Raw genomic sequence first — 55560 nt, 5'->3', positions numbered from 1 at the left:
CGACCGTGCGCTGACCGCCGCTCAGGACGCCGACCAGCCCGCCGCCATCGCCGCGGCCGCCTGGAATATGGGCAACATCTTGCGGGAAACGGCCTACCCCGAAGAGGCCTTGCGTGTCGTGAACGAGGCAGCCGACCTGATCAGGCCTCACCTCGACAGCGCGCCCGACGACTGGCGTGGCATCTATGGCGCGCTGCAGCTGCACGCCGCAGTGACCGCCGCCCGTGATGGCCGCGAGGGTGACGCGTGGCGGTACTGGGGCAACGGCGACCAGGTCGCGAAGTCGCTGCCCGCCAGCTACGTGCACCCGTCGACTGTGTTCGGGCGGGCCAACGTGGACTTTCACGAGATCTCGGTGGCGACGGACCTGCGCCAGGCCAGGAAGGCGATCGGGCTCGCCGACGACGTCGACCCGGACACCATGCCCTCGATCGAGCGCCGCGCCCGGCTGTGGGTCGAGGTGGCCCGCGGCCATCTGCAGCGGGGTGAGAGCACGGCCGCCCTGAAGGTGATGCAGATGGCCCACGAGATCGGCGCCGAGACCGTGTCCTACACGCCGTCCGCCCGGCATGTCGCTGCCGAGCTGTGGAGGACGGCCCCGCGCGCTATGCGCAGGGAGGCAGGGCAGCTCGCCGAGAAGGTGGGCGTGGCCGTCAACTGACGAGGGGGACAGTCTGGGACAGGGGGACAATCTGTCCCCCTTCTCTCTTGTCGGGGCCCCTACGGTGACGCTTCGCGCTCAGTCACCTACCGAACGGGGCTCGACATGGAGTTACTGCCTGCCCGCCTGCATGCGTCCGTCCGTCGTCACGAGCCGATCACCACCGTCAAGGTAACCGGCGAGGTCCGCGTACCCGTCGCGCTGTACGCCGTCGACGAGCTGCGCGGCCACGCCGACCTGGTGCTGGCCCGCGCCGAGGCACAGCGGCTCTTCACGCAGCTCGCCGAGGCGCTCGGCTTCGTGGCTCAGATGCCGGCACCGCGCGGCCTGGAGGCCGTCCGGTGAGCAGCGCAACGCAGGAGAGCCCGACCAGCGTGGTCGCGCTGCTGCCGCTTCCCAGCCTCGACGGCCTCACCGAGCAGCAGGTGCGAGGCACCGCATGCGTGTGGTGCGAGACGTCCATCACCACCGCTACAGCCGTCGACCTCGGCCAGCGCAGACACCGACGCCTCGACGGCCACTACAGCACATTCCCCCGAGCCTGCGCCCTCTGCGTCCGCACCGCGGCAGACGAAGAGCGGCCCCGCCACGCGGACAGCTGCGAGCAGTGCGTCGACGACGCCGCCCTCTGCGACACCGCGCGCGCCCTGCGCCGCCTCGCCTTGGAGGGACGGCCGTGACCAACACCGCTCCCCAGACCAGCGAACACACCCCGGCAGAAATCGCGTACCTCGCGCTCGCCGAGCACTCCATCACCTCCCCCTGCTGCAAGCCCGACTGGCACGGCGACACGCCCGTACACCGGCCCTGCGACACCGCCGAGAACCTGTACTGGGCCTGGCGGCGCGTCTGCCGGGAGGAACAACGCTGATGCTGTGCGACCACTGCACTGACCCGATTGAGCCCGGCGAGCCGTACCAAGAGGTGCCAGTGCACGCGCCCTCGGCGGCCGCGCCGAACATCGTCGTCCACAAGCGGCCGTGCACGCCCACAGTGCCGCACCAGTCCACCCAGGCGTCCATAAGCCACTGAGCCCCCTCCGCCGGAGAAGCACGGACGGCGCCGACGGTGGGAGGGCGGCCGCTCCTGCGACCCCCGTCGGGGCGGCCGCTCAGCGGGTGAGTTCGTTGAGATCCACGCCGATCGCAAGGGCGATGCGGATCAGGGTGTCCAGCTTCGGCGATGCGTGGCCGTTCTCGATCCGGCTGTACGTCGCGACGTCGATGCCGCTCCTGCCGCACACGTCGAGCTGGGTGAGGTTGTGGTGCTCGCGTACGTGGCGGATCTGTTCTCCCACCTGACGGCGGCGGGCGATGACCCGTTCGTCGGGCGCGGTGGGACGTGACATCCGTCCACCGTCTCGACGCCATGATCAGTTGTGATTAGGGTCAACCCTAAGTTGTGTGATCTTGAAGGGTGGGTACCACAGCGGAACCCCCCTCCGTAGACGGCCCGCCCCATGTCCAGCTGCCACGCGGATGGGGCACGGTCGCGGCGCCCTCGGCCTCCGGGCCGGGGGCGCTGTCGTATGTGCTGGATGGCCGATGCCCCTCAGGAGTGAATTGAGGGCCTCAGTGAGGTATCTGCTCAGAGATTCCTGAACTTTCGATGAGGAGATGGTCGAAGCGCCCCTCACGGGCCAGCCGGTCGACCTCGTCCAGCAGGTCGTCGCGCAGGGTGCAGCAGATGCAGCCGTTGGTCATCTCGACCAGCCGCTCCTCCGTCCGGGACAGCGCGGCCTCGCCGCCGCGCACCAGCGCCGCGTCGATGTTGATCTCGCTCATGTCGTTGACGATCACGGCGACGCGCAGCCCCTCGCGGTTGGCGAGGACGTGGTTGAGCAGCGTGGTCTTGCCCGCCCCGAGGAATCCCGAGAGGACGGTGACGGGCAGTCGGTCGTACGGCATCCGCTGCTCAGCCCTCGGGGCGCAGCAGCCCGCGCTCGTACGCCTTGACCAGGTGCTGCGGCACGAGGTGGCGGACGCCCTCGATCGTGACCGGCACCAGCTGCGGGGTGCTCGCCTTCCACTGGGCGCGGCGGTGGCGGGTGTTGCTGCGGGACATCTTCCGCTTGGGAACAGCCATGGAACGTCCTTCCTCGGTGCGCTTGCACCGCAGACGCTACATGAAAATGGATCCCATTACTAAGTTACCGCCCGAATCGACGGCGGCGGCCCGCAACCGCTCCACCTGCCAGGCGTGATCCGGCCCCGGGCGCAGGGCCCTGCGCGGTCGGACGGACGTGTATCCGCGTGGACCGCACCCTCAGAACGCCAGCCCCACATGGGCCAGCGCCTGCTTCAGCAGCACCCCGTGCCCGCCCGGCATCTCGCTCTGCACAGCCTCCGACGCTGCCTCCTGCGGGCTGAACCACACCAGGTCCAGCGCGTCCTGCCGGGGCCGGCAGTCGCCGGTCACCGGGACGACATAGGCGAGGGACACCGCGTGCTGACGCGGGTCGTGGTACGGCGTGATGCCGTGGGTCGGGAAGTACTCGGCGACCGTGAAGGGCTGGAGGGAGGCCGGGATCCGGGGGAGTGCCACGGGGCCGAGGTCCTTCTCCAGGTGCCGCAGCAGGGCGTCCCGGACCCGCTCGTGATGCAGGACGCGGCCGGAGACCAGGGTGCGACTGACCGTCCCGTCCGGTCCGATGCGCAGCAGCAGGCCGATGCTGGTGACTTCACCACTGTCGTCGACGCGCACCGGCACCGCCTCGACGTACAGGATCGGCATGCGGGCGCGCGCCATCTCCAGCTCGTCGGGGCTCAGCCAACCGGGCGTGGTCTCGGTCATGTCAGACATTGCTTGATCATACTTTCAGATGTCGTCGGAAAAGCGGTAGACCCGGCGGCGTTGTCCCGCCCCGCCCACCGAGCGATCCGCAGCGCGTCGGGCAGGCTGAGCTCGTCGGTGTCGACCCGCTCCTGGAGCAGCCCGGCCAGCCCCCGCCGGAAGGCCAGGGCGCCCAGCAGGTGGAACTCGGCAACACCGTAGGCGTCGGAGCTGTACAGCAGTTTGCGGAACGGCGTGATCTCCGTCGCTTCGGCCAGCACCGCCCGGGCCCGGCCCGGACCGACGTGGTGCAGGGTGAGGCCGACGTCGAGGTACACCTGCTCGAACACGGCCGCGAGACAGGCGGCCTGGCGCTGGTACGGCCAGCAGTGCAGCAGCATGACCGGGACCGTGCCGGACGTCAGATGCAGCCAGTCGGTCAGGTGGGCGGGGTCCGAGCGGTGCAGCCGGATGTCGTTGTCGCCGAAGCCGGTGTGCAGCTGGAGGGGGAGCCCGAGACCGACGGCCGTCCACAGCAGGTGCCGTACGAGAACCGGGTCGGCCAGCCGGCCGCCGCCGGGCGCCGGCCAGCGCCCGGCGGCCTCGGTGACCTGGCCCTCCGTGGGGCGGGCCGGGTCCGGGTCGAAGCCCGTGCGATAGGCGGCCACCGACTTCACCGCCACCACACCCGGCTGCCGTACCGCCTCCCACGCGGCCGCCTCGAACGTCCGCGCGTACTCGCCCGGTTCGACCCCGGCCGCCGTCACCACCTCCGGTACGAACTCGCCGCCGGGCGCCGACCCCAGCCCCACCGCCCACTCGATCTCGACGGCCGCCCGGAAGGTGACCCCGTGCTGCCGGGCCGCCTGCTCGACGACCCGGCGCAGAAAGGTGCGGGCGCAGGCCGGGTGCGGCTCGCCGTCCTGCGTGATCCGGTCCACCGGCGCCCACGCCCAGCCGGGCTGTGCGCCGAGCAGGGTCAGCTGGTCCAGGTCGGGGTAGAGCCGCAGATCGCCGTCCGGCGAGCCGAGTACGTCGGTGCTGACAATGGAGTCGTTCGCCAGGAAGGTGTCGAACACCGGTGACATCCCGACGCCCCAGGCCGCGGCCGCCGAGAGCCTCGCCGTGGGGATGGTCTTCACCCGGCCGATGCCCGCCGTGTCGACGTACGACAGGACGATCCCGTGCACTCCCCGCGCGGACAGGTCGCCGCTCAGCGCGGATGCCCGTTCGACATCGCCGGGGCGGCCGCCGGGGACGGGGTCGGCAAGGGTCGTCATACGGTCTCCTCGACGGGCTCGGCGGCCGGCTCTGCGCCGGGTGTCAGGGTTTCACGGCCACCGCGCCGTACTGCGGTACCACCACGGGGGCGTGCAGCTCGGCGCGCCAGGCCGAACACGACACCAGGCCCGGTTCCAGCATGTCCAGACCGTCGAAGAATGATGCGATCTCGGCGCCGCTGCGGGCGGTGACGGGCGGGGTGGCGTTCTCGTTCCAGAACTTCATGGCCGGGATCTGGCCCTCGCCGCCCAGCTCGGCGTCGTGCGTGGGGTGCGTCATGACCAGGAAGCTGCCTGAGGGAACGGCGGCCATGACCCGGCGCACGATGTCGCGGGCCTCGTCGGTGTCCAGCACGAAGTTGAGGATGCCCAGCATCATCACCGCGACGGGCCGGGTGAAGTCCAGCGTGTGCCGCGCGCGTTCGAGGATGGCGTCCGGGTCGTGCACATCGGCGTCGATGTAGTCGGTGACGCCCTCGGCGCTGCCGGTCAGCAGGGTCCGGGCGTGGATCAGCACGATCGGGTCGTTGTCGACGTACACGATCCGCGACTCGGGCGCGATGCGCTGTGCGATCTCGTGGGTGTTGTCCGCCGTCGGCAGCCCGGTGCCGATGTCCAGGAACTGCCGCACCCCGCGCTCACCGGCCAGGAACGACACCGCCCGGCCCAGGAACTCGCGGTCCGCCCGGGCGATGTCCCGGATGAGCGGGAACATCGACGCGACGTGGTCGCCGACCCGGTGGTCGACCTCGTAGTTGTCCTTGCCGCCGATCCAGTAGTTCCAGACCCGTGCGTTGTGCGCCACACCGGTGTTCAGGCGTGCCGTTCCCTCCGCCGGGGTGGGTGCCTCGCTCACGTCTCTTCCTCTCCTCGCCCGTACCGCAGTCGCGGCCATTGTGCCGGGTTCAAGATCAGTGCGTGGCGGGATTCGGGGACTGGGGCCGGGGACCGGGGTCTCACTCGTACGGGTGAGTGTCCCCGGTAGGGTTGACGGCCGCATCCGGAACGACGAGCGGCGCGGCCGAGCGCCCCAGGAAACAGGACATGCCCTACTCCCACGCGCCCCTGCCCACCGCCTACGACTCCCCGGCGCATGGCTCCGCCTCCGCCGACATCCGGCTCGTCGTCACCGACATGGACGGCACGCTGCTGGACGACGACAAGCAGGTCCCGGCCGGGCTGTGGGAGGTGCTGGAGCAACTGCGGGAGCGCGGGGTGCTGTTCAGCCCGGCGAGCGGCCGCCAGTACGCCACGCTCGCACGGGAGTTCGCCCGGGCTGCCGACGGCATGGTGTTCATCGCGGAGAACGGCACGTACGTCGTCCGGGACGGCGTGGAACTGAGCTCCGACCCGCTGGACCCGGCCGTCGTCACGGAGGTGGTCGAGGCGGTACGGCGGCTCGCGGCCGGCGGCGTCGACGTGGGCGCCGTCGTCTGCGGCAAGCGGTCCGCGTACGTCGAGCGCACCGACGAACCCTTCCTGGCCGAGGTGCGCAAGTACTACGTCGAGCACCGGATGGTCGAAGACGTCACCGCGGCCGGCGACGACATCCTCAAGGTCGCCCTGTACGACTTCGGCCCGGCCGAACGGACCACCGCCCCGGCCCTCGCCCGCTTCGGCGTCACCCACCAGGTCGTCGTCTCCGGCGAGCACTGGGTCGACTTCATGAACCGCACCGCCAACAAGGGCGCCGCCGTCCGCCGCCTCCAGCGCGAGCTCGGCATCACGCCCGCGCAGACGATGGTGTTCGGCGACTACCTCAACGACCTGGAGATGCTCGACACCGCGGAGTGGTCCTTCGCGATGGCCAACGCCCACCCGGAGGTCATCCGCCGCGCCCGCCATGTGGCTCCGGCCAACACGGAGAACGGTGTGCTTCGCACGATCGCGCGGCTGCTGGGTCTGCCCGCTGCGGGCCGCTGACGGGCAACGGGGTGCTCCGCACGGTCGTGGGCGGCCGGGTCGGATCACGCGGAAGAGGTCGGCGGCGGCGTGGACGTCGGTGAGGTCCTCGATGGAGCGGAAGCCCAGCCGGTGCTTGGCGTCGTTCCAGCCGCGCGTCCATTCCTCGGTGACGCCGCAGTCGTCATCGGTGAGCATCAGAATGCCGCGACCCTGGTCGGCGATCCGCCCGCTGATTCGGCGGTGCCCGGCCGAAGGGTTCGGACGTCGGCATCAAAGTGCCGTAAAGATTGCCGGGACACGGCAATGAAACCCCGCGACCCCCCGTGTGAGGATTCCGTCAACGGGGGAGACCGGCGACGGGCGAGAGGGGGACGGCACGCATGGCCTGGTTTCTGGGACTCGGCATCACGGGGGTCGTGCTGCTCGCCCTGGCGCTGGTCCTCGACGGGGTGCTGGACGGAGCGCTCGGCGGCGCACTGGACGGCGTCCTCGACGGGTGGCTGTCGTTGCCGGTCGTCGCCGGGTTCCTGGCGATGACCGGCTTCGGAGGGGCCGTCGCCCTGGGCGCGGCGGGGGCCGGTCCGGCGCTCGCCACCGGATGCGGTGCCGTCTGCGGCGTGGGTACGGCCTGGCTGACGTACCGCCTCAGCCGTGCCCTGATGCGCGATCAGACCGCTGTCACACCGCGCGGCGAGGACCTCGTGGGCACCTCGGGCAGCGTCGTGACCGCCATCCCGGCCGATGGGTTCGGCGAGGTGCTGCTGCAACTCGCCGGTCAACCGGTGAAGTTCGCGGCGCGTTGTGCGGTGCCGGTGGCCAGGGGTGCCGAGGTGTGGGTCGAGGCGGCACCGTCCGCGACCTCCGTCGTCGTGCGCCAGGTGCACTGACCGCCGAGCCCATCTGATTCTTCAACTCCCAGCTCTTCCTTGATTTTTCCAGCTCTTGAATCGGGGCATTGTCATGAGTCCTGTCGTCATCGCCGTGGTGGGAGTCGTCGTACTCCTCGTGCTGCTGGCCCTGCTGGTGGTCAGCCGGTACAAGGTGGCCGGTCCGAGCGAGGCGTTCATCATCACCGGGCGGCGCGGCAAGCAGGCCACCGATCCGGCGACCGGCCGGGTGTTCACCGACAACAGTGGACAGAAGGTCGTGGTCGGCGGCGGTGTGTTCGTCGTGCCGTTCGTGCAGCAGCGGTTCACGCTCGACCTGTCCTCGCGGCACATCCCCGTGGCGGTGCGCGGCGCGGTCACCCTGCGCGGGATCAAGGCGCACCTCGAAGGGGTCGCCATCGTGAAGGTGGGCGGCACCGAGGACTCCATCCGTGCGGCGGCGCAGCGGTTCCTGATGCAGCAGGACGGGATCGTCGGCTTCACCCAGGAGGTGCTGTCCGGCGCCCTGCGGGCCATCGTCGGGCGGATGTCGGTGGAGGACATCATCCGCGACCGGGCCGCCTTCGCCGGGCAGGTCGCCGAGGAGGCCGAGGCCAGCCTGTCCGGGCAGGGCCTGGTGCTGGACGCCTTCCAGATCCAGGACATCACCACCGAGGGCTCCTACCTGGAGGACCTCGGCCGCCCCGAGGCGGCCCGCGCCAAGCAGGAGGCCGACATCGCCGAGGCCGAGGCCCGCCGGGCCGCCGAGCAGGCCCGGTTGAAGGCCGAGGAGGAGATCGCCGTCGCCCAGCGGACGTTCGCGCTGCGGCAGGCCGAGATCAAGGCCGAGACGGACGCCGCGGCCGCGCAGGCCAATGCCGCCGGACCGCTCGCCGAGGCGGCACGGCAGCAGGAGATCCTCACCCAGCAGGAGAAGGTCGCCGAACGGCAGGCCGCGCTGAAGGACCGGGAACTCGACACCGAGGTGCGCAAGCCCGCCGACGCCCAGCGGTACGCCGCCGAGCAGGAGGCCGAGGCCAGGCGGGTGGCGCGGGTCAAGCAGGCCGAGGCCGAGCGGCTGGCCGCCATCGCGGCGGCGCAGGCGGAGGCCGAGCGGTCCCGGCTCACCGGTGAGGGCGAGAAGCAGCGGCGCGGCGCGCTGGCCGAGGCGGAGGCGATCGAGGGTCTCAAGCAGGGTGAGGCCGAGCGGGCCCGGCGGGCGGCGATCGCGGAGGCGGTCCGGCTGGAGGGCGAGGCCGACGCGGCGGCGATCGGCGCGAAGGGCGCGGCCGAGGCGGAGGCCATGCGGCAGAAGGCCGACGCCTTCGGGCGGTACGGCGACGCGGCCGTGCTGCAGATGCTGGTCGAGGTGCTGCCGCAGGTCGTCGCCAAGGCGTCCGAACCGCTCGCAGCGGTGGACAAGATGACCGTGATCTCCACCGACGGGGCCGGCCGGATTCCCCGTGCCGTCGCCGACAACGTCGCGCAGGGGCTCGAACTCCTCGGCTCCACCACGGGCATCGACCTCGCCGAGCTGCTGAAGGGCATCACCCGGCGGGACGCGTCGGCTGAGGCGCCGGGCGCGGCGAACGGGAAGGTGGAGATCACCGGCTGAACGCTCGGGAAGGCCGGGACCGCCCTGGAGCCTTGCGGCACAAGGAGGGGCGGCCCGTCCGAGCGTTGTCGACCTTGCCGGAACACGGCAATGCGGGCTGCCCCTCGGCCAGGCCAGCATTCCGACGGGGAGCCGCGGGGCTCCGGTGCCGCACACCCGCGATGGGCGGGGCACCGGGCCCCGCACGGTGCCGAGCGGACTGCCACGGTGTCGTGGCGTGTTCGAATGGGCAGGGTCACAGTGCTCATCGGCCACCTGGCGGTGGCGCACGTCGATGAGTGGGGGGGAGCCATGTCGTCGTCGGTACCGTCTGCCCCTGGCCGGCCGCAGCCGGTGCTGAGCCCGCTGCCGAGCGCGGCGGTCTTTCTGGTCGTCACCATCGATCCCGGCGGGGAGGCCGTGGCCCGGGACGTGCTGGCGGGACTCGCCGGTTGGGAACGGGCCCTCGCCTTTCCGTATCCCGACGGCGGTCTGTCCTGCGTGGCCGGGGTGGGAGCCGACGCGTGGGACCGGCTGTTCGGCGCGCCCCGTCCGGCGGCGCTGTACCCGTTCCGCGAGCTGACCGGGCCCCGGCACCAGGCCGTGGCCACGCCGGGCGATCTGCTCTTCCACATCCGGGCGACCCGGCTCGACCTGTGCATCGCGCTGACGGCGGAGATCATGAAGGGGCTGCGCGACGCGGCCACCGTCCAGGACGAGGTGCACGCCTTCTCCTACTACGACTCGCGCAACCTCCTCGGTTTCGTCGACGGCACCGAGAACCCGGTCGGGTCCGACGCCGTCGACGCGGCACTCGTGGGCGACGAGGACCCCGGCTTCCGCGGCGGCTCGTACGCGGTCGTGCAGAAGTACCTGCACGACATGGACGCCTGGGAGCGGCTGCCGGCCGAGACCCAGGAGAAGATCATCGGCCGCACCAAGGCGACCAACGTCGAACTGGACGCGCCCGGTTCGCACAAGGACGTCAACAGCATCACGGCTCCCGACGGGACCGAACTGCGCATCCTGCGGGCCGCGATGCCGTTCGGCAGGCCGGGGCACGGCGAGTTCGGTACGTACTTCATCGCGTACGCCCATGATCCCCGGGTGACCGAGACGATGCTGGAGCGTATGTTCCTCGGCACCCCGGCCTCGGGGCCCGATCCACTGCTGGACTACTCGCGGGCCGTCACCGGCACCCGGTTCTTCGTGCCCTCGGCCGACTTCCTGCGGTCCATCCCGAGGGGCTGAAGCCACCCGGGAGGCTGGAGCCCCCCGAGGGGCAGCAGTCAGTCGTCCCGGTCGTTCCCGTCATCGTCTTCGTCGTCCGCGTCACGCCGCCGCTCCCGCTTCTCGTCCTTGGCCTTCTCACTGGTCTTCGCCGTCACGGGAGTCGGGGACGTCCCGGCAGCCGGGGTGGCGGACGCGTCGGACGGAGACTGCGACGGCGTGGGCGTGCTGCCGCCGACCGTGGGAGTGGTGCTGGGGGAGTCCTTGGAGCCCTCCGCCGCCGTGTTGTCGGGCGAGAACCACAGCATGCCGACGGTCATCGCCGCCAGGAACAGCGCCACCGCGGCGGCGGTCCCCACCACGCGCGGCCGCATGAGCACGTCCCGCGCCCCCGGCCGGCTGCGGCGCCGGGCCGCGGTCCTCGGGGAGGACGGCAGCATGTACGTCGTCGCCGGGCCGGTCTCCCCGAGCCGGGGCGACTGCGGGGCCGCGGGCGTCGGTGCGGCGGGCGTCGGTGCGGTGGCGGGCAGCGGCTCGGGGCGGCCCTGCCAGGCGCCGGCCGCGAACCAGTCGGCGACCTGCGCGGCACTGGGCCGGTGCTCGGGCTGCTTGGCCAGCAGACCCAGCAGGTAACTCTCGAAGGCGGGCGGGAGTTCGGCGCCGAGCTGTCGGGGCGGTACCGGGGTGGTGTCGAGATGCTGGTGGAGGATGGCGATCGGGGTGTCGGCCTGGAACGGCGGGCGACCGGTGAGGAGTTGGTACAGCACACAGCCCAGTGAGTACACGTCGCTGGCCGGGCCCGCGGGCCGGCCGAGCGCGCGTTCCGGGGCGAGATAGAGGCTGGTGCCGACGATCTGGCCGGTGGCGGTGAGCGCGGCGGCCGGGTCGTCGAGGAAGCGGGCGATGCCGAAGTCGCCGATCTTCAGGGTGCCGTCGGCGTCCAGCAGCAGGTTGGCCGGCTTGATGTCGCGGTGCACGATGCCCTGCTGGTGCGCGGCGGCCAGCCCGGCGGCCGCCTGCGAGGCGATCCGGGCCACGCGCTCGGCGGGCTGCGGACCCGCTTCGGCGAGCACACGGGCCAGGCTGTCGCCGTCGACCAGCTCCATCACCAGGAACAGCCGGTCCTCCTGCGCACCGAAGTCCAGCACGCCCACCACGTACGGGTGATGCAGCCGCCCGGCGGTCTGCGCCTCCAGCCGGAAGCGTGAGGCGGCCGTCGGGTCGGAGTCCTGGGGCAGCAGCAGCTTGACGGCGACCGGTCTGCCGAGCGTCTCGTCGTACGCCCGCCAGACCTCTCCCATCGCGCCCCGCCCGATCGGATCCTGCAGCTGGTACCGGCCCGCTATGAGCACCTGTGATTCATCCTCATGGTGTGTGACGTTTCGGCGCCGCAGGCCGCAACTCACCACGGTTGCGGGTGAGGTGGGGGGATTGCCGCAGCTGCCACAGCGTACCGGCCGAGGGCCGGTGCACATGATCACCCGTACGGATGGCTCTCACGAACGCGTCTGCGCGTACCCGTGGAGAGCGAGACGTAGAGTCCGGCGGCGACCTCGGCGTTGGTACGGCGACTGCCCCGTATCCCCCGTCACCGTGCATCCTGAGTGGGGCGGTGCGGAGCGCCGCCACATCGCTTCGGAATGCTCCGCGACGGGGGTGGCGCTCAGTCCGGGCGCTTCTGGTTCTCGATGTACTCCTCGACCACGGCCAGTGGCGCCCCACCGCAGGAGCCGGCGAAGTAGGAGGGTGACCAGAACTGCTCGCCCCACAGGTACTTGCGGACGTGGGCGGGGAATTCCTGGCGGAGGCGGCGGGCGGAGACGCCTTTGAGGCTGCCGACGAGCCGGGAGAGGGCAACGGACGGCGGGTAGTGCACGAGCAGGTGGACGTGATCGGTTTCGCCGTTGAACTCCCGTAGTTCCGCGCCGAAGTCCTCGCAGACCTTCCGCATGACCTCTTCGCACCTGGTGAGGATGACGTCGGTGAAGACGCCGCGCCGGTCCTTCGGGATGAAGACCAAGTGCGCGTGCAGGGTGTAGACGACGCTTCTTCCCCTGCGTACATCGGGGTTTGGTTCCCATCGCGGTGACATAGATCAATGATATGGTCGGGAATGTGAAGATCGAGGCCGCCCTCGGGGAGGGCTGACCGGGCCGCACGAGCGCGGGGCAGGATGACACCGCAGCCCCGCCCCCCAACACCCCCGCACGCGACGCCCGTTGGGGACGCGTGCCACGTCGGAGGAGAAGGAAGCAGCATGAGCGAGCCAGCCGCCGCAGCACGCCTCACCCTCGAACTCACCACCGGCCTCAAGCCCGACGGCCTGGAGGACCTCTACCGCGACCTGCACCGCCACCCCGAACTCGCCTTCCAGGAGCACCGCACCGCCGCCCAGCTGGCCGGCCGGCTGCGCGCGGCGGGATACGAGGTGACGGAAGGGGTCGGCCGTACCGGCGTCGTCGGCGTGCTGGCCAACGGGGACGGTCCGGTCGTCTGGCTGCGCGGCGACATGGACGCGCTGCCCGTGCGGGAGGCGACGGGCCTGCCCTACGCCTCCACCGCCGACGGCGTGATGCACGCCTGCGGACACGATCTGCACATCACCTGGCTGACCGGCGCCGCCGAGGCGCTCGCCGCCGGCCGGGCGACCTGGTCGGGCACGCTCGTGGTGGTCGGGCAGCCCGCGGAGGAGTCCGGCGGGGGAGCGGCGGCGATGGTCGCGGACGGGGTGCACGAGCGTTTCCCGCGCCCCGACGTGCTGTTCGGCCAGCATGCCGCGCCCGGCCTCGCCGGGTTCTACCCGCACACCCCCGGCCTGATCATGTCGGCCTCCGACGACATCGACGTCGTCGTGCACGGCCTGGGCGGCCATGGCTCGCGCCCCGAGTCGACCGTCGACCCGGTGGTGACCGGCGCGTACATCGTCACGCGGTTGCAGTCCGTGGTCTCACGCGAGGTCGCGGCGGCGCAGTCGGCGGTGCTGACCGTGGGGCAGTTCCACGCCGGTACGCAGGCCAACATCATCCCCGCCGAGGCCCGGCTCGCGCTGAACCTGCGTACCCAGGACCCGGAGGTGCGCGAGCGCGTCCTGGCCGCCGTGCGCCGCATCGTCACCGGCGAGTGCCAGGCCGCCGGCTGCCCGCAGTCGCCCGAGATCACCGTCCACCCCGGCTACCCGAACACCGTCAACGACGCGTCCCTCGACGAGGAGATCGCGTCCGTGCACCGCGAACTGTTCGGCGGCCACTCGGTGTTCGACTTCGGACCGGCGATGGGCAGCGAGGACTTCTCCCTGCTGGCGCCGGCGGGAGTGCCGTACGACTACTGGTACGTCACGACGACACCGGCCGATGTGTGGGAGGCGGCGCCGGGCGAGGGACTGCTGGAGCGGCTGGGCAACGTCCCCAGCAACCACAGCCCGCTCTTCGCGCCGGACCTCTCGGTGCTCGTGCCGGGGGTGCAGACGCTGGTGTCGGCGGCGTTGAGCAGGCTCAGCTAGCCCGCTTCCGGCCGACCCCGCCGTACAGCGACACCGGCCCCGGGCCGATGTCCGACTCGCCCTCCGCCAGTTCGGGGCGCCAGTCCGCCACGGACACGATCCCGGGGCCGACGAGTTCCAGCCCCTCGAAGAAGCGGCCCATCCCGGCGTGCGTGCGGGCCACCAGCGTCACCCCGCCCTCGGCGTAGGCGGCGATGCCCCGGCGGACGTTCTCCGGCTCGAAGTCGGCGGTCATCGCCGACAGGACCAGACAACTGCCCGGCGCGAGCGCGTCGACGAGGGTGGCCACCAGGTCGTGGGCGCCGTCCTCGTCGGCGATGAAGTGCAGCAGCGCGATGAGGGACAGGGCGACCGGCCGGTCGAAGTCGAGGACCTGGGCCGCCTGTTCGAGGATGGCGTGCGGCTTACGGGCGTCGGCCTGCACGTAGTCCGTGGCGCCCTCCGGGGTGCCGTGCAGCAGGGCGGCGGCGTGGGCGAGGACGATCGGGTCGTTGTCGACGTAGACGACACGCGCGTCCGGCGCGGTGGCCTGGGCGATCTGGTGCAGGTTGGGCTCGGTCGGGATGCCGGAGCCGATGTCCAGGAACTGGCGGATTCCCGACTCACGGACGAGCAGCCGCGTGGCCCGCTGCATGAACCAGCGGTTGCTGCGGGCCGCCCGCGGGGCGCCGCTGTCGATCGCCATGATGCGGCGGCCGAGCTGCTCGTCGACCGGGTAGTTGTCCTTGCCGCCCAGGAACCAGTCGTACACCCGGGCCGGGTGCGGCTTCGTCGTGTCGATCCGCCGGCCTGCCGGCTCGGTCCCGGTCACACACTGCTCCTCCGCTCGGCGGCCCGGCGTGATCCCGGGCAGGGCGAGCAGCAAGTCTGGCACGATCATGCGGCGCGGCGGAGGCTGTCTTCGGCCACCTCCTTGTCCAGCGCCGCCCGCACCAACGCGGCGGCGAGCACGGCCGGTTCGGCGTCACCGGCGAGCTTCAGCAGGCGGTCCGGATCCTTCGGCAGGCCGAGCCGCTCCGCCCCGGACAGCGCCTTGGCGTCCAAGTACGGAGCGGCTTCGGGCCAAACGCGCTGGGCCTCGCGCAGGAAGATGTCGGCGCCCGTGGGCCCCACGCCGGGGATCTCCTGGAGCAGCCGGCGCAGTGCGGGCACCTCGCCGTCGGCCTCCTCGCGCAGCCGCCGCAGATCGCCGCCCCACCGCTCGGTCAACAGCTCGGCGCCGTCGCCGAGTTGGGTGGCGGTGCGCTCGTCGTAGCGCCGGTAGCCGCCCCGGCCCAGGGCGTCCACCCGGTCCTGCCAGTCGGCCTCGGCCATCCGCCGCGGGTCGCGCAGCCCCGCCTCGTACAGGGCACGCGCGGCCGCGACGGCGACCGAGGCGCGGATCCGGGCGCTGAGCAGCAGCGACAGCACCTGGAGCCGGTACAGCGGCTGCGGCGTGTCCCGCAGCCGGATGCCCGCCTCCTCGGCATACGTCTGTCCGTGCGCGTTCAGCAGTTCGCGTACGACGCGCTGCTCATGGCCGCTCATGGCTTCAGCGGGTCGTGGCCCAGCGTCATCAGCTGGTGCCGGTGGCGGGTCTGTTCGGGCTCGGGCTCGTTCTCCAGGTCCGCCCGGGCGCTGACCGTCTCCACCACGTCGTACATCACCTGGATGTCGTCGTCGGTGAGATCGGTGCGCCGCTTCTGCAGGATCGCGAGGACATGCCGCCCGGTGGGTGTGCCGGCCTGGTCGGGCAGCGGCTCCGCGTCCTCGTCGGCGTCGCGAACCCGCAGCCAGGCGGCCAGCTCCTGCGAGGTCATGTTCACCACGCGGTGGAAGTCCTCCCACAGCGCGTCGAGTTCGAGGGCGTCGGTCATGTGCCCCCTCCCTTCGTACATCGGGGCCGTCGCTTCGTAACGAGGGTGTTGCGCGGCGGTCGTAACGAGGGTGCTGCGCGGCGGTCGCACGAGGATGCCGCGCGGCGGTCATACGAGATGCCGCGCGGCGGTCAGTCGCGCGGGAAGTTCTCCGCCTCGAACATCCACCGCTGCTTCTCCAACTCCGCGGTGACGGAGATGAGCAGGTCCTGCGTGACCGGATCGGGCCTCTCGGTCGCCTCGATCCGCGACCGCAGCCCGCCGATCGCCGCTTCCAGCGCCTCCACCATCACCTGGACGACCTCCGTGTCGCGCACCCAGCCGTCCTTGGGGCCGGGCAGCGAGAAGCGCGCGGCGATGGTCTCCGGGCGGCCGTCCGGCGGGACGCCGAGCGCCGCGGCGCGCTCCGCCACCGTGTCGGCGAAACCGCGGGCGGCCGAGACCACCTCATCCAGCTGGAGGTGGATCGAGCGGAACCGGGGTCCCACGATGTTCCAGTGCGCCTGCTTCCCGGTGAGTGAGAGTCCGAGCAGGTCCACCAGGGTCTCCTGGAGCGCGTCACAGGCAACCCGGCGGGCATCGTCGGGCAGAGTGCTCCTCACGACGGTCATGGTGCGTCTCTCCCTCTCATGTCGTTCCTGGACCTTGATGCGTCCTGGCGGTGCGGAGCAGCGCGGCGCGTTCGTGCTCGCCGGTCCCGCCCCACACGCCCGAGGTCTGCCCGCTGCTCAGCGCGTAGCGCAGACACTGGGTGATCACCGAGCACCGGGCGCAGACGCGCTTGGCGGCCGCGATGTCCCGGAGCGCCGGTCCCGTCGTGCCCACGGGGAAGAACAGCTCGGGGTCCTCACCCACGCAGGCGGCTCGCCGCAACCACTCCATGCGGGCGCGGGTGCCCCGGGCGAACCGGTGCAAACGGCGTGTCTCAGCGTGCGAGCGCCTTGTCCAGGAATCGGGTTACGTCGGTGAAGACCTCGGCCTTGTTCGTCTCGTGGAAGACCTCGTGCCGTGCGCCGGGATAGATCCGTTCGGTCAGCGTGCCCCCGCTCAGCCGTTCCACGCCGACCCGGCTACCCGCGAGCGGCACCAGCCGGTCGTCGTCCCCGTGCAGCCACAGCACCGGCAGCTCGCCCACGTTCCCGCCCTCGGCCACGACCCGAAGGGTCCGGGCGAACGCCTCCAGCGTCGGGCGCTTCATCGGCCCGTGCCACACCAGCGGGTCGGCTGCGTAGGCGGCCCCGACGGCCGGATCGCGAGCCAGCGCGGCCGGGTTGATCGGGATCTCGGGGATCTCGTCGTGGGCGAGCAGTCGGCCGGGCGTCTCCCAGGTGCCGATCACGGGCCCGGAGAGGACGAGCGCGGCCAGTTCGGCACCGTGGCGCTGGGCGTAGCGGGCCGCGATCAGGCCGCCCATGGAGTGCCCGACCAGGACGAGCGGCAGGTCCGGGTACGCCGACCTGGCCCGCTCGGCGACCGCGTGCAGATCGGTGACGACGTCCTCGAAGTCCTCGATCACCACGCGCTCGCCCGCCGACCTGCCGTGCCCCATGTGATCCGGGCCGAAGACGGCGGCCCCGTGGGCCAGGAGTACCCCGGCCACGCCCTCGTACCGGCCGATGTGCTCGCCGTAGCCGTGCGAGAGGAGGGCCAGGAAGGCCGGATCCGGGTGCGGCCACTCGCGGGCGGTGATCGTGCCCCGGGTTCCGGCGAGGTCGTGCTCGCGGGCGTCGGCCATGGTTCCTCCAGCTGCGTCGGTGAAGGCCTCCGGGGGTCTTCCCGGTGCCGGGGTCTTCCCGGTCCCGGGGTATTCCCGGTCTCGGGAGTCTTTCGGGTCCCGGGGATCTTTCCGGTCCCGGGGGTCTTTCCGGGTCTCAGGAGTCCTTCGGGTCTCGGGGGCATCCCGGTCCCTGGGGCATCCCGGTCCCTGGGACATCCCGGACCCCCGGCGACATCCCGGACCCGGGGACATCCCGGACCCGGGGACACCTCGGACCCGGGGACACCTCGGACCCGGGGACACCTCGGCCCCGGGGACATCCCGGACCCGGGGACACCTCGGACCCGGGGACACCTCGGACCCGGGGATCTTCCCAGGGCGGGGCCCGGCGGTCTATAGTCCAAAACTAGCAGCGCTAATTAACCCTCGGAGCCGCAGATCCGGCTCCCGGTCAGGAGTCTGTCGTGCGTCCCGTCCACTTCGCGGCCGCCCGCCGCACCCCCATCGGCAAGCTGCGCGGAGCCCTGTCCTCCGTACGGCCCGACGACCTCGCCGCGACCGTGATCCGCGGCCTCGTCGCCGACGTGCCCGCACTCGTCCCGGCCCGCATCGACGACGTCTACTGGGGCGCCGCCAACCAGGCCGGTGAGGACAACCGCAACGTCGCCCGCATGGCCGCCCTGCTCGCCGGTCTCCCCGAGTCCGTCCCCGGAGTCACCGTCAACCGGCTGTGCGCCTCCGGCCTCGAAGCGATCACCCTCGGGGCCCGCACCATCGCCGCGGGCGAGGCCGACATCGTGCTCGCGGGCGGGTCCGAGTCGATGAGCCGCGCCCCCTTCGTGCTGCCCCGCCCCGACGAGGCCCTGCCGCATCGCATGGAGACCGCCGACACCCGGCTCGGCTGGCGCCTGGTCAACCCGGCGATGAAGGAACTGCACGGCCTGCTGTCCATGGGCGAGACCGCGGAGGAGGTCGCCGAGCGGTACGGCGTCCCGCGCGAACGTCAGGACGAGTTCGCGCTGCGCAGTCACCGACTGGCCGCCGACGCCCGCAAGAACGGCCACTTCGACGACGAACTCCTGCCGGTGCAGCGTCCCGACGGTGTGGTGGTCGACAGCGACGAATGCGTCCGTGAGGACACGTCGTACGAGAAGCTGGCCCGGCTGAAGCCGGTCTTCCGCGAGGGCGGCACAGTGACCGCGGGCAACGCGTCCCCGATGAACGACGGGGCGGCCGGGCTCCTCCTGGTCAGCGAAGAGGCACTGAACGAGCTGGGGCTGGAGTCGCTGGGGCGGTACGTCGCCGGTGCCTCGGCCGGCGTCCACCCGGACGTGATGGGCATCGGCCCCGTCCCCGCCACGCAGAAGGCGCTGGCGCGTGCCCGGTGGAGCGTCGGCGACATCGAGGAGGCCGAGTTCAACGAGGCGTTCGCCGCCCAGGCCCTCGCCTGCGTGGACCGGCTCGGCATCGACCCCGAGCTGGTCAACCCGAGCGGCGGCGCGATCGCCCTCGGTCACCCGCTCGGCTGCTCCGGCGCCCGCATCCTCACCACCCTGCTGCACCGGATGCGCCGCACACGCGCGGGGCGCGGGCTGGCGACGATGTGCGTGGGCGTCGGGCAGGGGAGCGCGGTGCTGGTGGAGAGGCATTAGGACCTGATCCGCCGCAGGCCCTCGGTAGCCGCGAGGCCACCGCCGAGGCGCTCGTCGACGGCTGGTTCCGCACCGGCGACCTCTCCAGGGGCCACCTGGCGAGACACTCCTTACGGCGGCCAGATGCGTGGGCATAGCATCGGTGCCCGCATGGACACGATGACGCTCTGGCACCTCACCGGCTGGGAGTTCGCCGCCCTCGCCTTCGCCGCGCTCCTGGTCGGCTTCTCGAAGACCGCCGTGAGCGGGGCCAACACGGTCAGCCTCGCCATCTTCGCGGCGGTGCTGCCGGCCCGCGCCTCCACGGGGGTGCTGCTGCCGGTCCTGATCGCCGGGGACGTGCTCGCGGTCCTCACCTACCGGCGGCACGCCCACTGGCCCACGCTGTGGCGGCTGTTCCCGGCGGTCGCGGCGGGGGTCGTGATCGGCACGCTGTTCCTGATGTGGGCCGACGACGAGGTCGTACGGACGTCGATCGGGGCGACCCTGCTGCTGATGGCGGGCGTGACGGTGTGGCGTCGGCGCACGGCGGAGGCGCCTGGGGAGGAGCCGGACTCGGTGACCGGCAGGGCGGGCCGCATCAAGGCCCGTTCGTACGGCGTCCTCGGCGGCTTCACCACGATGGTCGCCAACGCGGGCGGCCCGGTGATGTCGATGTACCTGCTGTCGGCGGGGTTCCGGAAGCTGGGGTTCCTGGGCACGTCGGCGTTCTTCTTCCTGATCGTCAACGTGTCCAAGGTGCCCTTCAGTGCGGGGCTCGGACTGATCGACGGGCGGTCGCTGCTCCTTGACGCCGCGCTCGTGGTGTTCGTGGTGCCCGGTGCGTTGATCGGCAAATGGGCTGTGAACCGAATCAACCAGCGACTGTTCGAGCAGTTGGTGATCGCGGCGACGGTGGTGGGCGGCGTACAGCTCCTGCTGCGCTAGCTGTACAGCTAGCCGCGCTCAGCGCCCCTTGCTCAGCCCCAGAAGCGACGGTACGTCGGCGAAGGAGTCGACCACATGGTCGGGCGTGCCGCCGGCCGCCCGGTGCGTCTCCGGCAGATACTTGCCGGTCTTCACCAGCACCCCCGTCACCCCGGCCCGCTGGGCCGCGAGTACGTCCGACTCGATGTCGTCCCCCACCATCACGGCCTCGCCCGCGCTCACGCCCAGTCGGCCCAGCGCAGCCTCGAAGAACGCGACCGACGGCTTGCCGGTCACCTCCGCCTCGGTACGCGCGGCCTGCTCCAGCCCGGCCAGGAACGCCCCGGTGTCGAGCTGCAAGCCGTCCTTGGTACGCCAGTACAGATTGCGGTGCATGGCCACTAGCCGCGCCCCGCGCTGAAGGTGCCCGAACGCCCGGTTGAGCGCCGCGTACCCGAACTCCGGCCCGGCGCCACCGACGACCACGACATCCACCGACGCGTCGGCGCCGACGACGCTCTCCGCGTCCGCGTCGTCCACCAGGCTCACGCCCTCCAGGTCCTCCCGGATGTCCCCGCTGTTCAGCAGCGCGCACCGCGCCCCCGGACAGTGCTCGGCGAGATACGCGGCGGTGACGGCCGGTGCGGTCAGGATGTCCTCCGCCGCCACCGGAAACCCTGCCTCCGCAAGCGTCCCGGCGATGGACGCGCGTGTCCGGGACGTCGTATTGGTCACCAGGGCGACCGGCAGTCCGGCGTCCCGGATCTCCCGCAGCGCCTCGACCGCACCGGGCAGCGGCTGCCACGAGACGGTGAGAACGCCGTCGATGTCGATGAGCACGGCCCGCACTGAGTCCATGCCTGGACGATAGTCACTCGGTCTGCACGGCGGTGACGAGGGCGCGTCCCCGTATCTCTTCTTCCGCGTCGACGACATCGACGCCGCGATCGCCAAGGTGCGTGAACTCGGCGGCACCGTCCAGGACATCGGCGAGGAGGGGGAGGAGGAGGCCGACTCCGTCGCCCGGTTCGGCCGCTTCAAGCTGTGCCGCGACGACCAGGGCTCGCCCTTCGGCCTGCACCAGCCGCCGGGTGGCCGCCACGCATTGTGACTCGACGTGAAGTGAGGCGAGAAGTGAGGCGACGGGGGCGCGGGCCGCCGCACCTCGTACTCTCGACGCCATGTCCCGTCACGTCCTGATCCTCGGCGGCACCACCGAGGCCCGTGAACTCGCCGCCGAGCTGGCCGCCCGCGCGGATGTGCGGGTCACGACGTCGTTGGCGGGGCGGGTGTCGCGGCCGGGAGCGGTCGACGGCGACGTGCGGATCGGGGGGTTCGGCGGGGCGGAAGGGCTGGCCGAGTGGCTGCGCGGCCACGACGTGTCCGCCGTCGTCGACGCCACGCACCCCTTCGCCGAGGCGATCACCGCGAACGCGGCCCGCGCGGCCGCGCTGACCGGAACACCGGCCGTCGTGCTGCGCCGGCCGGGTTGGCGGCCGGGGCCGGGGGACGACTGGCACCCGGTCGCCTCGCTGGACGCGGCCGCGGAGCTGCTGCCGCGACTCGGCCGCCGGGTGCTCCTCACCACCGGCCGCCTGGGCCTCGCCGCCTTCGCCCATCTGACGGAGCAGTTCTTCGTCGTACGGTCCGTGGAACCGCCCGCGCCCCCGATGCCGTCGGACCTCGAACTCGTCCTCGCCCGGGGCCCCTTCACCGTCGTCGAGGAGTCGGCGCTGCTGCGGGAGCACCGGATCGACGTGATCGTCACCAAGGACAGCGGGGGAGAGGCGACGGCCGCCAAGCTCACCGCGGCCCGCGAACTCGGCGTGCCGGTCGTAGTCGTACGCCGCCCACCGCTACCGCCCGGCGTGACGGCCGTCGCCGACGTACCAGGGGCCCTGGCGTGGCTGGGGCCTCGCTAGCGAAGGGCTTGCAGCACCTGGCGCGGGTCGGGCCCTTGCTGCCGAGGGGCCTTGCGGTACCTGGCGTGGCTGGGGCCCGGCTGGCGGGGGGCTTGCGGCGCCTGGCGTGGGTCGGGCCCAGTTGATGCGGGGTCTTGCGGCGCCTGGCGTGGCTGGGGCCCGGCCGGCGAGGGGTCTTGCAGCGCCCGGCGTGGCTCGGACCCGGCCGGCGAGGGCTCACAGCACCTGACGCGGCTCGGGCCCGGCCGACGAGGGCTACGGCACCTGGCGGGGCTCAGGTCGGGTCGGCGAGGGCTACAGCACCTTGCGGTGCACCAGCGCCGACAGGACCAGCGCGCCCGGCAGCAACGGCAGCCATACCGTGATCAGGCGGTACGCGATGACGGTCGCCGTCGCCAGGCCCACCGGAGCGCCGAACGCGGCCATGGTGAACACCAGCGCCGCGTCCACCGGCCCGATCCCGCCCGGCGCGGGCACCGCGCCGACCGCCGTGCTGGCGATGAGCAGCGCGAAGACGACCTGCGCCCAGGACAGCTCCAGCCCGAGCGAGAAACCGACGGTGGCGATCACGCTGCCCTGGAGCAGCGGGGTGGCGGCCGCGCCGCCCCACAGGGCGAGGACGCGGCTGGGCCGGGTGTGCAGGATGCGGGCGTCGGTCAGGGCGGTGCGCAGGAAGCAGACGGCTGGGCGGCGCAGGGCGGGGACGACGGCGAGCAGGCACCCGGCCACGACGAAGGCGACGCCGACGCCACCGGCGACCAGGAGGAGGGTCCGATCGTCGGGGACGAGTTCGCCGAGACGCAGCATGCCGGGGAAGGCCACCAGGAAGACGATCAGCACCGCCGTCTTCGCCACCGGCTTGACCAGCGAGTACAGGGCGAGCGAGGCGGTGCCCCGGGCCAGCGGTATGCCCTGACCCTGCAGGAAGCGCAGGGTGACCGCGTGGGCGCCGATGCTCGCGGGGAGTACGTGGTTGGCGGCGCCGGCGGCGAACTGCGAGGCGACCAGCAGTCCCGGCGGCAGTCGTTCGGGGATGGCGCCCTGCCGCACCACCGCGGCGGCCAGCCAGCCGAGGCAGGTGAAGAACAGCGCGGCGAGCAGCCAGCCGGGGTCGGCGGCGGCCAGCCGGGCGGCGCCGTCGCGCATGGAGCGCCAGTCGACGAGAGCCCATCCGCCGATGAGCAGCAGCGGCAGCACGGTGAGACCGTGCCGGGTGAGACGGGAGAGCCGTTCGGCGGAGGGGGAGCGGACGGGGGCGGCGGCCGGGAGCGCGCTGGGGAGAGCGGCGGCGGGCGGAAGCAGGGACACGGCGTACGTCGTCCTTCCGCATCACGCCCGGAATGAGCGGGGCGGACGGATGCAAGGCGAGACAGGTGGGGACGGCCGAAACGTGCCCGCCCGGTATGACGCTCGGGTGTCCGGCAGCCGAAGCGACGCCAGCGGGCAGCACAAGAAAGCGGCCGTGATGGTGTCCGATCGGCGCATGCACGCCGTGGGGGAGCGACGGAGGCGTACGCACGGGCACCGTGCGCCCCTCAGCCCTCTCTGCTACCGCTCCTTCGGGTTCCGGCGCAGCAGATACGTGTCCATGATCCAGCCCTTGCGCTCCCGCGCCTCGGCCCGCAGCCGCTCGATGCGTGGCGCCGCCTCGGCGATCGGGCCCGAGGCGAGGATCTCGTCCGGCGTGCCTAGGTAGGCGCCCCAGTAGATGTCGATGTCCTGGTCGGCGTACTGCCGGAAGGTCTGGTGGGCGTCGAGCATCACGACCACGTCGTCCACGCCCTCGGGGAAGCCCTCGGCGAGCCGCCGGCCCGTGGTGATCTGCACCGGCCGGGCGACTCGGTTCAGTCCCGTGCGATGCCGGGCGACCAGGGCGGAGACACTGCTGATGCCCGGCACGACGTCGTACTCGAAGTCGACGCCGCCGCGTCCCTGAACTTCCTCCAGAATTCCGAGCGTGCTGTCGTACAGCGCGGGGTCGCCCCACACCAGGAACGCGCCGCTCTCGTCCTCGCCCAACTCTTCGGCGATCAGCCGCTCGTAGATGTCGGCACGGGCGCTGCGCCAGTCCCCGACGGCCGGTGAGTACGCCGCGCCGCCCGCGCCGCGGTCCCGCTCCGGGTCACGCGCCTCGACCAGGCGGTACGTTCCCTCCGGTAGGTGTGCGTCGAGCATGTCCTTGCGCAGCTGGGTGAGGTCGGACTTCACCTCGCCCTTGTCGAGCAGGAAGAACACGTCCGTGCTCCGCAACGCCCGGACCGCCTGGAGGGTCAGCTGCTCGGGGTCGCCCGCGCCGATACCGATGACATGAATCTTTCGCACACCCAGAGTCTGCCGCACCCCACTGACAGCGAGCCCACCGCCTCATACAGGGAGCCCACCACCTCATACAGCGGGGCCCACCGCCTCATACAGCGAGCCCACCGCCTGACACACGGCGGCTCCGGATCGCCTCGGGCCGTGGATCCCTCCCGCCACTCACCCCCCACGCAGCCCAGGCGCCCGCAGCCCCGCGTCCACCGTCGCCCCGCCCTCCACGTCCCCCGCCAGCTCCCGCGCCCACTCCGTCAGCCCCTGCACGTCCAGGTCGTACGGCCGCTTCCGTCCCCTCCGTGCCGCCCACTCCTCGATCGCGGCCGCCCCGCGGCGCAGCAGCCGGGCGCCACCCGTCGCGTTGCCCCGGGCCGCGTGCGTCAGCCCCACGGCCAGCTGGGCGAGGCCGCGCCACAGGGTGCGTTCCTCGTCGGGGCCCGATTTCCAGGCGTCCTCGAAGACCTCGTGGGCGTGGAACGGCTTGCCCGCGTCGAGGAGGGCCTGCGCCTCGGCGACCGTCTCCTCCGGTGTCCGTACGACCCCCTCGGGCTGCCGGGGCACGCCCTGCGCGTCGTACGGCAGGGGGCGTCCCAGGCCGTCGCGCGGTCGGGCGCTGCGGGCGCGGCCCTCGTTGTCGCGGTCCCGTGCGCCGGGCTGTCGTCCTTCCGGTGTACTGGTGCTGGCCATACTGCGATTGTCCCGCTGCCGGTCCCGCTTCGGCGCGTCCGGGGGCGTGGGGTAAAGTACTGCCCACGTGATCACGCGGTTCTCCGCGGTGAGACGCATCGGGACGTGGCGCAGCTTGGTAGCGCACTTGACTGGGGGTCAAGGGGTCGCAGGTTCAAATCCTGTCGTCCCGACGGTTCGGCGAGGGGCCATCTGTTCGATGGCCCCTCTTCCGTTGGCGCGGGCTCCTTTTCGTTGGCGATGGCCCTCTTTTTTCGTTGGTCTGCGGGGCCGGATGGTACAAGCGGGGCATGACCAACGAGTTCACTCCGATCACCGCCGGTATCGACACCCCGGACCGCCGCGGCCGCACCGGGCTCGACCAGGTGGGCCGGGATCTGACCGGCAACCCGCGCGTGAAGGTGCGGGACGTGAAGCTGCTGTCCAGCCACTGGTACGTGGAGCGGACGACCACCTTCGACTTCCAGCACGCCGACGGCACCTGGAGCACCCAGGAGCGCGAGACCCACGACCGCGGCAACGGCGCCACGATGCTGCTGTACAACACCACACGCGAAACCGTTCTGCTCACCCGGCAGTTCCGCTTCCCGGTGTATGTCAACGGGCACCCCGACGGCATGCTGATCGAGACGCCCGGCGGACTGCTCGACGACGATGACGAGCACCCCGAGGAGGCCGTACGGCGTGAGGTGATCGAGGAGACCGGGCACACCATCGACGCCGTCCAGCATGTCTTCGACGTCTACATGAGCCCGGGCTCGGTCACCGAACGCATCAGCTTCTACGCCGCCGCCTACGGACCGGCGACCCGCACCCACGAGGGCGGCGGGCTCGGCGAGGAGGGCGAGGACATCGAGATCCTCGAACTGCCCTTCCGCAAGGCCCTGGGGATGATCCGCACCGGCGAGATCGCCGACGCCAAGACCATCATGCTGCTGCAATGGGCCGCCCTCGAAGGGCCGTTCGCGCCCCGTCCGTAGGTACTGCCTTGACTTGAAGCGCACTTCAGGCTGAAGACTCCGCTCGCGCCCGGACAACCGGGTGCGAACGGAGGGAACATCATGAAGTACCGCACCATCGGCACCGATCCGGACCACCGCCGCGAGGTCAGCGTGCTCGCCCTCGGCGCCATGCTCTTCGGCTCGCTCAGGGACGAGCGGACCTCCTTCGCCGTCCTCGACCGCTATGTCGGGGCCGGCGGGAACTTCATCGACACCTCGGACAACTACGCCTTCTGGGTCGACGGCAGCCAGGGCGGCCAGAGCGAGGAACTCCTCGGCCGCTGGCGGCGCAGCCGCGGCATCGGCGACGAGGTCGTCATCGCGACGAAGGTCGGTGCCCGTCCCCTCGCCCCCGGCACCAGCTACACCGACAACGCGGAGGGCCTGTCGGCGAAGGTGATCCGCGAGTCGGCCGAGCGCAGCCGCATGGGGGTACCGCCCGCGCGAGCGTAGCCGAGCGTGGGGGAGGCTCGGCATGGCGAAGCTGGACCTGCTGTACGCGCACATCGACGACCCCACCGTCCCCCTCCAGGAGACCGTCGAGGGGTTCGCCGCGCTGGTCGCGGAGGGCACGGTCGGACTGCTCGGCGTCAGCAACCAGGCGATCTGGCGGGTGGAGCGGGCCCGCGCTCTCGCCGCCGCGGGCGGACTGCCCGGCTACGAGGTGCTCCAGTACCAGCACAGCCATCTGCGTCCCCGCTACGACGTCCCGGGCGACCTCTTCCCCGACGGCAGCCTCGGCCACGCGGGCGCCGAACTCCTCGGCTATCTGCGGGCCGAGCCCCCGCTGACGCTGGTCGCCTACTCGCCGCTGCTGGGCGGGGCGTACGGACGCGCGGACAAGCCGCTGTCGGCCGACTACGACCACCCCGGTACGCCCGCCCGGCTGGCCGTGCTGCGCGAGGTGGCGCGGGAGACCGGGGCCACCGTGGGTCAGGTGGTGCTGGCGTGGCAGAGGAGAATCTCGCCGCCGTGGAGCTGGAGTTGACGGCGGATCAGCGGGCCCGGCTGGACGCGGTGCACTGAGGTCAGGGCCGTACCAGGAGCTGGAAGTCGAAGGCGTACCGGGACGCGCGGTAGATGTGCGTCCCGTACTCGACGGCGCGGCCGGTGTCGTCGTAGGCCGTGCGCTGCATGGTGAGGAGTGCGGCGCCCTCCTTCTCGTCGAGGCGGGTGGCCTCCTGAGCGGTGGCGCAGCGGGCGCCGATGGTCTGGCGGGCGCTGTGCAGGGTGATGCCGGCGGAGCGCAGCATGCGGTAGAGGCCGGTGAGCTGGAGCCGGTCGGTGTCCAGGGGGAGCAGGCCCGTCGGCAGGTAGTTGCACAGGAACGCCACCGGGTGGCCGTGGGTGAAGCGGAGCCGTTCCAGGACGGTGACCTCGCCGCCCTCGGGGATGCCGAGGGCGGCCGCGACGTCGGCGGCCGCGGGGACGGCCTCGTTGCGGAGCACCCGCGTGGTGGGCTGCTGCCCGGCCGTCTCCAGGTCGTCGTAGAGGCTGCTCAGCTCCAGCGAGCGCTTGACCTGGCTGTGCACGACCTGGGTGCCGACGCCCCGGCGGCGGACCAGCAGGCCCTTGTCGACCAGGGACTGGATGGCCTGGCGGACCGTGGGGCGGGACAGGCCGAGACGGACGGACAGGTCGACCTCGTTGCCCAGGTGGTTGCCCGGTGTGAGGATCCCACCCTCGATGGCCGACTCCAACTGCTGGGCGAGCTGGTGGTAGAGCGGCACGGGGCTGGTGCGGTCGAGTGCGAAGCGCACGGCGGCGAGGCCGGAGACTGTACTGGTCATGGCGTCCCTCCCGGCTCACACCGTAGCAGTTTGTTCTTACATTAGGACCTGCTTGTGAAATGATGTCTTAACAAAGTATTGACAGTGGGCGCGCCAGGGGATTTGATCCCGTCCCAACGACAGGCTTTCCCCCATCGCACAGTGAGGTGCAGGAGAGATGGACCGCTCTCGCAGAATTACTTCCGCCCTGGCCGTGGCAGCGGCGGCGGCCCTGGTCCTCGCCGGGTGCTCCAGCGGCTCCGGCGGCAAGAAGGCCGAGGAGGGAGCGGACGGTGCCTCGGCGGGCAAGGCCACCACGCCCCGGATGACGGTCGCGCTGGTCACCCACCAGGCGCCCGGCGACACCTTCTGGGACATCGTCCGCAAGGGCGCCGAGGCCGCCGCCGCCAAGGACAACATCAAGCTTGTCTACTCCGCCGACCCCAACGCCGGCAACCAGGCCAACCTGGTGCAGAACGCCATCGACCAGAAGGTCGACGGCATCGCCGTCACCCTCGCCAAGCCGGACGCCCTGAAGGACGTCCTCGGCAAGGCCGAGCAGGCGGGGATACCCGTCGTCGGCCTGAACTCCGGCCTGAGCGACTGGAAGCAGCTCGGCCTGCTGGAGTTCTTCGGGCAGGACGAGAACGTGGCCGGCGAGGCGCTCGGCAAGCGGCTCAACGAGGAGGGCGCGAAGAAGGCCGTCTGCGTCATCCAGGAGCAGGGCAACATCGGCCTCACCCAGCGCTGCGACGGGGTGAAGAAGACGTTCCAGGGCACCACGGAAACCCTGAACGTCAACGGCACCGACATGCCGTCCGTGAAGGCGACGATCACCGCCAAGCTGAAGCAGGACAGCGCCATCGACTACGTCGTCGCCCTCGGCGCCCCCTTCGCGCTGACCGCGGTGCAGTCGGTGTCCGAGGCGGGCAGCAAGGCCAAGGTCGCCACCTTCGACCTCAACAAGGACCTGACCGGCGCCATCCAGCGCGGCGACATCCAGTTCGCGGTGGACCAGCAGCCCTATCTGCAGGGGTACCTGGCTGTCGACGGGCTGTGGCTCTACAAGAACAACGGCAACTACAGCGGCGGCGGTGAGCAGCCGGTGCTGACCGGTCCGGCGTTCGTCGACCGGTCCAACGTCGAGCGGATCGCCGAGTTCGCCGCGAAGGGGACCCGGTGATGAGCATGACCCAGCATGCCGCGCCGGCGGTGACCACACCGCCGGCCCCCGGCGCCAAGCAGACCGACGGACGCACCCGGGAGCGGCCCCTGATGCTGAGGCTGCTCGCCCGGCCCGAGGTCGGCGTCTTCCTCGGCGCGGTCGCCGTGTTCGTCTTCTTCCTGATCGCCGCGCCCTCGCTCCGCCAGGGCAGCTCGATGGCCACGGTCCTCTACCAGGCGTCCACCATCGGGATCATGGCCCTGCCGGTGGCCCTGCTGATGATCGGCGGCGAGTTCGACCTGTCGGCCGGTGTCGCCGTGATCACCTCTGCGCTCACTGCGGCCATGCTCAGCTACCAGCTGACCTTGAACGTCTGGATGGGCGTGATCGTCGCGCTCGTGGTGTCGCTGGCGGTCGGCGCGTTCAACGGCTGGATGCTGGTGAAGACCGGGTTGCCGAGCTTCCTGGTCACCCTCGGCACCTTCCTGATCCTCCAGGGCATCAACCTCGCCGTCACCAAGCTGGTGACCGGAAACGTCGCCACCGACGACATCAGCAACATGGACGGCTTCGACCAGGCCAGGGCGCTGTTCGCCTCGTCCTTCGACGTCGGCGGCGTCCAGGTGAAGATCACCGTGGTGTGGTGGCTGGTCTTCGCGGCCCTGGCCACCTGGGTGCTGCTGCGCACCAAGTACGGCAACTGGATCTTCGCCGTCGGCGGCAACAAGCACAGCGCCCGCGCGGTCGGTGTCCCGGTGGCCTTCACCAAGATCACCCTGTTCATGCTGGTCGGCTTCGGCGCCTGGTTCGTGGGCATGCACCAGCTGTTCTCCTTCAACACCGTGCAGTCCGGCGAGGGCGTCGGCCAGGAGCTGATCTACATCGCCGCGGCCGTCATCGGCGGCTGCCTCCTCACCGGCGGCTACGGCTCCGCCATCGGCCCGGTCTTCGGTGCCTTCATGTTCGGCATGGTCCAGCAGGGCATCGTCTACGCGGGATGGAACCCCGACTGGTTCAAGGCCTTCCTCGGTGTGATGCTGCTCGGGGCCGTCCTCATCAATCTGTGGGTGCAGCGCACCGCGACCCGGAGGTGACCGCCATGACAACCACCCACGGAGCAGTGCTCCAGGACGCCGTCCCCCGGCAGGACGGGGCCCTCGTCGAACTCCGAGGTGCCGGCAAGTCCTACGGCAACATCCGCGCCCTGCACGGCGTCGACCTCGCCGTCCACCCCGGCAAGGTCACCTGCGTGCTCGGCGACAACGGCGCCGGCAAGTCCACCCTCATCAAGATCATCTCGGGGCTGCACCAGCACACCGAGGGCGAGTTCCTCGTCGACGGCGAGCCGGTGCGCTTCTCCACCCCGCGGGAGGCCCTCGACAAGGGCATCGCCGCCGTCTACCAGGACCTCGCGACCGTCCCGCTGATGCCGGTGTGGCGGAACTTCTTCCTCGGCTCCGAGCTCACCAAGGGCCCCTGGCCGGTCCGCCGCCTGGACATCGCGAAGATGAAGCAGACCGCCGACGAGGAACTGCGCGCCATGGGCATCATCCTCGACGACCTGGAGCAGCCCATCGGCACACTGTCCGGCGGCCAGCGCCAGTGCGTCGCGATCGCCCGCGCCGTGCACTTCGGCGCCCGCGTGCTGATCCTGGACGAGCCGACCGCCGCCCTCGGCGTCAAGCAGTCCGGCGTGGTCCTGAAGTACATCGCCGCCGCCCGCGACCGCGGCCTCGGCGTCATCTTCATCACCCACAACCCGCACCACGCCTACATGGTCGGCGACCACTTCAGCGTGCTGCGCCTGGGCACCCTGGAACTCTCCGCCGACCGCAGCGAGGTCAGCCTGGAGGAACTGACCAACCACATGGCGGGCGGCGCGGAACTCACCGCGCTCAAGCACGAGCTGGCGCAGGTGCGGGGCGTCGACGTGGAGGAGCTCCCCGAGGAGGAGGACCTCACGGCACCCGCGAAGGCGACTTCCTCTTCTCCCGCTTCTCCCGAAGGGACCTCCTGACATGGCCGACACCCCCGCCCTCGACCGCATCCGGGTCGGCTCGGCGCCGGACTCCTGGGGCGTCTGGTTCCCCGACGACCCCCAGCAGGTCCCCTGGGAACGCTTCCTCGACGAGGTCGCCGAGGCCGGCTACTCCTGGATCGAACTCGGCCCCTACGGCTATCTGCCGACCGACCCGGCCCGGCTCACCGACGAGGTGAGCAAGCGGAACCTGAAGGTCTCGGCGGGCACGGTTTTCACCGGCCTGCACCGCGGCCCGTCCGTCTGGGAGTCCACCTGGGAGCACGTCAGCCAGGTCGCCGCCCTCACCCAGGCCATGGGCGCGGGGCACCTGGTGGTCATCCCGTCGTTCTGGCGCGACGACAAGACCGCCGAGATCCTGGAGCCGCCGGAGCTGACGGCCGAGCAGTGGGCGTACCTGACCAAGGGCATGGAACGCCTCGGGCACGAGGTCAAGGAGACGTACGGCCTCGACATCGTCGTGCACCCGCACGCCGACACCCACATCGACACCGAGGACCACGTCGAGCGCTTCCTCGACTCCACCGACTCCGAGCTGGTCAACCTCTGCCTGGACACCGGGCACTACGCCTACTGCGGCGGCGACAGCGTCAAGCTGATCGAGACGTACGGCGAGCGCATCGGCTATCTGCACCTCAAGCAGGTCGACCCGGAGATCCTCGCCGACGTGGTCGCGAACGAGGTGCCGTTCGGGCCGGCCGTGCAGCGCGGTGTGATGTGCGAACCGCCGTCCGGCGTACCGGAGCTGGGGCCGGTCCTCACGGCCGCCCAGGGGCTGGGCGTGGAGCTGTTCGCGATCGTCGAGCAGGACATGTACCCCTGCGAGCCGGACAAGCCGCTGCCGATCGCGGTCCGCACCCGCAAGTTCCTGCGGTCCTGCGGAGCCTGACGGTCCGGGTGGGGTGGGGCGGCGGTCACTGCTCGTCCGCGGGCTGCCTCCGCCCCCGTACCACCAGCACCCCGCCCACGACGGCGAGTACGAAGCCCGCGGCGGCCGCGCCGATCGGTACCGTCCGGCCGACCGCGCGCAGCTGTGCGCTGTCCGCCTGGGCCTTGTCGACCGCGAACTTCTGCGTGTCCGGTGTGTGGCTGAGCTTCTTCACGTCCAGGAGCACCACGGCGTCCTTCTCGGCACCGGGGGCGCGCAGCGTCTGGCGGGGGCCCAGCTGGGCGTACAGGACACGGCCCGTGGCCTGGTCGACGACCAGCTTGATGCCGTGGTTGGAGTACCACTCCTCGGCGAACACCTGCGCGGCCCCGGGCCGTCCGACGAGGGCGCCCGGCACCTGACGGGTGCCGATCTTCGTGGGCGGGACGGTGCCCGTGAAGACGTACCCCCGGTAGCCGCGGATCTTCTCGGTGCCCCGGTAGGAGAGGGTGACCGTCGAGCCGAGCTGGCTGTCCCACCAGCGGTACGGGCGTTTCTGCACGTCGAACGGGAACTTCAGGTAGGCCTCGCCCTCGTGGTACGGCTGCTCCTGGCAGCAGTGCGCGGGCCGGTTGCTGCGGCGGTCGGTGACCCAGCGGGCGGTCGAGAAGTCCAGCGCGTCGTGCGGGTCGGCGGCGGGCAGCGACTTCTCCGTGTCGACCGTGGTGACCACGTCCCACACCGCGCGACCGCTGCGCTCGCTGTCGCCGACGTCGCCGCGCACCCGCTGGGTGACGGTGATGGGCCGGTCGTGGACCGTCTCGGTCTCCTCGACGTCGAAATAGCTGCCCGTGCCCTTGTAGACGGCGGTCACGTCGATGTCGACCGGGTTCACGGCCGCGCGCGGTTTCACGTACCACGCGAGCATCGGCGCGAGCACGAGCAGGAAGACACCCAGGCCCAGCAGGACCAGGGAGAAGGGCGAGGCGCTACGGCGCATCCGGCACTCCAGGGCTTGGCTGCTCCGGGACCGTAGGCGCCGGCGATACGCCGCGTCTACGCACTTGCGTGACAAACCAGTTGCGGGTACCGCTCATCGGCGCACGACAATGGCGCACCCCCCGCGCCGACCCCGGAGGCACCGTGATCTACCGCACCCTGGCCGAGTCCGACCTCGATCGTGTCCTCGCCTTGCTCCCCGCCGACCAGGTCGGCGTCTGGGCCGCCGCGGACGCCTACCGGGAGGGTCTCGGCAAGGGGGAGTACCGGCCGGAGTGGACGTGGGTCGCGGAGGAGGCCGGTGAGCTGCACGCCGTCGCGCTGTGGTGGGGCAATCCGGGTGACGTGCGGCCCGGCGCGCTCAACACCCTGAACGCCGTCCCGTCCGCCGGGCGCACGGACCTCGCCGCCGGTCTCCTCACGGCGGCCCACGCCACCTTCGAGGGAGCGCTCCCGGACTTCCACGTACTGCTGCCCGCCGACTGGCGGGAGCGGCCGGACGCCGTCGCCGACCTCGGCTGGCGGCAGGAGGCGGCCCGGCGCGCCGGGCTCACCGTGGCGGTCGAACGGCTGCGCTACGAGTGGACCCGCGACAGCGGCGTCCCCGCGCCGCCCCGCCGGTTGCGCTTCCGCCCCGAGGCCGACGACGTGGTGTTCGTCGACCTGTTCCGCCGGGTGCTCGACGGCACGCTCGACGCCGCGTCGCGTGCGGAGGCCGAGGCGGTGGGCGCTCAGGCGCAGGCCCGGGCCGACGTCGCGTTCTACCGTGACTCGATGCCGGGCGAGCGCTCCTGGTGGCGGGTGGCCGAGGACGCCGACGGCCGCACGGTCGGCTTCGCGCTGCCCTCCCGCAATACCGGCTCGCACGTCGTCGGCTACCTCGGCGTCCTGCCCGAGCAGCGGGGCCACGGCTACGTCGACGACCTGCTCGCCGAGATCACCCGCATCCTCGCCGAGGAGGCGGGCGCCGAGGTCGTCCGGGCGGACACGGACCTGCCGAACCGTCCGATGGCCGCCGCGTTCGACCGCCTCGGGTACCGCAACTTCGCCCGGCGGCTGGTGCTGTCGGCGCCGTGAGGTGTGCCGTGCGGGGCGGGGTGCCGATCGCGGGCGCGGTCGGGTGGGTGGACCTGGTGCCTTGGGCGGGCGTGGGTGCGTGCCGTGTGCGGCAGGGTGTCGATTGCGGACACGGCCGGGTGATCCGGGTGTCTTGGGCGGGCGTGGCTGCGTGCCGTGTTCGGCGGGGCGTCGACTCCGGGCACGGCCGAGTGGTGGCCCGGTGCCGTCATCCGGGTGTCTTCGGCGGGCGCGGGTGCGGGACGTGTGCGAGATTGCCGACTGAGGGAGGCCGGGCGCGAGTCGCTGTCCCTCACAAGTGCTGCTCGGGTACTCGCCCCGGCCTTCCCGCCGTGCCGTCCCACGACCCGGGGGTTCGACTCGATGGCCCTGCACCAGACCGGCCGCCCGGCGCCGGGCCCCGTCGACGACGTGTACGCCCAGCCCATCAGCGAACAGGCGCTGCCGAAGTACCGGATGCCCCAGGGCGTGTCCGACGCCCGCGCCGTCCGGGCCCTGATCCACGACGAGCTGAGCCTGGACGGCAACGCCTCGCAGAACCTGGCGACCTTCTGCACCACCTGGGCGGAGCCCGAGGTGCACCAGCTGATGGACGCGTGCCTCGGCAAGAACATGGTCGACAAGGACGAGTACCCGCAGACCGCCGAGATCGAGAGCCGCTGCGTCCATATGCTCGCCGACCTGTGGAACGCCCCGGACGGCGCCACCACCCTCGGCTGCTCCACCACCGGCTCCAGCGAGGCCTGCATGCTCGGCGGCCTCGCCCTGAAGTGGCGCTGGCGCGACCGCCGCCGCGCCGCGGGCCGGCCCGCCGACCGGCCGAACCTGGTCGTCGGGCCGGTCCAGGTGTGCTGGGAGAAGTTCGCCCGCTATTTCGACGTGGAGCTGCGCCAAGTCCCGCTGGAAGCAGATGCATTGGCGCTGCGCCCGCACCAACTGCGCGAGTACGTCGACGAGAACACCATCGGCGTGGTCGCGATCCTCGGCGTCACCTACACCTGCGTCTACGAGCCCGTCGCCGAGATCGCCGCCGAACTCGACCGCATCGAGGCCGACACCGGCCTGGACATCCCCGTGCACGTCGACGCGGCCAGCGGCGGCTTTGTCGCCCCGTTCCTCCAGCCCGACCTGGTGTGGGACTTCCGGCTGCCCCGCGTCGCCTCCATCAACGTCTCGGGCCACAAGTACGGCATGGCACCCCTCGGCGTCGGCTGGGTGGTCTGGCGCTCGCCCGACCTGCTCCCCGAGGACCTGATCTTCCGCGTCTCCTACCTCGGCGGTGACATGCCCACCTTCGCCCTGAACTTCTCCCGCCCCGGCGGCGAGGTGATCGCCCAGTACTACAACCTGCTGCGCCTGGGCCGCGAGGGCTACGCCAAGGTGCACGGCGCCTGCGCGGCCACGGCCGGAATGCTGGCCGAACAGGTCGCCGCCCTGGGCCCCTTCACCGTCCTCTACGACGGCCACGGTGCCCTTCCGGCCGTGACCTGGACGCTGACCGAGCCCGACGCGAGCCCCTTCACGCTGTACGACGTCACCGACCAGTTGCGCCGCCGCGGCTGGCAGGTCCCCGCGTACCCGCTCGCCCTCGGCCGCGAGGACACCGTCGTGCAGCGCGTCCTGGTCCGGCACGGCACCGGCTACGACAAGATCGCGCTCCTCGCGGGCGACCTGCGCACCGCCGTCGGCCGGCTCACCGGGGCGCCGACGGCGGGCATGGCGCAGCAGCCGGCGTTCCACCACTGAGTCAGACGGCGCGGACCTCTTCGATGCGAACGGGCCGGTGCTCCTGCAACGCCAGCGTGCACGCCTCCGCGATCCAGCCCGCCTCCAACGCGTCCGCGACCGTGCACGGCGAGGGTCGGCTGCCCGCGACGACCTCGGTGAACGCGGTGAGTTCGGCGCGGTAGGCCGCGGTGAAGCGGTCCATGAAGAAGTCGTGCGGGGTGCCCGCCGGGAAGGTCACGCCGGGCTCCACCGACCGCAGCGGCAGCTTGTCCTCCAGGCCGACGGCGATCGAGTCCGCAAAGCCGTGCAGCTCCATCCGTACGTCGTAACCGCGGCCGTTGTGACGGCTGTTGGAGACCACGGCGATCGTGCCGTCGTCGAGGGTGAGGATCGCGCCCGTGGTGTCGGCGTCGCCTGCCTCCGCGATGTACTGCGCGCCCCGGTTGCCGCCGACGGCGTACACCTCGGTCACCTCGCGGCCCGTCACCCAGCGGATGATGTCGAAGTCGTGCACGGAACAGTCGCGGAAGATGCCGCCGGAGGCGGCGATGTACGCGGCCGGCGGCGGCGCCGGGTCCAGGGTGGTCGACCGTACGGTGTGCAGCTTGCCCAGCTCTCCGGCGAGCACGGCGTTCCGCGCGGCGACGAACCCGGCGTCGAAGCGCCGGTTGTAGCCGATCTGCACCGGCACGTCCCGGCCCTCGACGGCCTTCAGCACCGCGACGCTCTCGGCGATGGTGCGGGCGACGGGCTTCTCGCAGAACACGGGCACGCCCGCGTTCACCGCCGCGAGGATGAGGTCGGGGTGGGCGTCGGTCGCGGCGGCGATCACCACGCCGTCGATCCCGGCGGCCAGCACCGCCTCGGGCGAGTCGGCGACCTCGGCCCCGAACCGCTCGGCGGCGGCCTTGGCCGCGTCCGCGAACGGGTCGGCGAGGACGAGCGACTCGACCGCGTCGAGTCCGGAGAGGGTTTCGGCGTGGAAGGCGCCGATACGGCCGAGCCCGAGGATTCCGATGCGCATGGGGGTTGCTCCTTGAGGTGGGGTGCTGTACCGCCCCGAAAGGGGCGCGGGGAACTGCGCGACAAGCCACGACGATGCCGCAGACGACCGACGACACATCGCGGCAACTCCTTAGTCGAGTCCGCCGAGCACGTTCTGGTCCCAGTCGATCACCGAACCGGTGACCACTCCGGACCGGTCCGAGAGCAGCAGGACCACGAAGTCGGCGATCTCGTCCGGTCGGCCCAGTCGGCCCATCGGCAGCCGGGCGGCAGCCACTTCGCGCCAGTCGTCCCCGGCGCCGTGGAAGGCGCGCTGCGTGGCGTCCTCGCCCTCGGTCGCGGTCCAGCCGATGTTGAGGCCGTTGATCCGGATCCGGTCCCAGCGGTGGGCGTGCGCGGCGTTGCGGGTCAGCCCGGCGAGTCCGGCCTTGGCGGCGACGTACGGGGCGAGGAACGGCTGCCCGCCGTGTGCCGAGGACGTGATGATGTTGACGATCGTGCCGGGCGCCTCGCGCGCCAGCATGTCCGCGACGGCGGCCTGCATCGCGAAGAACGGCCCCTTGAGGTTGATCGCGATGTGCTGGTCGAACAGCTCGGGCGTGGTGTCCAGCAGCGTGCCCCGGGAGGTCAGCCCCGCCGAGTTGACCAGGCAGTCGACCCGGCCGTACTCGGCGACGGTCCGGGCCACCGCGTCCTTCGCCTGCCCGGCGTCCGCGAGGTCGGCCCGGACGAACACGGCCTTGCCGCCGGCGGCGGTCAGCTCCGCGACCAGCGCCGCACCCGGTTCGTCGCGCCGCCCGGTGACGGCCACGACCGCCCCTTCACGCACCGCGGCCCGCGCGACGGCCGCGCCGACGCCCTGGCTGCCACCGTTGACAAGGACCACCTTGTCGTCGAGAAGTCCCATACCGTGCCGTTCCTCTCAGCTCTCGCGCCGCTCGGCGCCGACCCGCAACGCCGCTCGCAGCGCCTCGGGGGTCCAGTCCTCGCGCAGCGCCCGCCGCACGACATCCGCTTGGGAGGGCGGGGCCAGTCCGTCGACCGGCGGGTCGCTGTCGAGGTTGGTGGGGAAGGGGTAGCCCTCGGCGCTCGCGGCGATGACGTGGTGCAGCCGGTGCTCGTCCCAGCCCTCGGCCCGCCGTTTGCGCAGCACCGGGAAGACGGCGTTCGCGACGGCCTCCCGGTCCACCGTCTCCATCGCGCGCCCGAACGCCGACGACACCTGGAGCAGATTGGCCATGCGCCGCACGTCACGCGAGCGGTTGGTGCCGGCGGCGTGGAACAGCGCGGGGTTGAAGAAGACGGCGTCGCCCTTGGCGAGCGGAAGCTGGACGTGCCGCTCCTCGAAGCAGGCCCGGAACTCCGGGAGCCGCCAGGCCAGATAGCCGGGCTCGTACGTCTGCGAGTACGGCAGGTACATCGTCGGCCCCGTCTCCACCGGCATGTCGCCGTGCGCCACCGCGCCCTGGAGGGTGAGCACGGGAGAGAGGCGGTGCACATGCGCCGGGTAGGCCGCCGCGGCCTCGTTCGACAGGAACCCCAGGTGGTAGTCGCGGTGCGCGGTCTGCGCGGCGCCGCCCGGGTTGACCACGTTGACCTGCGAGGTGACCTGGTAGCCGGGACCGAGCCAGGCCTCCGACACCAGGGCGAGGACGTCGTTGGCGTAGTAGTCGGCGAACGCCTCCGGGTCGTACAGAGCCGCCTTCTCCAGCGCGTTCCACACCCGGTCGTTGGCGCCCGGCTTGGCGAAGTGGTCACCCGCGGCGGCGCCCGAGGCGCGCTGCTCGGCGATCAGGGCCTCGAACACGGCCGTGACGGCGTCCACGACCGCCGGGTCCGGGAAGGCGGCCCGGAACACCACGATCCCGGGGCCGTCGGACAGCGCGCGGACCAGCTCGGCCTGGATTTCCCGGTGGTCCGGGGCCGTGCGGAGCCGCTCGCCGTCGTAGACGAGGACGTTCCGCTCGACGGAGGCGGCGCCCGGGTAGTCGGCGGCGTCGGTCGTCCGCTCGATGTGGGCCCGGAAGGCGTCGAGGTCGCAGTCCCGCTCGAACAGCCAGGCACCGCGGGGTACGGAGGTGAAGGACATCGGCGTCCTCTCGGTGACGGGATGGTGCAGCGCTGCCAATTCGGTGACGGGGTGGCGCAGCCCTGTCATTCTTGTCAGTACAAACCCCTCGAACAACCAGCAGCAACCCATCAAAAACCCCTCAAGGAGCCGTCCGTGGGCCACCCCTTCCCGATCCGGGAGATCGCACGTCAGGCCGGTCTGAGCGAGGCCACCGTCGACCGGGTCCTCAACGGGCGGGGCGGTGTGCGGGAGAGCACCGCGCAGGAGGTGCGCCGCGCCATCGCCGACCTGGACCGGCAGCGCACCCAGGTCCGGCTGGTCGGCCGTACCTTCATGATCGACATCGTGATGCAGGCGCCGGAGCGGTTCTCCACCGCCATACGCGCCGCCCTGGAGGCGGAGCTGCCGTCCTTGCACCCGGCCGTGGTGCGCTCGCGGTTCCACTTCCGGGAGACCGGCCCGGCCGGGGAACAGGTGCGGACCCTGGACCGGATCGCCCGGCGCGGCTCGCAGGGCGTGGTCCTCAAGGCCCCGGACGTCCCCGAGGTCACCGCCGCCGTCGCCCGGCTGGTCGCGGCGGGCATCCCCGTCGTCACCCTGGTCACCGACCTGCCCGCCAGCGCCCGCCTCGGCTACGTCGGCATCGACAACCGGGCGGCGGGCGCGACCGCCGCGTACCTCATGGGCCAGTGGCTCGGCGACCGCCCCGGCAATGTCCTCACCAGCCTCAGCAGCGGCTTCTTCCGCAACGAGGAGGAGCGCGAGATGGGCTTCCGCGGCGCCATGCGCGCCCGGCACCCGCAGCGCACCCTCGTCGAGATCGCCGAGGGCCAGGGCCTGGACGCCACGCAGTACGACCTCGTCCGCGCCGCCCTGGAACGCGACCCGGACATCCGCGCGGTCTACTCGATCGGCGGCGGCAACATCGCCACCCTGCGCGCCTTCGAGGACCTCGGCCGCGAGTGCGCCGTGTTCGTCGCCCACGACCTGGACCACGACAACACCCGCCTGCTGCGCGAGCACCGTCTGTCCGCCGTACTCCACCACGACCTGCGCCAGGACATGCGCGAGGCCTGCCACCTGGTGATGCGCGCACACGGCGCGCTGCCGCCCGCCGGGCCCACCCTGCCGTCCGCGATCCAGGTGGTGACGCCCTACAACATGCCGCCGCAGGCGGCGGCCGTGTAGCACTCGCGTCAGGTCGTCCGCTGACCCGCCGTCACCCGCGCGCGTCCACGGTGACCCACGCGCCGCTCTCGGCGGACCGCGCCATCGCGTCCAGGACGACCGCACTGTGCACGGCGTCCGGCAGTGTGGCCCCGTGCGGGGTGCCCTCGGCGATGGAGCGCAGGAAGCGGTACGCCTCGATGACCTTCAGGTCGTCGTAGCCCATGGCGTTGGCGGCGCCCGGCTGGAAGGCGGCGAACTCGCCGTGGCCCGGGCCGACGTACACCGTGCTCACAGGCTGGTCCTGGTAGGCCGTGCCCCGGCTGATCCCCAACTCGTTCATGCGCCGGAAGTCCCAGAACACCGCGCCCTTCGTGCCGTGCACCTCGAAGCCGTAATTGTTCTGCTCGCCGACCGAGACCCGGCAGGCCTCCAGGACACCCCGGGCACCGGAGGCGAAGCGCAGCAGAGCGCTCACGTAGTCCTCGTTCTCGACCGGGCCGAGTTCGCCGCCGGTAGCGCGGGAGTGGCCGGCGGTGGCGCCGGTGGGGCGGGCCCGCTCCGGGACGAAGATCGCCGCATCGGCGGTGAGCGCCGCGATGTCGCCGAGCAGGAAGCGGGCCAGATCGGCGCCGTGCGAGGCCAGATCGCCCAGCACTCCGCTGCCGCCGCGCTCCCGCTCGTACCGCCAGGTCAGAGCACCCTCGGGATGCGCCGCGTAGTCGCTGAACAGCCGGATCCGGGCATGCGTGACGTCGCCGAGCTCGCCGGAGGCGATCAGTTCGCGGGCGGTCTCCACTGCGGGCGCGTTGCGGTAGTTGAAGCCCACCGCGCTCTGCACCCCGGCCTTGGCCACCGCCTCGGCGACCGCGCGGGCGTCGTCGGCCGTGAGGCCGACCGGCTTCTCGATCCAGATGTGCTTGCCGGCCTCGGCCATCGCCACGCCGATCTCGCGGTGCAGGAAGTTCGGCGCGGTGATGCTGACCGCCCGCACGCGCGGGTCGGCGGCCACCTCGCGCCAGTCGCGGGTCGCCGAGGCGAACCCGAACTGCTCGGCGGCCTGCTCGGCCCGGCCCGGCACCTCCTCGGCGACGGTCACCAGCTCCGGACGCAGGGGCAGCTGTGGGTAGTGGTGCGGAAGGCGGGCGTAGGCCTGGGTGTGGACCCGGCCCATCCAGCCGAATCCGACGACGGCGACGCCGAGCGTGTCCACCATGAAAGCCCCTTTTTGGACCGTTCCAGAACCTGTCCAGGCCACCCTGAGCGCGGTTCGAGCCGCGTGTCAACCCTTTGACAACTCGTGGCGCCTCATGGAACGGTCCATCCCATGAGACCGCCGACGATCCGCGACGTGGCCGAACGCGCCGGTGTCTCCAAGTCGCTGGTCTCGCTCGTCCTGCGCGGCTCCGACCAGGTGCGGCCCGAGAAGCGGGAGGCCGTCCTGCGGGCCGTGCGCGAGCTCGGCTACCGGCCGAACGCCGCCGCGCGCAGCCTCAGCGAGCAGCGCACCCGCACGGTCGGTGTCCTCCTGCACGACCTGCGCAACCCCTGGTACGTCGACCTGCTCGACGGCCTGAACTCCCTGCTGCACGCGGGCGGTCTGCACATGCTGCTCGCCGACGCCCGCCTCAACCGGCGTACCGGCCAGGACCCCACCGGCCCGTTTCAGGACCTCGGCGTCGACGGCCTGGTCGTGGTCGGCACACTGCCGGATCCGGCGGCGCTCGGCGCGGTCGCCGGGCGGATACCCGTGGTGCTGGCCGGCGCCCGCGAACCCGTGCCGCCCGGGGTGGATGTGGTCGCGGGCGACGACGAGTCGGGCGCGCGGCTCGTCACGGAGCACCTCATCGGCCTCGGCCACCGCCGCTCCGCCTCGCGCACGGCGCCGTCGGCCCACCGGACGGGACGGCATGGAGCGCCTCGGCGGCATCCGGAGCACCGCCCGGCAGCAGCAGGGAGCTGCTCACGGTGAACCCGACCGAGGCCCCGCCGCCGGGTCGGGTCTCAGCGAAGACGGTGCCGCCGTGGGTCTCGGCGACGTCGCGGACGATGGCCAGGCCGAGTCCGGACCCGGGCAGGCCGCGAGCGGTGTCGGCGCGGTAGAAGCGGTCGAACACACGGGCCGCGTCGGCGGCGGCGATACCCGGGCCGCGATCGGAGACGGTGGTCCTGCCCTTGTGGATGCGCACCGTGATGGGCTCCGCGCCGTCACTGTCGAACTTGGCGGCGTTCTCCAGCAGGTTGCCGACGGCGCGTTCGAGACCTTGGCCGCGCCCGAGGACGACCGAGCCGTCGGCGTCGATCTGCACCAGTCGGCCCGTGCGCCGGTACACACGGCGTGCGGCGCGGCGGGCCACCGAGGCCAATTCGACGGGCTCTGCGGCTTCGTCGCGGTTCCGGGAGAGGGCGAGTTCGACGAGCTCGTCGACCAGGTGGCTCAACTCGCACATCTCGCCCTCGACATCGTCCAGAAGCCGTGCACGGGCGTGCGGGGCGAGCTCGTCGACGCGGCGCAGCACACTCGCGTTGGTACTCAGACTGGTCAGCGGAGTGCGAAGCTCGTGGGCGGCATCCTCCACCAGCCTCTCCTGTGCCTCGCGGGAGGCTGCGAGGCGGCCGATCATCTTGTTGAACGACACCGCGAGCCGCCCGACTTCGTCCCTACCCTCCACCGAGACATCCCGGGCGACGCGCCAGTCATCGCTGACTTCCTCCGCAGCCCTCGCCAGCCGCACCAGGCGCCGCGTGATGCATCGTGCGAGCAGCCAGCCCACGACGGACGCGGCGAGCACGACCGCGAGTGCGCCCCCCGCGATCTCCTTGGCCATGCTCTCCAGCACGTCGCGTGTCGGGCCGATCGGGACGGCCGCCTGCAGGGCTCCGCGGCCCTCCCCCAGCGCGACGGTCCGCTGACAGTAGGTGTCGCCGTTCACGACGATCTCGGTGATCTGTTCCCCCTGCCCGGGCGCGCCGGAGGCGGCGAGCGCGTACGGAGTCGGACACCGGTAGTGCCACGTCCGGGCCGCCCAGATGAGTGACCTTGCCGTCCTGGGCCACGACCTGCACGATCGCCTGTTCCGCCCCGTCGTCGACCGCGCCGAGCCGATCACGGCCGGGGGCGGGCACCTGTCCCCCCGTGTCCGTATCGCTGAGGTGGTGCGACCTGTTCTGCTCGTCGGCCACCGCCATCGTGACCAGCCTCAGCGTCCGATTGGCCTGCGCGATGACCTGCTCGGAGGCGGCCCAGTAGTTGAGCACGACGAACGCCGCCACCAGGGTGCCGGCCACGGCGAACGACAGCGTGAACCGCGCGCGCAGACTCATGGCAACCGCACCGCGTATCCCACACCACGCACCGTGTGGATGAGTTCGGGCGCGCCGACGGCGGTGAGTTTGCGCCGCAGATAGCTGACGTAGCAGGCCAGATTGTTCGCGTGCGGCCCGCAGTCGTAGCCCCATATGCGGTGGTAGATCGTCAAGTGGTCCAGCACGATGCCCTCGTTGCGCACCAACAGCTCCAGCAGGTCGAACTCGGTCTTGGACAGCTCCACCTCCTTGCCGGCCCACCAGACGCGCCGAGCGCCCGGCTCGATGCGCAGGGACGCGATCCACAGAGCGGCTCCGGCCGGCTCGGCCTCTTGATCCGCCGGTGCCAGCGCGGCCCGGCGCTGCAAGGCCCGCAGCCGGGCCAGCAGCTCCGGAACCCGGAAGGGCTTGGGCAGATAGTCGTCGGCGCCCGCGTCCAGGCCGGCGACCCGATCCGGAATCCTGGTCCGCGCGGTGAGGAGCAACACGGGGGTGCGGTCACCGTCGGCTCGCAGCACACGGCACACGGCCATGCCGTCGACATGCGGCATCACGACGTCGACCACCAGTGCGCTGAAGGAGCCCCGACGGGCTTGACTCAGCGCCTCCACCCCGTCGGCGGCGGTGACGACGTCGTATCCCTCCAGCTCCAGTGCCCGGGCAAGGGATTCACGGATCGCACGGTCGTCGTCGGCGATGAGGACGCGGTTCAGCACGCCCTCATGATGACCCACCGCTCGCGGTGATCTCAGACGAACCTGCGAGTAACGATTATCAGTTCGGCTTGACCGGGCCCTGTGTCTCTCGGCTCCCGCCAGCACAGACGCCCGGACTTTACCGAACTCCCATGGTCCTCCTATGGACGTCACAGGCGCCTCACCCACGATGAGGGCTCCCATCTGAACCGCTCCAGGAGATCCATGTCCACCGTCGTCCTTTCCCCGGCCGCTTCCACCACCCCGGTATCGCCGGCACGCCGGGAGGGCGGAGAGCGGTCACGCGCGCGCCGGTCCGTCGCCCTGGTCGCGTGCCTCGGCCTGGGCCTCGGCCTCGCCGGCTGCGGCTCCGGCGACTCCGGGTCCTCGTCGTCGGAGACGACTGCCTCCAGCCAGGGCGCGACCACGAGCACCGGCGCCGGAAAGGCGAACACCGTCGAGGTCGTGGCCGCCGCCGACGCCTTCCTGAAGACACTCTCCGACGACGAGAAGGACACCGCGCTCTACGACTTCGACGACGACGCCAAGACGACGGGCTGGTCGAACTTCCCGACCGGCGGCGTCAAGCGCAACGGCATCGAGTTCGCCGCCCTCGACGACGACCAGAAGGCCGCCGCGCTGAAGGTCATGGAGGCCGCCCTCAGCGACCAGGGCTACAAGGGCTCCAGGACATCCGCGCCGCGGACGACTACCTCGCCCAGGCGCAGGCGTCCGGCGGCGGAAGGGGGCCCGGTGGCGGCGACGAGTACAGCTCGGACAAGTACTACCTGGCGTTCTTCGGCGAGCCCAGCGAGACCGAGCAGTTCATGGTCGAGTTCGGCGGCCACCACGCGGCGTACAACATCACCTATTACAAGGACGACGTCAGCCTCTCCCCCCTGACCGCCATCGAGCCGCAGACGTTCGAGCTGAACGGCACGTCGTACGCCCCGCTGAACGACAAGCGGGACACCACCATGGCGGCCATCGCCTCGCTGAGCGAAAGCGAGCTGGCGAAGGCCGAGATCAGCGGCAGCTTCGACGACCTGCTGCTCGGTCCCGGCAACGACGGTCCCTTCCCGGACCCCGAGGGCGTCGTCGTCGGCGACCTCAGTCAGGAGCAGCAGGACAAGGTCACCGCGATGATCCGCACCTGGGTGGACGACCTGGACGAGGAGGCCGCCGAGGCGCTCGTCGCCGAGTACGTCTCCGCGTACGACGAGACGTATCTCGGCTGGAGCGGCGCGACGGACATCGACAACGAGGAGACGTACGTCCGAGTCGACGGCCCGGCTGTCTGGATCGAGTTCTCCAACCAGGGCGGCATTGTGCTCGACGGCGTCCACCAGCACACCATCTTCCGCGACGAGACCGCCGACTACGGCTGGAAATGACAGGGCGGGAACTGCTCCGGTGCGCCGTCTCCTGCTCCCCCTCGTTCTCGCGGCACTCGTGCTGGTCTGCGGTCCCGTGCCCTTAGCCGGCGCCCATCCGATGAGCACCTCGGCCGTCCTCCTCGACATCCGCGACGACCGGGTCGAAGGGGAGGTTCAGCTGCCCGTCGACCGGCTCGCCGTCGCCGTCCACCGCGACCTCACCCGCGACAGCGTCCTCGGCACCGACCGGACGTTTCTCGCGCGCTACACGGCCGGGCACATCGGTGCCGTGGGCGAGGACGCCCGTCCCTGGCAGGTCACGCTCGGTACGGGTACGGTGCGGACGATCGACGGGACGGCACACCTCGTCTACCCGCTCACGATCCGACCGCCCGACGGGACCGTCACCGACTTCGACCTGCGCTACGACGTCATCGTCGAGGAACTCCTCACCCACAAGGTCATCGCCACCGTCCGGTACGACTTCGGCCGCGGCATCCTCAGGACCGACGACGCCGAGACCCTCGGGGTCTTCGACTTCTCGACCAAGAGCCTTGAGGTTCCCGCGGGAGAGGGCTCATGGCTGCGCGGTTTCGCCACCACCGCCGGCCTGGGCGTCGAGCACGTCGGCGAGGGTGCGGACCATCTGTTGTTCCTGCTGATGCTGCTCATCCCCGCCCCCTTGGTGGCCGTCGGCGGCCGATGGCGCGCGGCCCCGTCGGCACGACACAGCGTCGTCCGCGTGGTGCACGTCGTCACGGCGTTCGCCGTCGGCCACTCGCTCACGCTCGCACTCGCGGCAACCGGAGTGATCAGCCTGCCGACCAGACCGGTCGAAACGCTGATCGCCTTCTCGATCGCGGTGTCCGCGGTGCATGCCGTCCGGCCGCTGGTGGCCCGCGGCGAGGTGCTCATCGCCGCCGGGTTCGGACTCGTCCACGGGCTGGCGTTCGCCTCGCTCATCGGCGAACTCGGCCTCACCCGGGGGGCATTGGTGACCACGCTGCTGGGCTTCAACCTCGGCATCGAGCTGACGCAACTGCTCGTCGTGGCGCTGATGATGCCGTCGCTGGTCGCGCTGGCCCGCACGGCCGTCTATCCCGCGTTCCGCGTCGGCGTGGCACTCGTCGGGCTGGTGTTCTCGGTGTCCTGGATGCTCGAACGGGCCACGCTCACGTCCCTCGACCCCTTCGAGGGCGTGCAGAGCTGGCTGGTGGGGCATCCGCTGCTCGTCGCCGCCACGGTCGCCGCGTCGGCCGTCGTCGCCCACCGGGTCGTACCACGGACACCACAGGTGGCGGCAGAGCGCACCGAGGGCGACCTGGTATGAGGTCATGGCCGTGCCTCCGAGCGCCCGTGGCCACTGGAACCGCGAAATGCCTCCTGCCCGGCGGCTGAGAGCGGCCGCGGGTAAAGGCGTCACCCCAACAAGCTCACAGCCCGTTTCCCTCGGCTGTGTACCGAAATCACTGATCGACTCAGGAGGACAAAGGACAATGGACAGGCGGGCATTCATAGCGACCTCGGCAGGGGCCGCGCTGGCCGTCGTCGGAGGCGTGGCGGCGTACGGGACCGCCTCGGCCGACGAGGTGTCGACGGACAGCGGGCACATCAAGAGTGCCACCGCGATCACCGAGGTCTTCGGCGACGGCCTGAAGCTCACCGCCGTCGCGCTGGAGTACGACGCGCCCATCAGGAGCGCGAAGTTGTCCACGACGACGTTCACGGTCGCGGACCGCACCATCACGAAGGTGTACGCCACCACCTCGCCCACCCCGAGCAGAAAGGGCCGCGGCGGCCGGTACGTCATCGTCGAGATGTCCCCCGACGACGAGGCCGCCTCCTGTTGGAGAGCAGCGGCCCGCGGCGGCGGCACCCGCCGAGCGGCCCCGAGCGGCGCGCCCAGCGGACCCCCGAGCGGCGGAGGCCCCGGCGGCGGGCAGCAGGGCCCGAAGATCAAGGAGGCGGTGGCCACCGTGGTTCAGGCGGGCGCCGTCACCACCGCCCGGGGCACCGTCTACCCGGCGAGCTCCACCGGCGTCACTACGACCGCCGTGAAGAACCTGATCGTCGACGACTTCGAGCAGCTGTCCTTCACGGACCCCGCGACCGGCAACACCCTGAAGTACAACCTGCGCGGGCTACGACGAGAGGAAGTCGTACCCGCTGGTGCTGTTCATGCACGACGCCGCCGTGCTCAGCAGCGACCCCCTGACCACGCTCGTCCAGGGCAACGGCGCCACCTGCTGGGCCAGCCCCCAGGACCAGGCCAGGCGCCCGGCCTTCGTCCTCGCACCGCAGTACTCCAGTGCGGTCGTCGACGACCACGGCGGCTACACCGTGACCAGTTGGCTCGAGACCACCGTCAACCTGCTCAACAACGTCACCGAGACCTACAGCATCGACACCGATCGCCTCTACACCACCGGTCAGTCGATGGGCGCCATCATGTCGATCGTCATGGACATCGAGTACCCCGACCTGTTCGCCGCCTCCTACATCGTCGCAGGCCAGTGGGACACCAGCCTGGTCGCCCCGATGGCGAACGACAAGCTGTGGATCACCGTCTCCCAGGGCGACGAGAGCGCCTACCCCGGCCAGAACGCCATCACCGCCGCCCTGGAGGAGAAGGGAGCCACGGTCACCCGCGCGGTCTGGGACGGCACCTCCACTCAGAAGGAATTCGCCGCCGGGGTCAGGAAGATGGTCGCCAAGAGGACCTCCATCAACTACGTCGCCTTCGAGAAGGGCACGGTCGTCCCCAGCGGCGTCACGGACAACTCCCTCAACAACCACCTCTACACCTGGAAGATCGCCTACAACATCGAAGGCATCCGCGAATGGATCTTCAAGCGCACAAGTGACCGAGACAGGCAGCCGATCAGGCATCTGAAGGGCCGGCGCCTCGGTCACCGGCAGAGGGCCGCGCGACCCGGAAGGGTTCGCGCGGCCCTCCGCCATGACGGCGGATCGCCGGCCTCGCGCACGGAACTGACGACATCACAGGATCCGGAGCCAGTATCGCCGGATCCATTGACGCGCCCATGTCCAACATCCTATCTTCTGGTCGAAGTTACGCACAATGTTCGAAATGTCGAACCTCAGGCGGGTCTGGAGTAGCGCTCCGCCATACCTCCTCCTCCCTCCAGCCCCGCTGGACTCCCGCTGTGGCCCGACGTGGCACCCGCAGAAAGACAGGAGACGCACTTGTCCGCGCTTCTAGCCCGGCTGGCGGCAGTATTGGTCGCCGCCTGCCTACTCTTCACGTCCCAAGTCCTGACTACGCCTCAGCGGGCCGCCGCCGCCGACCCGGGCTACCTGATGACACATTTCATCGGCGAGGGGTCGACCGGCCAGCAGATCTACTTCTCGCACAGCACCGACGGCCTGCACTGGACCGACCTCAATGGTGGCGGGGCAGCCCTGCGCTCCACGGTCGGCACGCGCGGGGTGCGTGACCCCCCTGGTGCGTTCCCCGAACGACGACAAGTACTGGATCATCGCGACCGACCTGTGCATCGGCTGCGGGCAGGACTGGAACACCGCCATCAACAACGGCAGCCGCAACCTCGTCGTATGGGAGTCGACGGACCTGGTCACCTGGTCGCAGCCGTGGCTGCTCAACGTCGCCGGCGCTATCCCCGACGGGCGCAACGCGTGGGCGCCGGAGGCGATCTGGAACCCGGCCACCAACGACTACGTCCTGTACTGGGCGACGAACAAGCCCCTCAACGGCGCGACGAAGCACCGCATCTACTACGCCCGCACCAGCGACTTCCGCTCCATCACCACCCCGCAGACCTACATCGAGCGCCCCGGCACCCAGGAAATCATCGACACCCAGATCGTCGAGCTGCCGTCCGGCGTCGGCGACTACCGCTACGTACGGGCCTCCGGTGACGGCCAGATCACGCTCGAAGGCAGCAACTCGATCCTCGGCACCTGGACCAACCTCGGCAACCTCTCCGGCATCGGCCTGACCGGCTCCCAGGTCGAGGGTCCGATGTGGATGAAGTTCAGAGACCGTAACGAGTGGACGCTCTACCTCGACCAGTACGCCGCGGGCCGCGGTTACATGCCGGTCACGACGACCGACCCGTCCGCCTCCGGCACCTACAAGCTTCCGGCGTCGGGCAGCTACGACCTGGGCGGCACCAAGAAGCGCCACGGCTCGATCCTGACCCTCACGGCCGCCGAGGAGAGCCGCGTGCTCGCCCGCTGGCCCAGCACCGCGGTCAACCGGCTCCAGTCCTTCAACTTCCAGGACCGGTACGTACGGCACGCCAACTACGACGTGCGCATCGACCCGAACGTCAGCCCCGCCCAGGACGCCCAGTTCCGGATCAGGCCCGGCCTGGCCGGCTCCGGGACCGTCTCCTTCGAGTCGGTGAACTTCCCCGGCCACTTCCTGCGCCACGCCAACTTCGACTTCCAGCTGGCCTCCAACGACGGCACCACCCGGTTCGCCGAGGACGCCAGCTTCCGCCAGGTCGCCGGGCTCGCCGACTCGGCATGGTCGTCGTTCCAGTCGTACAACTACCCGGACCGGTACATCCGGCACTACGCGTACCAACTGAAGCTCGACCCCATCACCACCGCGACAGGGCGCAGTGACGCCACCTTCCGCGTGACGAGCTGACCCCGCCGGGGACGCGGACGCACTCCCCGCCACGTTCCATCTGCCATCCGTCGGCCGTACCGCTCACCGACGACCGCTCACCTCGCCCCGCGTCAGCGGGGCGAGGTGTCCTGACATCTTCTCGACCGGACCGTCCTTCCGGCCGATCCGGTCGTGCCGTCCCCATTCTTAGACTGACGCCGTGCATCCCGCTCCTTTGATCGAAAAGCCGGCCGCACCGCCGAGCCACCGCAGGCAAGGCTGCCTGCGGTGGCTCGGCGTCGTCCTGCTGTTCCTGGCGACCGCCACGGACGTGCTGGTGGCGAGCTTGGACGGCAGGCCGCCTTGGCTCCAGACCGTCGTGGTGCTGCCGGCCGGTCTGGCGGCGCTCCTCTGGCCCGCGAGGCGCGGCGCCCTTCCCCTGTCCTGGAGGCAGCGGGGAGCCCGCGTGGCTCGGAACGACCGTGCGCGCCACCGTGCCCGCGGTTCTTTCCTGGCTCTGACGATGGTCGGTGTCCTGTCCGGCTGGACGGTCACGTACGGCATCGGCGAGGTCGTCATCCTGCTGTGCCTGCTGCTGGTCGCCGTACGCACCTGCCCCGCACCGTGGGCGGCGGTGTGCGGCGTGCTGAACGGCGTGGCGGTTCTCGCCCTGCCCGGCCGAGACACCAGCGATGACCTCGTCCTGACATTCGCCGTGCTGGTCGGTGCCGCCGCCGGCCTCGGTGGCTACCTGCGCACCCTGGACCACCGCCGCACCGTCGCGGTCGCCGAGACCCGCCGTGCCGAACGCCTCGCCATGGCCGCCGACCTGCACGACTTCGTCGCCCACCACGTCACCGGGATCCTGGTGCAGGCCCAGCTCGGCCAAATGCTGGCGACCACCGAGCCGGACCGCCTGGCCCCGATCATGAAGGACATCGAACGCGCCTCCACCGAGGCCCTCTCCTCCATGCGCCGCACCGTCGGCCTCCTGCGCGACACGCCGAACGACGACACCACCGGACCGGCGCCCGCCGAGCGCCGGCCGAGCGGTGATCTGTCGGCGCTCGCCGGACTGGTGGAGGGCTTCGGCGGACCCGCCGGGCCCAAGGTCGTCCTGCACCGTGAGCCCGCCGTGCCCGACGACCTGCCGCACGAGGTGCAGGCAGCCGCGTACCGCGTGGTCCAGGAGGCCCTCACGTCCGCCGTCACGCCGCCGACGCCACCGAGGTGGCCGTCGACCTGACGTACGAGGACCACGCTCTGCGGGTGACCGTGCGCGACGACGGACGCGGCGGCACCCGGATACCCCACGCCGCCCGGGGCGGCGGCTTCGGCCTCGTCGGCCTCACCGAACGCGTCACCGCCCTCGGCGGCGACCTTCGTACCGGCCCCGCCCCGGCCGGGGCTGGGAGGTCACGGCGGTGCTGCCGACCGTGGCGTGACGCGGCCGCGGCGCACACCGCGACTGTCGCGGATCTCGTCCGACCGGGTGTCCGCGGATCCCGCTGACGGAAATGGCCGATTGGCCGATGCGGACGCGCCCCTCGCCGGGGAGGAGTGGCCATTCGTCCGAGGCGGTCATCGCCCTTCGGGCGAGAGTCGGGGACGGCGGCCGGCACCAAGTCGGCCGCCGTCCCCGAGTCCGTCCGGCCGTCCGTGCGTCGGCTCTTCCCTCCCGGAGGCCGCGATCTCCACCGCAAAACCGCAGGTGCGCCGACGCCTGCAGCCCACCCGTCCTTCGTCCGTACTCCGCCGGCACGCCGCCCGTCCGGTGCTGACGGCCGTCTTGCCGCCGATGGCACTGACGACGGCCCTGGGCCTGTGGGGCATACGCCGGCAGAACAGCATGTGGGGCGACGAGGCGGTCACCTGGCAACTCGCGCAGCGCAGCGTGCCGCACATCTGGCGCACCGCGCAGCACATAGACCTGGTGCACGCCCTGTACTACACCCTGATGCAGGGGGTCTTCGCCGTGTTCGGCGACGGACTGCTCACCCTGCGGCTGCCGTCCGTACTCGCGATGTCCCTGGCGGCAGCGGGCGTCGGTCTGCTGGGGCTCCGCCTGGCGGCCCCGGGCGGCCTGCTGGCCGGGCTGGTCTTCCCGCTGATTCCCCAGGTGCAGCGGTACACCCAGGAGGGCCGTTCCTACGCCATGGTCTGCGCCCTGGTCACCTGGTCCACGGTCCTGCTGCTCGCGGCCGCCTCCGCCGTACCCGGCGGTGGTGGGCCGGTTATGCCGTGGTGACGCTGACCGCGTGCCTGCTCCATGAGTTCGCTGTCCTGGTCCTGCCGGCCCATGGCGTCACTCTGGTCGTGTCCGGCGTCGATCGCCAAGTGATGCTTGGGTGGACGAGGGCCGCCGGCTGCGTCGTGGCCGGGACGCTGCCGCTGGTGGCGCTCAGCGCCGGGCAGTCGGGGCAGGTGGCCTGGATCGGCTTTCCCGACCCGATGCAGTTGCTCGGCCTGGCCGCCCTGGCCCTGGTGGGCGTGTGGTGTGCCCGGCGTCTTCCCCTGGGCGGGCGAGGAGCGTTCCCGCTACCCGCCCTCGCGCTGCCGATGCTGCTCCTGCCCGGCCTGCTGCTGCTCCTGTTCTCGCCGGTCAAGCCGCTGTTCGTCGACCGGTACATCCTGTACAGCACGATCGGGTTCGCCTTGCTGCTGGGCGCCGGGCTCGACCGAGCCCGGCTGCCCTGGCCGTTCACCGGGCGGGAGGACGAACTCGGCCTGGTGCGCCGCGCGCTGACCGCCGGCCGCCACGGCATCGTGGTGACCGGGCCCGTCGGCTGCGGCAAGACGCGCCTGGTCACCGAGGCCGTCCGCGGCACCGACTGCGCCAGGGCCGCCGGAACGCCCGAGACCCGGGAGATCCCCTTCGCCGCGTTCGCCCACCTGCTGCCCGAGCGGGTCACCCTGCACCGGGCGGTGCAACTGCTGTCCGGCGTGCGGCTGTTGCTGGTCGACGACGCGCACCTGCTCGACGACGCCTCCGCCGCCCTGGTGCACCAGCTCGCCGTGCACGGCCGCACCCGCCTGCTGGTCGTGGCCACCGACGGCGCACCCGTGCCCGGCGCGATCTCCCGGCTGTGGACCGGTGAACTGCTGCCCCGGCTCGCCCTCGAACCACTGCCTGCCGAGGAGACGGCACCGCTGCTCGCCGCGGGCGCGGGCGGCCCGCTGGAGCCGCTCACCGCCAACCGGCTGCACCGCCTGTGCCAGGGCGACCTGCGGCTGCTGCGCGACCTGCTCGGCGCGCTGCGCGACGGCGGGCTGCTCACCCGCGTCGACGGCACGGACGAGCGGGCCTGGCGGGGGCCGGTGCCGGTCACCGCGACGGTCCGCGACCGCATCGCCCCCGCCCTCGACCGCATCGCCCCCGACGAGCGCGAGACCCTCCACCGCCTCGCCTTCGCCGAACCCCTCCCGCTGCCCATGGACGCCGTCGACCTCGGCATCCTCGAACGGCTCGAATACGACGCCCTGATCCGCATCGACGACCACGGCGCCGTCCACCTCGCCCACCCCCTGCTCGGCGCCGCCCTGCGCGCCACGGCCGGAAGGCTGCGCGCCCGGCGCCTGGCGGGCACGCCGGACCGGTGCGATGCCGCCCTGGCCGCGGAACAGGCGGCGCTGCTGCGGCGCATCGAGCAGGCCGACGTACGCCCGCTGGCCACGCCCGTGGGGGAGTGGCTCGCGGCCGAGGGCGCCTCGGTGCCGGCCGGGTACGCCGCCGTGCGGGCGCGGTTCGCGCGGTTGCGGGGCGAGCTGCGGGAGGCCGCGGCGTGGGCTCGCGAGGGGCTGCGCGGCGCGGCCGACGACCCGTCCTGCCGAGCGGAACTCGCCCTCGCGGCGGCCCAGTCGGGCGATGTGACCGCCGCCGGGGACGCCGAGCCGAGCGGTGCCGCGGCCCTCTGGGCGGCGGCCGCGCGCGGCGACCTCGACCGGGCGCTGGCTGCGGTCGACGCGGACCGTGCCTACGGCGCGGACCGTGCGTACGACGCGGACCGTGCCTACGACAGCGCCTACGACGCCGTACGCCTCGGTGCGCCGGAGTACGCCACCGGTCGCCTGCGCGGCGTCTTCGCCGAGCACGCCGACGCGCTCGCCCGCGCCGACGGGCCCGCCCTGGACCGGGTGGCCGAACGGCTCCAGGAGCGCGGGTTCCTGCTGTTCGCCGCCGAGGCGCACGCCCAGGCGGTACGGGCACACCGCGACCCGCGCGCGGCGCGCACGTCACGCACGCGCGCGGTGGCCCTGGCCCGACGCTGCCAGTCCGCCCGTACCCCGGCCCTCTCCGGCCTCGCCCTCGGTGAACTCACCGCCCGCCAGCGCCAGATCGTCACCCTCGCCGCGGCCGGCCTGAGCAACCGCCAGATCGCCGAACAGCTCACCCTCTCCGTGCGCACGGTCGGCAACCACCTCTACAGCGCCTACGCCCGCCTCGGCGCCGGCGACCGGGCCGCCCTGCCCTGGCTGGTGGAACAGCCGGCGTGAACGCAGGGCCCTCCTCACGCCGCCCCGAACGCCGTGAACGCCCACCCCGTCGCCTGGTGCACCGCGTCGCCCGGCAGGGCCGCGCGGGCGTCGCGGAGGGCCTCGGCCAGGGAGAGGCCGGTGGCGAGGCCCTTGTGGAGGGTGAGCATCAGCGGGACGACGGCCGCGTCGTTGACGGGCGCGCTGCTCGCGACGACGCCCGCCGTGCCCAGCGGGAGCAACGCGGTGACCAGGCCGAGGAGTTCGTCGGCGCCGACCGAGGCGAGGCGGGCGGTGTCGCAGCTGGAGAGGATGATGCGGTACGGGCTGCGGTCCAGCCGTTCGAAGTCGTGCACGATGAGCGGCCCGTCGGCCATCCGCAGCGCGGAGAACAGCGGGCTGTCCGCGCGGAAGGTGCCGTGCGCGGCGATATGGGCGAGGGCGGCCCCGTCGAGTTCCTCCAGCACGCGCGGGACGCGGGCCTCGTCGTGCTCCAGGACGGTAGGCCTGCCGTACCGGTCGGCGACCTCGGGCACCTCCGCGCCCCCCGTCGCCAGCCCGGGCCCGCGGACCAGGACGTGCCGCCCGCCCGGCGGCGGCACGGTCTCCCGGGCCCGCAGCCAGCTGCTCGCCGACGGCGACACGCTGAGCACCCGCTCCCGCAGCGACGGCAGCAGCGCCCACGGCACCCGGTGCAGCCGCCCCGGCGGCACCACCACGACCGGCCCGGGCCCGAGATACGCGGCGGCCGGACCCAGCAGCAGCTCCTCCAGCCGCCGCCCCGCCGCCTCCACCACCGGCAGCCGCCCCTCCGCGCCGGGGTGGGCGAGCCGCCGCAGCCCGGCCTGGACGTGCTCGGCCTCGGCTTCCGCCTCCGCGAGCAGCCCCGCCTCGAACCGCCGTACCCGCCCCTGGCCGCACAGCAGCACCTGTACGCGCCCGTCGAGCACGGCCAGTTCCACCAGCCGCGTCTCACCCAGCCGCGTCAGCAGCCGGCCCACGTCGAACCGGTCCCCGTCGCCGGGCGAGTCGCCCCGCATGTGCAGCGTCCGCGAGCGGACCTCCCGCTCCAGGCGCCGCTGCTCGCGCTCCAGCGCCGGCACCGGACGGCCCTCCATGCGGGCGGCCTCCGCGCGGGCGGCGATCTCCCGGAACGCGGTCAGGGAACGCACCAGCGCAGGATCGGCCGGCGGCCGGGTGGGCGGCGCGGACAGCACCGTGGCCCGCCACCGCTCGCTCCACATCAGCAGCCGCCGCGGCCCCCCGCAGGCGAGGCTGGCCCGCTGCGCCAGCGCCGCCAGCTCCGCACCCTGCTCGGTGGCGCGCGCCCGCAACTCCGAGGCGCCGAGCGTCATCCGGTGA

Annotated in this window: 54 protein-coding genes, 1 tRNA gene and 6 pseudogenes (2 of these 61 only partly in view); 33 read left to right on the top strand and 28 right to left on the bottom strand. The window is 71.8% G+C overall.

The window, feature by feature from the left end; translation table 11 throughout:
* The 4 genes from HJD23_RS03840 to HJD23_RS03825 all read left to right on the top strand — a co-directional run.
* Positions 1-661, top strand: partial view of a helix-turn-helix transcriptional regulator gene (locus tag HJD23_RS03840; protein ID WP_171110648.1) — the 3' portion only. Its footprint begins 635 nt before the window's first position; 661 of the gene's 1296 nt are visible here — the last part of the coding sequence; the start codon falls outside the window, past its left edge; its stop codon occupies positions 659-661.
* A 105-nt stretch (positions 662-766) separates the two neighbouring features.
* Positions 767-1006, top strand: a complete 240-nt coding sequence (locus tag HJD23_RS03835; protein WP_171110649.1) for a hypothetical protein — start codon at positions 767-769, stop codon at positions 1004-1006.
* Positions 1003-1341, top strand: coding sequence for a hypothetical protein (locus tag HJD23_RS03830; RefSeq protein WP_240980623.1), 339 nt, complete (start codon positions 1003-1005; stop codon positions 1339-1341). Before HJD23_RS03835 ends, HJD23_RS03830 begins: the two co-directional genes overlap by 4 nt.
* A complete protein-coding gene (locus HJD23_RS03825) occupies positions 1338-1532 on the top strand; it encodes a hypothetical protein (protein ID WP_171110650.1) in 195 nt (64 codons plus the stop codon). The genes HJD23_RS03830 and HJD23_RS03825 overlap by 4 nt, the downstream gene beginning before the upstream one ends.
* A 240-nt stretch (positions 1533-1772) precedes the next feature.
* On the opposite strand, the gene HJD23_RS03820 is transcribed toward HJD23_RS03825, so the two are convergent.
* The 6 genes and pseudogenes from HJD23_RS03820 to HJD23_RS03795 all read right to left on the bottom strand — a co-directional run bounded on the left by HJD23_RS03820 (position 1773) and on the right by HJD23_RS03795 (position 5569).
* Positions 1773-2009, bottom strand: coding sequence for a helix-turn-helix transcriptional regulator (locus HJD23_RS03820; protein ID WP_171110651.1), 237 nt, complete (start codon positions 2007-2009; stop codon positions 1773-1775).
* Between the two features lie 229 nt (positions 2010-2238).
* Positions 2239-2568, bottom strand: a pseudogene (locus HJD23_RS03815) (GTP-binding protein); the annotation flags it as partial.
* 7 nt (positions 2569-2575) lie between these two features.
* Positions 2576-2746, bottom strand: coding sequence for a 50S ribosomal protein L32 (gene rpmF, locus HJD23_RS03810; RefSeq protein WP_141307157.1), 171 nt, complete (start codon positions 2744-2746; stop codon positions 2576-2578).
* Between the two features lie 180 nt (positions 2747-2926).
* A complete protein-coding gene (locus tag HJD23_RS03805) occupies positions 2927-3454 on the bottom strand; it encodes an NUDIX hydrolase family protein (RefSeq protein ID WP_171111801.1) in 528 nt (175 codons plus the stop codon).
* Positions 3451-4713 carry an amidohydrolase family protein gene (locus HJD23_RS43430; protein WP_240980622.1) on the bottom strand — a complete coding sequence of 421 codons (1263 nt, stop codon included), beginning with the start codon at positions 4711-4713 and terminating at the stop codon, positions 3451-3453. Before HJD23_RS43430 ends, HJD23_RS03805 begins: the two co-directional genes overlap by 4 nt.
* A 43-nt stretch (positions 4714-4756) precedes the next feature.
* On the bottom strand, positions 4757-5569 hold the full coding sequence (locus HJD23_RS03795; RefSeq protein ID WP_171110653.1) for an SAM-dependent methyltransferase: 813 nt from the start codon (positions 5567-5569) through the stop codon (positions 4757-4759).
* Between the two features lie 188 nt (positions 5570-5757).
* On the opposite strand from HJD23_RS03795, the gene HJD23_RS03790 reads away from it, so the two are divergent.
* From HJD23_RS03790 to HJD23_RS03775, 4 genes are all read left to right on the top strand, one after another.
* On the top strand, positions 5758-6636 hold the full coding sequence (locus tag HJD23_RS03790) for a Cof-type HAD-IIB family hydrolase (protein WP_171110654.1): 879 nt from the start codon (positions 5758-5760) through the stop codon (positions 6634-6636).
* 362 nt (positions 6637-6998) lie between these two features.
* A complete protein-coding gene (locus HJD23_RS03785; RefSeq protein WP_171110655.1) occupies positions 6999-7505 on the top strand; it encodes a hypothetical protein in 507 nt (168 codons plus the stop codon).
* Positions 7506-7578: 73 nt separating this feature from the next.
* Positions 7579-9099: a flotillin family protein gene (locus HJD23_RS03780; protein WP_171110656.1), complete on the top strand. Its 1521-nt coding sequence runs from the start codon at positions 7579-7581 to the stop codon at positions 9097-9099.
* A gap of 291 nt (positions 9100-9390) precedes the next feature.
* Positions 9391-10329, top strand: a complete 939-nt coding sequence (locus HJD23_RS03775) for a Dyp-type peroxidase (RefSeq protein WP_171111803.1) — start codon at positions 9391-9393, stop codon at positions 10327-10329.
* 38 nt (positions 10330-10367) lie between these two features.
* Here HJD23_RS03775 and HJD23_RS03770 read toward each other — a convergent pair whose 3' ends face one another.
* Positions 10368-11660: a serine/threonine-protein kinase gene (locus HJD23_RS03770; protein WP_171110657.1), complete on the bottom strand. Its 1293-nt coding sequence runs from the start codon at positions 11658-11660 to the stop codon at positions 10368-10370.
* Between the two features lie 311 nt (positions 11661-11971).
* Complete coding sequence (gene tnpA / locus HJD23_RS03765) at positions 11972-12400, bottom strand: IS200/IS605 family transposase (protein ID WP_171110658.1); 429 nt, start codon at positions 12398-12400, stop codon at positions 11972-11974.
* 165 nt (positions 12401-12565) lie between these two features.
* On the opposite strand from tnpA, the gene HJD23_RS03760 reads away from it, so the two are divergent.
* Complete coding sequence (locus HJD23_RS03760; protein WP_171110659.1) at positions 12566-13807, top strand: amidohydrolase; 1242 nt, start codon at positions 12566-12568, stop codon at positions 13805-13807.
* Here the strand turns inward: HJD23_RS03760 and HJD23_RS03755 are convergent.
* From HJD23_RS03755 to HJD23_RS03730, 6 genes are all read right to left on the bottom strand, one after another.
* Positions 13800-14618, bottom strand: a complete 819-nt coding sequence (locus tag HJD23_RS03755) for an SAM-dependent methyltransferase (protein ID WP_171111805.1) — start codon at positions 14616-14618, stop codon at positions 13800-13802. The genes HJD23_RS03760 and HJD23_RS03755 overlap by 8 nt on opposite strands.
* A 65-nt stretch (positions 14619-14683) precedes the next feature.
* On the bottom strand, positions 14684-15334 hold the full coding sequence (locus tag HJD23_RS03750; RefSeq protein WP_171110660.1) for an endonuclease: 651 nt from the start codon (positions 15332-15334) through the stop codon (positions 14684-14686).
* Entirely contained in the window at positions 15331-15663 is a 333-nt protein-coding gene (locus HJD23_RS03745; RefSeq protein ID WP_171110661.1) for a DUF3140 domain-containing protein, read from the bottom strand. Before HJD23_RS03745 ends, HJD23_RS03750 begins: the two co-directional genes overlap by 4 nt.
* Positions 15664-15794: 131 nt before the next feature.
* Positions 15795-16274 (bottom strand): DNA starvation/stationary phase protection protein, encoded by a 480-nt coding sequence (locus tag HJD23_RS03740; RefSeq protein WP_171110662.1) that lies wholly within the window; start codon positions 16272-16274, stop codon positions 15795-15797.
* A 16-nt stretch (positions 16275-16290) separates the two neighbouring features.
* Entirely contained in the window at positions 16291-16545 is a 255-nt protein-coding gene (locus tag HJD23_RS03735; RefSeq protein ID WP_171111807.1) for a WhiB family transcriptional regulator, read from the bottom strand.
* Positions 16546-16588: 43 nt separating this feature from the next.
* On the bottom strand, positions 16589-17398 hold the full coding sequence (locus tag HJD23_RS03730; RefSeq protein WP_171110663.1) for an alpha/beta hydrolase: 810 nt from the start codon (positions 17396-17398) through the stop codon (positions 16589-16591).
* 446 nt (positions 17399-17844) lie between these two features.
* On the opposite strand from HJD23_RS03730, the gene HJD23_RS03725 reads away from it, so the two are divergent.
* Positions 17845-19032 carry a thiolase family protein gene (locus HJD23_RS03725; RefSeq protein WP_171110664.1) on the top strand — a complete coding sequence of 396 codons (1188 nt, stop codon included), beginning with the start codon at positions 17845-17847 and terminating at the stop codon, positions 19030-19032.
* 150 nt (positions 19033-19182) lie between these two features.
* Positions 19183-19959, top strand: coding sequence for a sulfite exporter TauE/SafE family protein (locus tag HJD23_RS03720; RefSeq protein WP_171110665.1), 777 nt, complete (start codon positions 19183-19185; stop codon positions 19957-19959).
* 18 nt (positions 19960-19977) lie between these two features.
* On the opposite strand, the gene HJD23_RS03715 is transcribed toward HJD23_RS03720, so the two are convergent.
* Entirely contained in the window at positions 19978-20796 is an 819-nt protein-coding gene (locus HJD23_RS03715; RefSeq protein WP_171110666.1) for an HAD-IIA family hydrolase, read from the bottom strand.
* A 13-nt stretch (positions 20797-20809) separates the two neighbouring features.
* Positions 20810-21040 (bottom strand): hypothetical protein, encoded by a 231-nt coding sequence (locus tag HJD23_RS03710; protein ID WP_171110667.1) that lies wholly within the window; start codon positions 21038-21040, stop codon positions 20810-20812.
* Between the two features lie 79 nt (positions 21041-21119).
* Between HJD23_RS03710 and HJD23_RS03705 the strand changes: the two genes are divergently transcribed.
* Positions 21120-21860 (top strand): cobalt-precorrin-6A reductase, encoded by a 741-nt coding sequence (locus tag HJD23_RS03705; protein WP_171110668.1) that lies wholly within the window; start codon positions 21120-21122, stop codon positions 21858-21860.
* Positions 21861-22154: 294 nt separating this feature from the next.
* On the opposite strand, the gene HJD23_RS03700 is transcribed toward HJD23_RS03705, so the two are convergent.
* From HJD23_RS03700 to HJD23_RS03690, 3 genes are all read right to left on the bottom strand, one after another.
* On the bottom strand, positions 22155-23168 hold the full coding sequence (locus HJD23_RS03700) for a lysylphosphatidylglycerol synthase domain-containing protein (RefSeq protein ID WP_171110669.1): 1014 nt from the start codon (positions 23166-23168) through the stop codon (positions 22155-22157).
* A 240-nt stretch (positions 23169-23408) separates the two neighbouring features.
* Positions 23409-24182, bottom strand: coding sequence for a precorrin-6A synthase (deacetylating) (gene cobF / locus HJD23_RS03695; RefSeq protein WP_171110670.1), 774 nt, complete (start codon positions 24180-24182; stop codon positions 23409-23411).
* 156 nt (positions 24183-24338) lie between these two features.
* Positions 24339-24860 (bottom strand): DUF309 domain-containing protein, encoded by a 522-nt coding sequence (locus HJD23_RS03690; protein WP_171110671.1) that lies wholly within the window; start codon positions 24858-24860, stop codon positions 24339-24341.
* 99 nt (positions 24861-24959) lie between these two features.
* Between HJD23_RS03690 and HJD23_RS03685 the strand changes: the two genes are divergently transcribed.
* The 3 genes and pseudogenes from HJD23_RS03685 to HJD23_RS03675 all read left to right on the top strand — a co-directional run bounded on the left by HJD23_RS03685 (position 24960) and on the right by HJD23_RS03675 (position 26887).
* Positions 24960-25033 (top strand) — tRNA-Pro (locus HJD23_RS03685).
* Between the two features lie 138 nt (positions 25034-25171).
* Positions 25172-25840, top strand: coding sequence for an NUDIX domain-containing protein (locus HJD23_RS03680; protein ID WP_171111809.1), 669 nt, complete (start codon positions 25172-25174; stop codon positions 25838-25840).
* 81 nt (positions 25841-25921) lie between these two features.
* Positions 25922-26887: pseudogene (locus tag HJD23_RS03675) on the top strand (aldo/keto reductase).
* A 2-nt stretch (positions 26888-26889) separates the two neighbouring features.
* On the opposite strand, the gene HJD23_RS03670 reads toward HJD23_RS03675, so the two are convergent.
* On the bottom strand, positions 26890-27651 hold the full coding sequence (locus HJD23_RS03670; RefSeq protein WP_171110672.1) for a GntR family transcriptional regulator: 762 nt from the start codon (positions 27649-27651) through the stop codon (positions 26890-26892).
* 157 nt (positions 27652-27808) lie between these two features.
* Between HJD23_RS03670 and HJD23_RS03665 the strand changes: the two genes are divergently transcribed.
* Genes HJD23_RS03665 through HJD23_RS03650 form a run of 4 tightly spaced genes read left to right on the top strand, consistent with a single transcriptional unit; the run spans position 27809 to position 31722 of the window.
* Complete coding sequence (locus HJD23_RS03665; protein ID WP_171110673.1) at positions 27809-28813, top strand: sugar ABC transporter substrate-binding protein; 1005 nt, start codon at positions 27809-27811, stop codon at positions 28811-28813.
* Positions 28813-29889, top strand: a complete 1077-nt coding sequence (locus tag HJD23_RS03660) for an ABC transporter permease (RefSeq protein WP_171110674.1) — start codon at positions 28813-28815, stop codon at positions 29887-29889. The genes HJD23_RS03665 and HJD23_RS03660 overlap by 1 nt, the downstream gene beginning before the upstream one ends.
* A 5-nt stretch (positions 29890-29894) precedes the next feature.
* Positions 29895-30812 carry an ATP-binding cassette domain-containing protein gene (locus tag HJD23_RS03655; RefSeq protein WP_171110675.1) on the top strand — a complete coding sequence of 306 codons (918 nt, stop codon included), beginning with the start codon at positions 29895-29897 and terminating at the stop codon, positions 30810-30812.
* A gap of 1 nt (position 30813) precedes the next feature.
* Positions 30814-31722 (top strand): sugar phosphate isomerase/epimerase, encoded by a 909-nt coding sequence (locus HJD23_RS03650; RefSeq protein ID WP_171110676.1) that lies wholly within the window; start codon positions 30814-30816, stop codon positions 31720-31722.
* Between the two features lie 25 nt (positions 31723-31747).
* On the opposite strand, the gene HJD23_RS03645 is transcribed toward HJD23_RS03650, so the two are convergent.
* Complete coding sequence (locus tag HJD23_RS03645; RefSeq protein ID WP_171110677.1) at positions 31748-32701, bottom strand: DUF3068 domain-containing protein; 954 nt, start codon at positions 32699-32701, stop codon at positions 31748-31750.
* Between the two features lie 143 nt (positions 32702-32844).
* On the opposite strand from HJD23_RS03645, the gene HJD23_RS03640 reads away from it, so the two are divergent.
* Both HJD23_RS03640 and HJD23_RS03635 read left to right on the top strand, forming a co-directional pair.
* On the top strand, positions 32845-33777 hold the full coding sequence (locus HJD23_RS03640; RefSeq protein ID WP_171110678.1) for a GNAT family N-acetyltransferase: 933 nt from the start codon (positions 32845-32847) through the stop codon (positions 33775-33777).
* A 363-nt stretch (positions 33778-34140) separates the two neighbouring features.
* Complete coding sequence (locus HJD23_RS03635) at positions 34141-35523, top strand: glutamate decarboxylase (RefSeq protein ID WP_171110679.1); 1383 nt, start codon at positions 34141-34143, stop codon at positions 35521-35523.
* Between the two features lies 1 nt (position 35524).
* On the opposite strand, the gene HJD23_RS03630 is transcribed toward HJD23_RS03635, so the two are convergent.
* The 3 genes from HJD23_RS03630 to HJD23_RS03620 form a co-directional block, all read right to left on the bottom strand.
* Entirely contained in the window at positions 35525-36529 is a 1005-nt protein-coding gene (locus tag HJD23_RS03630) for a Gfo/Idh/MocA family oxidoreductase (protein WP_171110680.1), read from the bottom strand.
* A gap of 111 nt (positions 36530-36640) precedes the next feature.
* Complete coding sequence (locus tag HJD23_RS03625) at positions 36641-37417, bottom strand: SDR family oxidoreductase (RefSeq protein ID WP_171110681.1); 777 nt, start codon at positions 37415-37417, stop codon at positions 36641-36643.
* Positions 37418-37432: 15 nt separating this feature from the next.
* Complete coding sequence (locus tag HJD23_RS03620) at positions 37433-38599, bottom strand: phytanoyl-CoA dioxygenase family protein (protein ID WP_171111811.1); 1167 nt, start codon at positions 38597-38599, stop codon at positions 37433-37435.
* A 135-nt stretch (positions 38600-38734) separates the two neighbouring features.
* On the opposite strand from HJD23_RS03620, the gene HJD23_RS03615 reads away from it, so the two are divergent.
* Positions 38735-39769 carry a LacI family DNA-binding transcriptional regulator gene (locus tag HJD23_RS03615; RefSeq protein ID WP_171110682.1) on the top strand — a complete coding sequence of 345 codons (1035 nt, stop codon included), beginning with the start codon at positions 38735-38737 and terminating at the stop codon, positions 39767-39769.
* A gap of 31 nt (positions 39770-39800) precedes the next feature.
* Here HJD23_RS03615 and HJD23_RS03610 read toward each other — a convergent pair whose 3' ends face one another.
* The gene (locus HJD23_RS03610; RefSeq protein ID WP_171110683.1) at positions 39801-40964 is read right to left on the bottom strand and encodes a Gfo/Idh/MocA family oxidoreductase; all 1164 of its coding nucleotides are present in this window, start codon (positions 40962-40964) and stop codon (positions 39801-39803) included.
* Positions 40965-41075: 111 nt separating this feature from the next.
* On the opposite strand from HJD23_RS03610, the pseudogene HJD23_RS03605 reads away from it, so the two are divergent.
* Positions 41076-41615, top strand: a pseudogene (locus HJD23_RS03605) (LacI family DNA-binding transcriptional regulator); the annotation flags it as partial.
* On the opposite strand, the gene HJD23_RS44655 reads toward HJD23_RS03605, so the two are convergent.
* Positions 41593-42576, bottom strand: a complete 984-nt coding sequence (locus HJD23_RS44655) for a HAMP domain-containing sensor histidine kinase (RefSeq protein WP_171134140.1) — start codon at positions 42574-42576, stop codon at positions 41593-41595. The pseudogene HJD23_RS03605 and the gene HJD23_RS44655 sit on opposite strands and share 23 nt — an antisense overlap.
* 492 nt (positions 42577-43068) lie before the next feature.
* On the bottom strand, positions 43069-43770 hold the full coding sequence (locus tag HJD23_RS03595) for a response regulator transcription factor (protein WP_171110202.1): 702 nt from the start codon (positions 43768-43770) through the stop codon (positions 43069-43071).
* A gap of 204 nt (positions 43771-43974) precedes the next feature.
* Between HJD23_RS03595 and HJD23_RS43410 the strand changes: the two are divergent.
* The 10 genes and pseudogenes from HJD23_RS43410 to HJD23_RS03560 form a co-directional block, all read left to right on the top strand.
* Positions 43975-44373: pseudogene (locus HJD23_RS43410) on the top strand (DUF3500 domain-containing protein); the annotation flags it as partial.
* Positions 44307-45143 carry a DUF3500 domain-containing protein gene (locus HJD23_RS03590; protein ID WP_240980968.1) on the top strand — a complete coding sequence of 279 codons (837 nt, stop codon included), beginning with the start codon at positions 44307-44309 and terminating at the stop codon, positions 45141-45143. The pseudogene HJD23_RS43410 and the gene HJD23_RS03590, both read left to right, overlap by 67 nt.
* A gap of 100 nt (positions 45144-45243) precedes the next feature.
* Positions 45244-46455: a HupE/UreJ family protein gene (locus HJD23_RS03585; RefSeq protein WP_240980621.1), complete on the top strand. Its 1212-nt coding sequence runs from the start codon at positions 45244-45246 to the stop codon at positions 46453-46455.
* Between the two features lie 4 nt (positions 46456-46459).
* Positions 46460-47089: pseudogene (locus tag HJD23_RS43405) on the top strand (hypothetical protein); the annotation flags it as partial.
* A gap of 214 nt (positions 47090-47303) precedes the next feature.
* Positions 47304-48245, top strand: a complete 942-nt coding sequence (locus tag HJD23_RS43400) for an alpha/beta hydrolase-fold protein (protein ID WP_240980620.1) — start codon at positions 47304-47306, stop codon at positions 48243-48245.
* Positions 48246-48332: 87 nt separating this feature from the next.
* A pseudogene (locus HJD23_RS03575) lies at positions 48333-49764 on the top strand (glycoside hydrolase family 43 protein).
* Positions 49765-49945: 181 nt separating this feature from the next.
* On the top strand, positions 49946-50971 hold the full coding sequence (locus HJD23_RS03570; protein ID WP_240980619.1) for a histidine kinase: 1026 nt from the start codon (positions 49946-49948) through the stop codon (positions 50969-50971).
* Positions 50956-51237: a hypothetical protein gene (locus HJD23_RS43395; protein ID WP_240980618.1), complete on the top strand. Its 282-nt coding sequence runs from the start codon at positions 50956-50958 to the stop codon at positions 51235-51237. The genes HJD23_RS03570 and HJD23_RS43395 overlap by 16 nt, the downstream gene beginning before the upstream one ends.
* A gap of 286 nt (positions 51238-51523) precedes the next feature.
* On the top strand, positions 51524-51973 hold the full coding sequence (locus tag HJD23_RS03565; protein WP_171133981.1) for a hypothetical protein: 450 nt from the start codon (positions 51524-51526) through the stop codon (positions 51971-51973).
* On the top strand, positions 51970-54219 hold the full coding sequence (locus HJD23_RS03560; protein ID WP_240980617.1) for a LuxR family transcriptional regulator: 2250 nt from the start codon (positions 51970-51972) through the stop codon (positions 54217-54219). Before HJD23_RS03565 ends, HJD23_RS03560 begins: the two co-directional genes overlap by 4 nt.
* A 14-nt stretch (positions 54220-54233) precedes the next feature.
* Here HJD23_RS03560 and HJD23_RS03555 read toward each other — a convergent pair whose 3' ends face one another.
* Positions 54234-55560: the 3' portion of a CHAT domain-containing tetratricopeptide repeat protein gene (locus HJD23_RS03555; RefSeq protein ID WP_171110698.1), read on the bottom strand. 1277 nt of this gene lie beyond the right edge of the window; the window shows 1327 of its 2604 coding nt (coding positions 1278-2604); its start codon lies off the right edge, out of view; it ends in the stop codon at positions 54234-54236.

Source organism: Streptomyces sp. Z423-1 (assembly GCF_013009255.1).
GTDB classification, from domain to species: domain Bacteria; phylum Actinomycetota; class Actinomycetes; order Streptomycetales; family Streptomycetaceae; genus Streptomyces; species Streptomyces gossypiisoli.
This window is presented reverse-complemented; position numbering and strand designations above follow the sequence as displayed.

Bases quoted from the DNA above. Each gene is read 5' to 3' on its own strand.
- HJD23_RS03655 (WP_171110675.1), top strand. From the start codon at position 29,895: ATGACAACCACCCACGGAGCAGTGCTCCAGGACGCCGTCCCCCGGCAG.
- HJD23_RS03620 (WP_171111811.1), bottom strand. From the start codon at position 38,599: ATGTCCTTCACCTCCGTACCCCGCGGTGCCTGGCTGTTCGAGCGGGAC.
- HJD23_RS03735 (WP_171111807.1), bottom strand. From the start codon at position 16,545: ATGGAGTGGTTGCGGCGAGCCGCCTGCGTGGGTGAGGACCCCGAGCTG.
- HJD23_RS03740 (WP_171110662.1), bottom strand. From the start codon at position 16,274: ATGACCGTCGTGAGGAGCACTCTGCCCGACGATGCCCGCCGGGTTGCC.
- tnpA (WP_171110658.1), bottom strand. From the start codon at position 12,400: ATGTCACCGCGATGGGAACCAAACCCCGATGTACGCAGGGGAAGAAGC.
- HJD23_RS03790 (WP_171110654.1), top strand. From the start codon at position 5,758: ATGCCCTACTCCCACGCGCCCCTGCCCACCGCCTACGACTCCCCGGCG.
- HJD23_RS03780 (WP_171110656.1), top strand. From the start codon at position 7,579: ATGAGTCCTGTCGTCATCGCCGTGGTGGGAGTCGTCGTACTCCTCGTG.
- HJD23_RS03585 (WP_240980621.1), top strand. From the start codon at position 45,244: ATGAGCACCTCGGCCGTCCTCCTCGACATCCGCGACGACCGGGTCGAA.
- HJD23_RS03750 (WP_171110660.1), bottom strand. From the start codon at position 15,334: ATGAGCGGCCATGAGCAGCGCGTCGTACGCGAACTGCTGAACGCGCAC.
- HJD23_RS03835 (WP_171110649.1), top strand. From the start codon at position 767: ATGGAGTTACTGCCTGCCCGCCTGCATGCGTCCGTCCGTCGTCACGAG.
- HJD23_RS03610 (WP_171110683.1), bottom strand. From the start codon at position 40,964: ATGGTGGACACGCTCGGCGTCGCCGTCGTCGGATTCGGCTGGATGGGC.
- HJD23_RS03660 (WP_171110674.1), top strand. From the start codon at position 28,813: ATGAGCATGACCCAGCATGCCGCGCCGGCGGTGACCACACCGCCGGCC.
- HJD23_RS03820 (WP_171110651.1), bottom strand. From the start codon at position 2,009: ATGTCACGTCCCACCGCGCCCGACGAACGGGTCATCGCCCGCCGCCGT.
- HJD23_RS03625 (WP_171110681.1), bottom strand. From the start codon at position 37,417: ATGGGACTTCTCGACGACAAGGTGGTCCTTGTCAACGGTGGCAGCCAG.
- HJD23_RS03705 (WP_171110668.1), top strand. From the start codon at position 21,120: ATGTCCCGTCACGTCCTGATCCTCGGCGGCACCACCGAGGCCCGTGAA.
- HJD23_RS03650 (WP_171110676.1), top strand. From the start codon at position 30,814: ATGGCCGACACCCCCGCCCTCGACCGCATCCGGGTCGGCTCGGCGCCG.
- HJD23_RS43400 (WP_240980620.1), top strand. From the start codon at position 47,304: ATGCACGACGCCGCCGTGCTCAGCAGCGACCCCCTGACCACGCTCGTC.
- HJD23_RS03645 (WP_171110677.1), bottom strand. From the start codon at position 32,701: ATGCGCCGTAGCGCCTCGCCCTTCTCCCTGGTCCTGCTGGGCCTGGGT.
- HJD23_RS03785 (WP_171110655.1), top strand. From the start codon at position 6,999: ATGGCCTGGTTTCTGGGACTCGGCATCACGGGGGTCGTGCTGCTCGCC.
- rpmF (WP_141307157.1), bottom strand. From the start codon at position 2,746: ATGGCTGTTCCCAAGCGGAAGATGTCCCGCAGCAACACCCGCCACCGC.
- HJD23_RS44655 (WP_171134140.1), bottom strand. From the start codon at position 42,576: ATGGCCAAGGAGATCGCGGGGGGCGCACTCGCGGTCGTGCTCGCCGCG.
- HJD23_RS03630 (WP_171110680.1), bottom strand. From the start codon at position 36,529: ATGCGCATCGGAATCCTCGGGCTCGGCCGTATCGGCGCCTTCCACGCC.
- HJD23_RS03775 (WP_171111803.1), top strand. From the start codon at position 9,391: ATGTCGTCGTCGGTACCGTCTGCCCCTGGCCGGCCGCAGCCGGTGCTG.
- HJD23_RS03805 (WP_171111801.1), bottom strand. From the start codon at position 3,454: ATGACCGAGACCACGCCCGGTTGGCTGAGCCCCGACGAGCTGGAGATG.
- HJD23_RS03730 (WP_171110663.1), bottom strand. From the start codon at position 17,398: ATGGCCGACGCCCGCGAGCACGACCTCGCCGGAACCCGGGGCACGATC.
- HJD23_RS03635 (WP_171110679.1), top strand. From the start codon at position 34,141: ATGGCCCTGCACCAGACCGGCCGCCCGGCGCCGGGCCCCGTCGACGAC.
- HJD23_RS03745 (WP_171110661.1), bottom strand. From the start codon at position 15,663: ATGACCGACGCCCTCGAACTCGACGCGCTGTGGGAGGACTTCCACCGC.
- HJD23_RS03715 (WP_171110666.1), bottom strand. From the start codon at position 20,796: ATGGACTCAGTGCGGGCCGTGCTCATCGACATCGACGGCGTTCTCACC.
- HJD23_RS03760 (WP_171110659.1), top strand. From the start codon at position 12,566: ATGAGCGAGCCAGCCGCCGCAGCACGCCTCACCCTCGAACTCACCACC.
- HJD23_RS03690 (WP_171110671.1), bottom strand. From the start codon at position 24,860: ATGGCCAGCACCAGTACACCGGAAGGACGACAGCCCGGCGCACGGGAC.
- HJD23_RS03565 (WP_171133981.1), top strand. From the start codon at position 51,524: ATGGCACTGACGACGGCCCTGGGCCTGTGGGGCATACGCCGGCAGAAC.
- HJD23_RS03670 (WP_171110672.1), bottom strand. From the start codon at position 27,651: ATGACCAGTACAGTCTCCGGCCTCGCCGCCGTGCGCTTCGCACTCGAC.
- HJD23_RS43430 (WP_240980622.1), bottom strand. From the start codon at position 4,713: ATGACGACCCTTGCCGACCCCGTCCCCGGCGGCCGCCCCGGCGATGTC.
- HJD23_RS03720 (WP_171110665.1), top strand. From the start codon at position 19,183: ATGGACACGATGACGCTCTGGCACCTCACCGGCTGGGAGTTCGCCGCC.
- HJD23_RS03665 (WP_171110673.1), top strand. From the start codon at position 27,809: ATGGACCGCTCTCGCAGAATTACTTCCGCCCTGGCCGTGGCAGCGGCG.